Source organism: Pseudomonas sp. 3MAES_34.3B (assembly GCF_058145875.1).
On record NZ_CM176960.1, the window covers coordinates 5,226,224 to 5,281,026 of the forward strand.

General features: G+C 62.5%; 55 protein-coding genes and 1 other RNA gene (2 of these 56 running past the window's edge). 26 read left to right on the forward strand and 30 right to left on the reverse strand.

Translation table 11 applies throughout. From position 1 onward, the window contains the following. Positions 1-383, reverse strand: the 5' portion of a protein-coding gene (gene ompR / locus AC3Z8Y_RS23525; protein ID WP_490087780.1) for an osmolarity response regulator transcription factor OmpR. It extends 358 nt beyond the left edge of the window; the window shows 383 of its 741 coding nt (coding positions 1-383); the start codon lies at positions 381-383; the stop codon falls past the left edge of the window. A 229-nt stretch (positions 384-612) separates the two neighbouring features. On the opposite strand from ompR, the gene AC3Z8Y_RS23530 reads away from it, so the two are divergent. The 3 genes from AC3Z8Y_RS23530 (at position 613) to gshA (ending at position 5,067) form a co-directional block, all read left to right on the forward strand. Next, positions 613-2,934, forward strand: a complete 2,322-nt coding sequence (locus AC3Z8Y_RS23530) for a Tex family protein (RefSeq protein WP_490087781.1) — start codon at positions 613-615, stop codon at positions 2,932-2,934. Further along, positions 2,934-3,317 carry a PaaI family thioesterase gene (locus AC3Z8Y_RS23535; protein WP_490087782.1) on the forward strand — a complete coding sequence of 128 codons (384 nt, stop codon included), beginning with the start codon at positions 2,934-2,936 and terminating at the stop codon, positions 3,315-3,317. Before AC3Z8Y_RS23530 ends, AC3Z8Y_RS23535 begins: the two co-directional genes overlap by 1 nt. 166 nt (positions 3,318-3,483) lie before the next feature. Next, on the forward strand, positions 3,484-5,067 hold the full coding sequence (gene gshA, locus AC3Z8Y_RS23540) for a glutamate--cysteine ligase (protein WP_490087783.1): 1,584 nt from the start codon (positions 3,484-3,486) through the stop codon (positions 5,065-5,067). Positions 5,068-5,119: 52 nt separating this feature from the next. On the opposite strand, the gene argA is transcribed toward gshA, so the two are convergent. Both argA and argE read right to left on the reverse strand, forming a co-directional pair. After that, positions 5,120-6,418, reverse strand: coding sequence for an amino-acid N-acetyltransferase (gene argA / locus AC3Z8Y_RS23545; RefSeq protein ID WP_490087784.1), 1,299 nt, complete (start codon positions 6,416-6,418; stop codon positions 5,120-5,122). Positions 6,419-6,548: 130 nt separating this feature from the next. After that, positions 6,549-7,703 (reverse strand): acetylornithine deacetylase, encoded by a 1,155-nt coding sequence (argE, locus tag AC3Z8Y_RS23550; RefSeq protein ID WP_490087785.1) that lies wholly within the window; start codon positions 7,701-7,703, stop codon positions 6,549-6,551. 132 nt (positions 7,704-7,835) lie between these two features. Here argE and AC3Z8Y_RS23555 point away from each other — a divergent pair, with 132 nt between their 5' ends. The 3 genes from AC3Z8Y_RS23555 (at position 7,836) to AC3Z8Y_RS23565 (ending at position 11,485) form a co-directional block, all read left to right on the forward strand. Then, positions 7,836-9,200, forward strand: a complete 1,365-nt coding sequence (locus AC3Z8Y_RS23555) for a CYTH domain-containing protein (protein WP_490087786.1) — start codon at positions 7,836-7,838, stop codon at positions 9,198-9,200. A gap of 108 nt (positions 9,201-9,308) precedes the next feature. Beyond that, complete coding sequence (locus tag AC3Z8Y_RS23560) at positions 9,309-11,075, forward strand: GspE/PulE family protein (protein WP_490087787.1); 1,767 nt, start codon at positions 9,309-9,311, stop codon at positions 11,073-11,075. 92 nt (positions 11,076-11,167) lie between these two features. Continuing rightward, positions 11,168-11,485: a DUF2388 domain-containing protein gene (locus AC3Z8Y_RS23565; protein ID WP_181111011.1), complete on the forward strand. Its 318-nt coding sequence runs from the start codon at positions 11,168-11,170 to the stop codon at positions 11,483-11,485. 39 nt (positions 11,486-11,524) lie between these two features. Here AC3Z8Y_RS23565 and gcvH read toward each other — a convergent pair whose 3' ends face one another. The 6 genes from gcvH to AC3Z8Y_RS23595 form a co-directional block, all read right to left on the reverse strand. Further along, the gene (gcvH, locus tag AC3Z8Y_RS23570) at positions 11,525-11,908 is read right to left on the reverse strand and encodes a glycine cleavage system protein GcvH (protein WP_490087788.1); all 384 of its coding nucleotides are present in this window, start codon (positions 11,906-11,908) and stop codon (positions 11,525-11,527) included. Positions 11,909-11,950: 42 nt separating this feature from the next. Beyond that, complete coding sequence (gcvT, locus tag AC3Z8Y_RS23575) at positions 11,951-13,030, reverse strand: glycine cleavage system aminomethyltransferase GcvT (RefSeq protein ID WP_490087789.1); 1,080 nt, start codon at positions 13,028-13,030, stop codon at positions 11,951-11,953. 123 nt (positions 13,031-13,153) lie between these two features. After that, positions 13,154-14,392, reverse strand: coding sequence for a 2-octaprenyl-3-methyl-6-methoxy-1,4-benzoquinol hydroxylase (locus AC3Z8Y_RS23580; protein ID WP_490087790.1), 1,239 nt, complete (start codon positions 14,390-14,392; stop codon positions 13,154-13,156). A 32-nt stretch (positions 14,393-14,424) separates the two neighbouring features. Continuing rightward, a complete protein-coding gene (ubiH, locus tag AC3Z8Y_RS23585; protein WP_490087791.1) occupies positions 14,425-15,618 on the reverse strand; it encodes a 2-octaprenyl-6-methoxyphenyl hydroxylase in 1,194 nt (397 codons plus the stop codon). After that, positions 15,615-16,949, reverse strand: a complete 1,335-nt coding sequence (gene pepP, locus AC3Z8Y_RS23590) for a Xaa-Pro aminopeptidase (protein WP_490087792.1) — start codon at positions 16,947-16,949, stop codon at positions 15,615-15,617. Before pepP ends, ubiH begins: the two co-directional genes overlap by 4 nt. A 20-nt stretch (positions 16,950-16,969) precedes the next feature. Further along, positions 16,970-17,524 carry a YecA/YgfB family protein gene (locus AC3Z8Y_RS23595; protein WP_490087793.1) on the reverse strand — a complete coding sequence of 185 codons (555 nt, stop codon included), beginning with the start codon at positions 17,522-17,524 and terminating at the stop codon, positions 16,970-16,972. Between the two features lie 155 nt (positions 17,525-17,679). On the opposite strand from AC3Z8Y_RS23595, the gene AC3Z8Y_RS23600 reads away from it, so the two are divergent. The 4 genes from AC3Z8Y_RS23600 to AC3Z8Y_RS23615 all read left to right on the forward strand — a co-directional run bounded on the left by AC3Z8Y_RS23600 (position 17,680) and on the right by AC3Z8Y_RS23615 (position 19,093). Then, complete coding sequence (locus tag AC3Z8Y_RS23600) at positions 17,680-17,889, forward strand: TIGR02449 family protein (protein ID WP_181111018.1); 210 nt, start codon at positions 17,680-17,682, stop codon at positions 17,887-17,889. Next, positions 17,886-18,203, forward strand: coding sequence for a cell division protein ZapA (locus AC3Z8Y_RS23605; RefSeq protein WP_490087794.1), 318 nt, complete (start codon positions 17,886-17,888; stop codon positions 18,201-18,203). Before AC3Z8Y_RS23600 ends, AC3Z8Y_RS23605 begins: the two co-directional genes overlap by 4 nt. A 32-nt stretch (positions 18,204-18,235) precedes the next feature. Continuing rightward, a non-coding RNA gene (gene ssrS, locus AC3Z8Y_RS23610) (6S RNA) lies at positions 18,236-18,414 on the forward strand. Positions 18,415-18,475: 61 nt separating this feature from the next. Beyond that, a complete protein-coding gene (locus tag AC3Z8Y_RS23615; RefSeq protein WP_490087795.1) occupies positions 18,476-19,093 on the forward strand; it encodes a 5-formyltetrahydrofolate cyclo-ligase in 618 nt (205 codons plus the stop codon). 13 nt (positions 19,094-19,106) lie between these two features. Here the strand turns inward: AC3Z8Y_RS23615 and AC3Z8Y_RS23620 are convergent, their stop codons facing one another. Further along, positions 19,107-19,247: a hypothetical protein gene (locus AC3Z8Y_RS23620; protein ID WP_181111021.1), complete on the reverse strand. Its 141-nt coding sequence runs from the start codon at positions 19,245-19,247 to the stop codon at positions 19,107-19,109. A 195-nt stretch (positions 19,248-19,442) separates the two neighbouring features. Here AC3Z8Y_RS23620 and AC3Z8Y_RS23625 point away from each other — a divergent pair, with 195 nt between their 5' ends. Then, positions 19,443-19,892, forward strand: a complete 450-nt coding sequence (locus AC3Z8Y_RS23625; protein WP_490087796.1) for an EVE domain-containing protein — start codon at positions 19,443-19,445, stop codon at positions 19,890-19,892. Positions 19,893-19,925: 33 nt separating this feature from the next. On the opposite strand, the gene AC3Z8Y_RS23630 is transcribed toward AC3Z8Y_RS23625, so the two are convergent. Next, positions 19,926-21,161, reverse strand: coding sequence for a M20/M25/M40 family metallo-hydrolase (locus tag AC3Z8Y_RS23630; protein ID WP_490087797.1), 1,236 nt, complete (start codon positions 21,159-21,161; stop codon positions 19,926-19,928). A gap of 191 nt (positions 21,162-21,352) precedes the next feature. Between AC3Z8Y_RS23630 and AC3Z8Y_RS23635 the strand changes: the two genes are divergently transcribed. Continuing rightward, the gene (locus AC3Z8Y_RS23635; protein ID WP_490087798.1) at positions 21,353-22,960 is read left to right on the forward strand and encodes a putative bifunctional diguanylate cyclase/phosphodiesterase; all 1,608 of its coding nucleotides are present in this window, start codon (positions 21,353-21,355) and stop codon (positions 22,958-22,960) included. A gap of 15 nt (positions 22,961-22,975) precedes the next feature. On the opposite strand, the gene AC3Z8Y_RS23640 is transcribed toward AC3Z8Y_RS23635, so the two are convergent. After that, a complete protein-coding gene (locus AC3Z8Y_RS23640; RefSeq protein ID WP_181111029.1) occupies positions 22,976-23,389 on the reverse strand; it encodes a flagellar basal body-associated protein FliL in 414 nt (137 codons plus the stop codon). A 130-nt stretch (positions 23,390-23,519) separates the two neighbouring features. On the opposite strand from AC3Z8Y_RS23640, the gene AC3Z8Y_RS23645 reads away from it, so the two are divergent. Further along, complete coding sequence (locus tag AC3Z8Y_RS23645) at positions 23,520-24,497, forward strand: NADPH:quinone oxidoreductase family protein (protein WP_490087799.1); 978 nt, start codon at positions 23,520-23,522, stop codon at positions 24,495-24,497. On the opposite strand, the gene AC3Z8Y_RS23650 is transcribed toward AC3Z8Y_RS23645, so the two are convergent. The 5 genes from AC3Z8Y_RS23650 to trxA all read right to left on the reverse strand — a co-directional run bounded on the left by AC3Z8Y_RS23650 (position 24,494) and on the right by trxA (position 29,630). Continuing rightward, positions 24,494-25,183 carry a gamma-glutamylcyclotransferase gene (locus AC3Z8Y_RS23650; RefSeq protein WP_490087800.1) on the reverse strand — a complete coding sequence of 230 codons (690 nt, stop codon included), beginning with the start codon at positions 25,181-25,183 and terminating at the stop codon, positions 24,494-24,496. The genes AC3Z8Y_RS23645 and AC3Z8Y_RS23650 overlap by 4 nt on opposite strands. Before the next feature lie 86 nt (positions 25,184-25,269). Further along, positions 25,270-26,238 (reverse strand): CDP-6-deoxy-delta-3,4-glucoseen reductase, encoded by a 969-nt coding sequence (locus tag AC3Z8Y_RS23655; protein ID WP_490087801.1) that lies wholly within the window; start codon positions 26,236-26,238, stop codon positions 25,270-25,272. After that, positions 26,238-27,704, reverse strand: coding sequence for a 4-hydroxy-3-polyprenylbenzoate decarboxylase (ubiD, locus tag AC3Z8Y_RS23660; protein ID WP_490087802.1), 1,467 nt, complete (start codon positions 27,702-27,704; stop codon positions 26,238-26,240). Before ubiD ends, AC3Z8Y_RS23655 begins: the two co-directional genes overlap by 1 nt. A 100-nt stretch (positions 27,705-27,804) precedes the next feature. Then, positions 27,805-29,064, reverse strand: a complete 1,260-nt coding sequence (rho, locus tag AC3Z8Y_RS23665; protein WP_181111034.1) for a transcription termination factor Rho — start codon at positions 29,062-29,064, stop codon at positions 27,805-27,807. 236 nt (positions 29,065-29,300) lie between these two features. Then, complete coding sequence (gene trxA / locus AC3Z8Y_RS23670; protein WP_181111035.1) at positions 29,301-29,630, reverse strand: thioredoxin TrxA; 330 nt, start codon at positions 29,628-29,630, stop codon at positions 29,301-29,303. Positions 29,631-29,945: 315 nt separating this feature from the next. On the opposite strand from trxA, the gene AC3Z8Y_RS23675 reads away from it, so the two are divergent. The 5 genes from AC3Z8Y_RS23675 to ppx all read left to right on the forward strand — a co-directional run bounded on the left by AC3Z8Y_RS23675 (position 29,946) and on the right by ppx (position 34,399). Then, entirely contained in the window at positions 29,946-30,728 is a 783-nt protein-coding gene (locus AC3Z8Y_RS23675) for a transporter substrate-binding domain-containing protein (RefSeq protein WP_490087803.1), read from the forward strand. A 53-nt stretch (positions 30,729-30,781) separates the two neighbouring features. Beyond that, a complete protein-coding gene (locus AC3Z8Y_RS23680) occupies positions 30,782-31,447 on the forward strand; it encodes an amino acid ABC transporter permease (protein ID WP_490087804.1) in 666 nt (221 codons plus the stop codon). Next, a complete protein-coding gene (locus AC3Z8Y_RS23685) occupies positions 31,444-32,094 on the forward strand; it encodes an amino acid ABC transporter permease (RefSeq protein WP_490087805.1) in 651 nt (216 codons plus the stop codon). The genes AC3Z8Y_RS23680 and AC3Z8Y_RS23685 overlap by 4 nt, the downstream gene beginning before the upstream one ends. After that, positions 32,081-32,812 carry an amino acid ABC transporter ATP-binding protein gene (locus AC3Z8Y_RS23690; protein ID WP_490087806.1) on the forward strand — a complete coding sequence of 244 codons (732 nt, stop codon included), beginning with the start codon at positions 32,081-32,083 and terminating at the stop codon, positions 32,810-32,812. The genes AC3Z8Y_RS23685 and AC3Z8Y_RS23690 overlap by 14 nt, the downstream gene beginning before the upstream one ends. Positions 32,813-32,896: 84 nt before the next feature. Next, a complete protein-coding gene (ppx, locus tag AC3Z8Y_RS23695) occupies positions 32,897-34,399 on the forward strand; it encodes an exopolyphosphatase (RefSeq protein WP_490087807.1) in 1,503 nt (500 codons plus the stop codon). On the opposite strand, the gene ppk1 is transcribed toward ppx, so the two are convergent. Next, positions 34,386-36,587, reverse strand: coding sequence for a polyphosphate kinase 1 (ppk1, locus tag AC3Z8Y_RS23700; protein WP_490087808.1), 2,202 nt, complete (start codon positions 36,585-36,587; stop codon positions 34,386-34,388). The genes ppx and ppk1 overlap by 14 nt on opposite strands. Before the next feature lie 315 nt (positions 36,588-36,902). Between ppk1 and AC3Z8Y_RS23705 the strand changes: the two genes are divergently transcribed. Further along, a complete protein-coding gene (locus tag AC3Z8Y_RS23705; protein ID WP_490087809.1) occupies positions 36,903-37,505 on the forward strand; it encodes a DedA family protein in 603 nt (200 codons plus the stop codon). 54 nt (positions 37,506-37,559) lie between these two features. After that, the gene (gene elbB / locus AC3Z8Y_RS23710) at positions 37,560-38,222 is read left to right on the forward strand and encodes an isoprenoid biosynthesis glyoxalase ElbB (RefSeq protein WP_490087810.1); all 663 of its coding nucleotides are present in this window, start codon (positions 37,560-37,562) and stop codon (positions 38,220-38,222) included. Here the strand turns inward: elbB and AC3Z8Y_RS23715 are convergent, their stop codons facing one another. Further along, positions 38,223-38,855 (reverse strand): LysE family transporter, encoded by a 633-nt coding sequence (locus AC3Z8Y_RS23715; protein WP_490087811.1) that lies wholly within the window; start codon positions 38,853-38,855, stop codon positions 38,223-38,225. A gap of 61 nt (positions 38,856-38,916) precedes the next feature. Next, on the reverse strand, positions 38,917-40,827 hold the full coding sequence (abc-f, locus tag AC3Z8Y_RS23720; protein WP_490087812.1) for a ribosomal protection-like ABC-F family protein: 1,911 nt from the start codon (positions 40,825-40,827) through the stop codon (positions 38,917-38,919). A gap of 49 nt (positions 40,828-40,876) precedes the next feature. Here abc-f and AC3Z8Y_RS23725 point away from each other — a divergent pair, with 49 nt between their 5' ends. After that, positions 40,877-41,323: a TIGR02444 family protein gene (locus AC3Z8Y_RS23725; RefSeq protein ID WP_490087813.1), complete on the forward strand. Its 447-nt coding sequence runs from the start codon at positions 40,877-40,879 to the stop codon at positions 41,321-41,323. Here the strand turns inward: AC3Z8Y_RS23725 and AC3Z8Y_RS23730 are convergent. Then, on the reverse strand, positions 41,320-42,045 hold the full coding sequence (locus AC3Z8Y_RS23730; protein ID WP_490087814.1) for an AlgP family protein: 726 nt from the start codon (positions 42,043-42,045) through the stop codon (positions 41,320-41,322). The genes AC3Z8Y_RS23725 and AC3Z8Y_RS23730 overlap by 4 nt on opposite strands. 156 nt (positions 42,046-42,201) lie before the next feature. Here AC3Z8Y_RS23730 and AC3Z8Y_RS23735 point away from each other — a divergent pair, with 156 nt between their 5' ends. Continuing rightward, positions 42,202-42,867, forward strand: coding sequence for an FKBP-type peptidyl-prolyl cis-trans isomerase (locus tag AC3Z8Y_RS23735; RefSeq protein ID WP_490087815.1), 666 nt, complete (start codon positions 42,202-42,204; stop codon positions 42,865-42,867). 1 nt (position 42,868) lies between these two features. Here AC3Z8Y_RS23735 and rsd read toward each other — a convergent pair whose 3' ends face one another. The 7 genes from rsd to AC3Z8Y_RS23770 all read right to left on the reverse strand — a co-directional run bounded on the left by rsd (position 42,869) and on the right by AC3Z8Y_RS23770 (position 49,184). Further along, a complete protein-coding gene (gene rsd / locus AC3Z8Y_RS23740) occupies positions 42,869-43,339 on the reverse strand; it encodes a sigma D regulator (RefSeq protein WP_181111048.1) in 471 nt (156 codons plus the stop codon). Between the two features lie 198 nt (positions 43,340-43,537). Next, positions 43,538-44,026, reverse strand: coding sequence for a disulfide bond formation protein B (locus tag AC3Z8Y_RS23745; protein WP_490087816.1), 489 nt, complete (start codon positions 44,024-44,026; stop codon positions 43,538-43,540). A 144-nt stretch (positions 44,027-44,170) separates the two neighbouring features. Further along, positions 44,171-45,406 (reverse strand): heme biosynthesis HemY N-terminal domain-containing protein, encoded by a 1,236-nt coding sequence (locus tag AC3Z8Y_RS23750; RefSeq protein ID WP_490087817.1) that lies wholly within the window; start codon positions 45,404-45,406, stop codon positions 44,171-44,173. After that, positions 45,403-46,605 carry a uroporphyrinogen-III C-methyltransferase gene (locus AC3Z8Y_RS23755; protein ID WP_490087818.1) on the reverse strand — a complete coding sequence of 401 codons (1,203 nt, stop codon included), beginning with the start codon at positions 46,603-46,605 and terminating at the stop codon, positions 45,403-45,405. The genes AC3Z8Y_RS23750 and AC3Z8Y_RS23755 overlap by 4 nt, the downstream gene beginning before the upstream one ends. Positions 46,606-46,632: 27 nt before the next feature. Next, positions 46,633-47,382, reverse strand: a complete 750-nt coding sequence (locus AC3Z8Y_RS23760) for a uroporphyrinogen-III synthase (protein ID WP_490087819.1) — start codon at positions 47,380-47,382, stop codon at positions 46,633-46,635. Continuing rightward, positions 47,379-48,320, reverse strand: coding sequence for a hydroxymethylbilane synthase (gene hemC, locus AC3Z8Y_RS23765; protein WP_490087820.1), 942 nt, complete (start codon positions 48,318-48,320; stop codon positions 47,379-47,381). The genes AC3Z8Y_RS23760 and hemC overlap by 4 nt, the downstream gene beginning before the upstream one ends. A 105-nt stretch (positions 48,321-48,425) precedes the next feature. After that, on the reverse strand, positions 48,426-49,184 hold the full coding sequence (locus tag AC3Z8Y_RS23770) for a LytR/AlgR family response regulator transcription factor (RefSeq protein ID WP_490087821.1): 759 nt from the start codon (positions 49,182-49,184) through the stop codon (positions 48,426-48,428). Between the two features lie 470 nt (positions 49,185-49,654). Between AC3Z8Y_RS23770 and argH the strand changes: the two genes are divergently transcribed. From argH to AC3Z8Y_RS23790, 4 genes are all read left to right on the forward strand, one after another. Then, entirely contained in the window at positions 49,655-51,049 is a 1,395-nt protein-coding gene (gene argH / locus AC3Z8Y_RS23775) for an argininosuccinate lyase (protein WP_490087822.1), read from the forward strand. Positions 51,050-51,057: 8 nt separating this feature from the next. Further along, positions 51,058-51,330, forward strand: a complete 273-nt coding sequence (locus AC3Z8Y_RS23780) for a hypothetical protein (protein WP_225775816.1) — start codon at positions 51,058-51,060, stop codon at positions 51,328-51,330. Positions 51,331-51,408: 78 nt separating this feature from the next. Then, a complete protein-coding gene (locus AC3Z8Y_RS23785; protein WP_490087823.1) occupies positions 51,409-51,654 on the forward strand; it encodes a TIGR02647 family protein in 246 nt (81 codons plus the stop codon). A 73-nt stretch (positions 51,655-51,727) separates the two neighbouring features. Beyond that, positions 51,728-54,565 carry a class I adenylate cyclase gene (locus tag AC3Z8Y_RS23790; protein WP_490087824.1) on the forward strand — a complete coding sequence of 946 codons (2,838 nt, stop codon included), beginning with the start codon at positions 51,728-51,730 and terminating at the stop codon, positions 54,563-54,565. 11 nt (positions 54,566-54,576) lie between these two features. Here AC3Z8Y_RS23790 and AC3Z8Y_RS23795 read toward each other — a convergent pair whose 3' ends face one another. Together AC3Z8Y_RS23795 and cyaY are read right to left on the reverse strand one after the other, a co-directional pair. Continuing rightward, positions 54,577-54,792, reverse strand: a complete 216-nt coding sequence (locus tag AC3Z8Y_RS23795) for a DUF1289 domain-containing protein (RefSeq protein WP_490087825.1) — start codon at positions 54,790-54,792, stop codon at positions 54,577-54,579. Next, positions 54,792-54,803: the 3' portion of an iron donor protein CyaY gene (gene cyaY, locus AC3Z8Y_RS23800; protein ID WP_490087826.1), read on the reverse strand. Its footprint extends 321 nt past the window's final position; 12 of the gene's 333 nt are visible here — the last part of the coding sequence; its start codon lies off the right edge, out of view; it ends in the stop codon at positions 54,792-54,794. The genes AC3Z8Y_RS23795 and cyaY overlap by 1 nt, the downstream gene beginning before the upstream one ends.

The window sequence follows — 54,803 nt, forward strand, 5'->3', positions numbered from 1 at the left end:
CGGCGCAACACTGCCCTGACCCGCGCGGCGAGCTCATCCGGGTTGAAGGGCTTGGCCAGGTAGTCGTCGGCGCCGAGCTCAAGGCCCTTGATACGGCTGAGCTCGTCACCCTTGGCGGTGAGCATGATGATGGGGATCTGGTTGTCTGCCGCGCGCAGCCGCCGGCAGGCCGACAGGCCATCCTCGCCCGGCAGCATGAGATCGAGCACGATGAGGTTGAACACCTCGCGGCTCAGCAGGCGATCCATTTGTTCGACGTTGGGCACTGCGCGGGCCCGGTAGCCTTTGCTGACGAAGAAGCGCTCCAGCAGGCTGCTCAATCCGGGGTCGTCATCCACGATGAGGATTTTTTCGCCTTCACTGGTTTGGGCGGTGCTGCTCATGAATAACTCCTTTGCTGTCGGCGCGCATTATGGCGCAGCCGCCGGGGGACGTGCTTCGCGCATTGTTAGCAGATTTTTCGCAAAGGGATCGTAAAGGGCAAATTGCCCGGCCGCGGCCCTTTGCCACGTTCGGCTGGTTATAATGCGACGCTTTTTCCGCCGGCGAGTGCCGGCCCGGTTTGCCGCTGCCCCATCGCAGGTGCACGCATTACAGAATTCAGGTGGTTTTATGGAAAGCATCAACAGCCGCATCGCCGAAGAACTGGGCGTGCGCCCGCAACAGGTGGAAGCCGCGGTGGCGCTGCTCGACGAAGGCTCGACCGTGCCCTTCATCGCCCGCTACCGCAAGGAAGTGACCGGCAGCCTGGACGACACTCAGCTGCGCCACCTCGAAGAGCGCCTACGCTACCTGCGTGAGCTGGACGATCGACGCGCAAGCATCCTCGCCAGCATCGAGGAACAAGGCAAGCTTACCGCCGAGCTTGCGCGGGAAATCCGCCTGGCCGATACCAAGACCCGCCTCGAAGACCTCTACCTGCCGTACAAGCAAAAGCGCCGCACCAAGGGGCAGATCGCGCTTGAGGCCGGGCTTGGCGAGCTTGCCGATGGGCTGCTGGCCGACCCCATGCTGGCCCCCGAGAACGAAGCCGTGCGGTTCGTGGATGCCGAGAAAGGCTATGCCGATGTGCGCGCCGTGCTTGAAGGCGCCAAGTACATCCTCATGGAGCGCTTCGCCGAAGATGCCGCCCTGCTGGGCAGGCTCCGCGGGTTCCTGAGCGAACACGCTACCCTGGCCGCACGGATCGTTCCAGGCAAGGAAGAGGAAGGGGCCAAGTTCCGGGATTATTTCGAGCATGACGAACCGCTGAAAGGCGCACCTTCTCACCGTGCCCTGGCGATTTTCCGAGGCCGCAACGAAGGCATTCTGAGCGTGTCGCTCAAAGTCGGCGAAGAAGCTGCAGGCACCCTTCACCCATGCGAGGTGATGGTGGCCGAGCACTTCAGCCTGAAAAACCAGAACCGGCCCGCCGACAAATGGCTGGGTGAAGTCGTGCGCTGGACCTGGAAAGTGAAGCTGTACACATCATTGGAGAACGATCTGCTGGGTGAGTTGCGAGAAGCTGCCGAAGCGGAGGCCATCAACGTGTTCGCTCACAACCTGCACGACCTGTTACTGGCCGCGCCCGCAGGCCCCCGCGCCACCCTGGGCCTGGACCCGGGGCTGCGAACAGGCTGCAAGGTGGCCGTAGTCGATGCCACTGGCAAGTTGCTCGACACCGCCACGGTTTACCCCCACGTTCCGAAAAATCAGTGGGACCAGACCCTCGCGGTGCTGGGCGCGCTGTGCACCAAACACAACGTGGACCTGATCGCGATCGGCAATGGCACAGCCAGCCGGGAAACCGACAAGCTGGCCGGCGAACTGATCAAGAAGTATCCAGCACTGCAGCTGACCAAGGTCATGGTGTCCGAAGCCGGTGCGTCGGTGTATTCGGCATCGGAGTTGGCAGCACGGGAATTCCCCGAGCTCGACGTCTCGATTCGTGGCGCGGTATCCATTGCCCGCCGCCTGCAGGACCCCCTCGCCGAGCTGGTAAAGATCGACCCCAAATCCATTGGCGTGGGCCAGTACCAGCACGACGTCTCCCAGCTCAAGCTGGCGCGAGGTCTGGATGCGGTAGTGGAAGACTGCGTGAACGCCGTGGGCGTGGATGTGAACACGGCTTCGGTTGCGCTGCTGGCGCGGATTTCCGGCCTCAATACCACCCTGGCTCAGAATATCGTTGCCCATCGCGACGCCAATGGCGCATTCCGTACCCGCGCGGAGCTGAAAAAAGTCAGCCGCCTGGGTGAGAAAACCTTCGAGCAAGCAGCAGGCTTCCTGCGCGTGATGAACGGGGACAACCCGCTGGACGCCTCGGCGGTCCACCCCGAAGCCTACCCGCTGGTGCAGCGTATCGCCGCGCAGACCGATCGTGACATCCGCTCGCTGATCGGCGACAGCGCCTTCCTGCGCCGGCTCGACCCCGCACGCTACACCGACGAAACCTTCGGTTTGCCCACCGTTACCGACATCATCAAGGAACTGGACAAACCCGGCCGCGATCCCCGCCCCGAATTCAAGACCGCCGCCTTCCAGGACGGTGTTGAGGACTTGAAAGACCTGCAATTGGGAATGGTGCTGGAAGGCGTGGTTACCAACGTGACCAATTTCGGCGCCTTCGTGGACATAGGGGTTCACCAGGATGGCCTTGTTCACATCTCGGCGCTGTCGGAAAAGTTCGTGAAAGACCCACGCGAAGCTGTTAAAGCCGGCGACGTGGTGAAGGTCAAGGTGATGGAGGTCGACATCCCACGCAAACGTATCGCGCTCTCCATGCGCATGAGCGATACCCCTGGCGAGAAGATCGAGGGCAACCGTGGCGGCAGCCGCCCTGCCAGCAATCGTTCTTCCAACGCGCCACGCCCGCGTGAAACCGCCACCGCCGCCCCGGCCAATGGCGCCATGGCAAACCTGTTCGCCAATGCCAAGCAACTGAAGAAGCGTTGATGGACATTCCCGCCGAGGTTACGCAAAGCGCCTTCAGCCAGCTGCTCGGCTGCAAGGTGGTGAGCCTGGAGGAAGGACGAGCCGAGGTTTCCCTGGTACTGACGCCGCCGCTGCGTAACCGCGGCGGCGTGCTTCACGGGGGCGCGCTGTTCAGCCTTGTGGATATCGCGATGGGGCTGGCGTGCTCTACCTCACACGGGTTCGACCGTCAGAGCGTTACGCTGGAGTGCAAAATCAATTATCTGCGGCCGGTCGCCGATGGCGAAGTAACCTGTGTGGGCCGGGTGATCCATGCCGGCCGTCGGACATTGGTGGTGGAGGCAGAAGTGTCACAGGCCGGCAAAATGGTGGCCAAGGCGCAAGGCACCTTCGCCGCTCTATAGCCCGGCCGCCTGAAGTCGGGTAAGTTCGGCAGGTAAGAGGCAATGCCGAATGGCAACTCGACGCGGCCCGCTTGATCGGGCCTTTAACGATCGGGCGCCCGCTTCGACCTTGCAGAACGTCATGGCCATCCCCATATCGGGGCGATCGACGCGTAAGGACATCAACTTGAGCGAACTTCTGAACCGCCGCCTGCATTTGCTCGGCGAGCCTGCCAACCTGCCTCTGCTCAAGCAGTGCCTGCACGGTATAGAGCGCGAATGCCTGCGCGTGACCCAGGACGGCCGGCTGGCACAAACACCTCATCCGGAGGCGCTGGGGTCGGCGCTGACCCACGAGCAGATCACCACGGACTACTCCGAAGCGCTGCTCGAATTCATCACCCCTGCCCTGCCTGATCCCGCAGAAACGCTCAAAAGCCTGGACGACATCCACCGCTTCGCCTACACGGCATTGGGCGATGAGCTGTTATGGGCGCCTTCCATGCCGTGCGCGCTGCCGGCGGAGGAGGACATCCCCCTGGCTTGGTATGGCACGTCCAACATCGGCCAGCTCAAGCACGTTTACCGTAAAGGGCTGGCCGTGCGTTACGGCCGTACCATGCAGTGCATCGCGGGCATCCATTACAACTTCTCGATGCCAGAGGCGCTGTGGCCCCTGCTGCGCGACGTAGAAGCCGACACTATGGATGAGCGGGACTACCAGTCCGCAGCCTACATCGGATTGATCCGTAATTTCCGCCGCTACAGCTGGCTGCTGATGTACCTCTTCGGCGCATCGCCCGCACTGGATGCCGGGTTCCTGAGGGGCCGCCCGCATCGCCTGGAACAGTTCGACGCAACCACGCTTTACCTGCCCTACGCTACGAGCTTGCGGATGAGCGACCTGGGTTACCAGAACAACGCCCAGGCCAGCCTCACCCCTTGCTACAACGACCTGCACAGCTACACAGAGAGCCTGCGCCAGGCTGTTGCCACGCCTTATGCGCCGTATGTGGAAATAGGCACACACAAGAATGGCGAATGGGTGCAGCTCAATACCAACGTATTGCAGATCGAAAACGAGTATTACTCGAGTATCCGCCCCAAGCGGGTCACGTACACGGGCGAGCGGCCAATCCAGGCGCTGATGGCCCGCGGCGTGCAATATGTGGAAGTACGCTGCCTGGACATCAACCCCTTCCAGCCCACCGGGGTCGACCTGCCGTTGTCCCGCTTCCTCGACGCTTTCCTGCTGTACTGCGCGATGGAAGACAGCCCGTTGCTGCAAGGCCCCGAATGCGGTGCCTGTACCGACAACTTCATGAAGGTAGTAAAAGAAGGCCGGCGCCCCGGCCTTGAACTGCAACGTGACGGGCAGGCCATCACCCTGCGCGAGTGGGCCAGCCAGTTACTGGACAGCATCGCGCCATTGGCCGAGCTGCTCGACCAAAGCCACGGGATGGATGAGCATCGCCAGGCACTTGCCGCCCAGCGTGACAAGGTCGCAGACCCTGCGCTCACGCCTTCTGCCCAGGTGCTCGCGAGCATGACGGCGCACAAGGAAAGCTTCAGCCAGTTTTCCATGCGCCAGACCCAGGCCCATGCTGACTATTTCCGCAGCACCGCACTGGCACCCGAGAAGCGAGACAGTTTCGAAAAACAAGCGGTTACGTCGCTGGTGGCACAGAGCGACCTGGAGCGCAACGAAGTGGGCGAGTTCGACCTCTTCGTCGCGGCGTATCAAGCCAGCATTCTGGGGATCAGCCAGTAATAGTGCTCGCTGACTGCGCGCCTGCAAGAGGCGCTTCCCTGTGGGAGGCCTCCTACAGGGTTTTCTCGAATATTTTCGAGTTGCGCTGGTAGTTGTAGAGCGATGCCCTGGCCGAGGGCAGGCGCTCTACTTCGCTGGGGCTGAAACCGCGCTCGCGGAACCAGTGAGCGGTACGGGTGGTGAGTACGAACAGGGTTTTGAGCCCCTGTTGACGGGCCCTGGCCTCGATCCGCTCCAGCAGTTCATCGCCCCGGCCACCGTGACGGTATTCCGGGTTTACCGCCAGGCACGCCAGCTCGCCGGTATCGGAATCGGCGATAGGGTACAGGGCGGCGCAGGCGATGATCATGCCCTCGCGCTCGACCACGCTGAACTGCTCGATTTCCCGCTCCAGCACCTCCCGAGAGCGGCGCACAAGAATGCCTTGCTCTTCGAGAGGCCGGATCAGCTCGATCAAGCCGCCCACGTCACTGATCGTGGCTTCGCGCACCTGCTCGAACTGCTCCTGAGCAACCAGCGTACCGCCGCCATTGCGGGTGAACAGCTCAGTCAACAGCGCGCCGTTCTCGGCATAGCTTACGATATGGCTACGGGCAACCCCACCGCGGCAGGCCTGGGCGGCAGCATCCAGCAGCTCGGCCTGATAATCACTGCCCAACCGTTCCAGATGCGCTGGTACCTGCTGCGGGCGAAGCTCACGAACCAGCTGGCCACGTGCGTCCATCAAGCCGGGCTCCGCGCCGAACAACAGCAGCTTGTCGGCCTCGAGGTCGATCGCCGCGCGGGTGGCCACGTCCTCGCAGGCGATGTTGAAAATTTCGCCGGTGGGTGAATAACCCAGCGGGGATAACAACACGATGGTTCGCTCATCCAGCAGCCGATTGATGCCCTTGCGGTCAATGCGCCGTACTTCCCCGGTGTGGTGATAGTCCACCCCTTCCACCACACCAATGGGGCGGGCGGTGACCAAGTTACCGCTGGCAATGCGCAAGCGCGCGCCCTGCATGGGGGAAGAGGCCATGTCCATGGAAAGCCTTGCCTCGATGGCAACCCGAAGATGGCCCACCGCGTCGATCACACATTCCAGCGTTGGCCCGTCGGTAATCCGCAAGCCACGGTGATAGTGCGGAGTGAGGCCACGGGCGGCGAGGCGGCTTTCGATCTGGGGGCGCGAGCCATGCACCAGCACCAGGCGTACCCCCAGGCTATGCAGCAACACAAGGTCATGAACGATATTGCCGAAGTTGGGGTGCTCCAGGCCATCGCCTGGCAGCATCACAACAAAGGTGCAATCCCGGTGGGCATTGATATAGGGCGAGGCGTGGCGAAGCCAATTGACGTATTCGGGCATGGAACGGCCTGTACTGTACTGAGGTAAGACGAAGTGGGGGCGCGAAACGGGGACGGTTATCGTCGCAACAGGCCTGGCAACACGCGCACGTCTCCTTCTACAGTAAGTTTGGCCCGGCGGGCGGAGCGCCTCAGCTCAGGGCGGGCCGCAGGCAATAATGTTCAACGAGGTCCTGTAACAGACGCAGCGTAGGGTCCAATCGTGACATTTCGAGGAATTCGCCCGGCTGATGCGCGCAGGCGATGTCGCCGGGGCCAAGCACGATGGTCTGGCAACCCAGCTGCTGAAGATACGGCGCCTCCGTTCCGAATGCCACCGCTTCTGCCCTGTGGCCAGTGAGTTTTTCCGCCACTTTCACCAGTTCGCTGTCGGCAGGCTCCTCAAAGGGCGGAACCTCCGAGAACAGAGGGCGATAGTCGATTTCCACCTGATGCCGCTCCGCGACGGGGCGCAGCTTGAGGCTGATCGCTTCGCGCAGGGCAGCCGGGTCCATGCCTGGCAGCGGGCGCAGATCGAACTCCAGCGAGCATTGCCCGCAGATACGGTTAGGGTTGTCTCCACCATGGATGCAGCCGAAATTCAACGTGGGTTGCGGGACGCCGAACTGAGGGTTCTGGTAGCGCTCCTGCCATTCGCGGCGCAGGCCCATCAGCTCGCTGATTGACGCGTTCATGGCCTCCAGCGCGCTGTGCCCCAGCGAGGGGTCGGAGGAGTGGCCGCTACGGCCCAGGATGTCGATGCGCTCCATCATCACCCCCTTGTGCAAACGGATCGGGCGCAGGCCGGTGGGCTCACCGATTACAGCGGCTCGCCCCAGTGGCGCGCCTTCACGGGCCAGTGCCTTGGCGCCCGCCATCGAACTCTCCTCGTCGCACGTCGCCAGAATCATCAACGGCTGCCGAAAAGGCTGGGCCAGCAGGGGCCGCACGGCCTCGATCACCAGTGCGAAAAACCCTTTCATGTCACAACTGCCCAGCCCCACCCAGCGCCCATCGACCTCGGTAAGCTTGAGCGGGTCGGTTTTCCACAGGCGCTCGTCGAACGGAACGGTATCGCTGTGCCCGGCCAGCACCAGCCCGCCCGGCCCGGAACCGTACGACGCCAGCAGGTTGAACTTGCCCGGCGACACCTCCCGGACATCGCAGGCAAAACCCAGCTCCGACAGCCAACCGGCCAATAGCTGAATAACCGGGCCGTTGCTCTGGTCCAGGCTGGCTTGAGTACAGCTGACCGAGGGCGTTGCCACCAGTGCGGCAAAGCGTTCCTTGAGTGTGGGTAACGGCATCGAGAACTCCCTCAGGCTTGATCGGCAGACAGGCGCGCGGTCAGAGCCGGGGGCGCCGCCGGCATGACTGCTGTACACTGCGCGGCTCTTCGCGTCTACGCTACGCCTTGTCTGCGTTCGGATATACCCGCCATGCACAAAGAAACCGAAATCAAACTGCGCATCAGCCGGGAGACCCTGGCTGCCCTGCGTGAACACCCGCTGCTGAAAAAACGTAACAAAAGCGGCTGGTCCCGTCACGAACTCTTCAACCAGTACTTCGACACGCCAGAGCGCGACCTTGCCCAGGCCCGCGTGGCGCTGCGCCTGCGCAAGGATGGCGACGCGATCATCCAGACGCTCAAGACGCGCGGCCATAGCGTTGCCGGCCTGTCCGAGCGTAACGAATTCGACTGGCCGCTGGAAAGAGCCAAACTGGATTTGAAAAAGCTGGATGACAGCTGCTGGCCAGCGGCCCTCGCCGAGCTGGACAAGAAGACCATCAAGCCGCTGTTCACCACCGACTTCGTGCGCGAAAAAGCGGAAATCGCATGGGGCCGCGGCAAGGCCAAGGTAGTGCTGGAAGCTGCGCTGGACCTGGGCAAAGTGGCGTCGGGCAAGCAATCCGAAGAAATCTGCGAGCTGGAACTGGAGCTTCGCGAAGGCGACCCGGCCGGCCTGCTGGAGCTCGCCTGCGAGCTGGCTGCCACCCTGCCCCTGATGCCCTGCGACATCAGCAAGGCCGAACGCGGCTACCGCCTGCTCGACCCTGCCAGCTATAGCGTTTCGGTACCGGCGCCCGTAGTAGAGGCCGAGCAAGCACTGGACGACGCCTTCAGCGCCATCGCCTGGCATCTGCTCGGCGGCAGCCAGCGGCTGGCCGAGCAGTATCGTCACACCGGTCAGTGGCGCCTGCTGCAAGACTGGGTTCAGCAATTGGTGGAGCTGCGCGCCTTGCTCGGTAGCCTGGGGCAAGCCGCGCCCCGGCCGACCACGCACGACTTGCGAGCGGGCCTGGACGCCTTGCTCGAAGACTGGAGGCCGTTGGTCGAAGCTGGCCAGGAAGACGAGGACGTACGCGCCGCAGCACAGGAGCAGTTCATCGAGGAGCTGACCGACCCGCGCTGGGGGCATTTCTCCCTGACCCTGTCGCGCTGGCTGCTGGAGCGTACCTGGACGGTGGACCGCGCCAACCGGGGCAATCGACAGGGGCAAGCACCGCTGGCCAACTGGCTGGCGCATTTCCTCAAGGAGGAAATGGTCGCGCTGAAGTTGGAGCGCTACGAGCGCCAGCCCGAGGACCTGGCCGAGCAGTTGCCGCGCCTGGAGCGTGTGCAGGTGTGGCTGCACCATGCCCGCGACGTACTGGAAGTGGAGGAAACCGACCGCTTGTACGGCGAGCTGAACAAGCTGCACGTTCTCGCCAGCCTGCCTGTGACCGACGAAGTGCTGCAACCGCGCGCGGATCAGGCGGCCATCGTTGGCCGTACGCGCGCGTGGAAGGCCCTGTCGCGCTAGGTATTCACCGCCGCGCACATATGCACTGACAGTTGCGCTCTGCTCGCGCACGCGAGCCAAGGTAGGATTTTCTGGCCGGGCAAGGATGCCCACTCAGGAAGCCTTCGCATGGACACTGTCAGGCCAAACCAAGATGCACCGCTCGATCTGGGCGAACTGCTTCACTCGCTGATGCGCCAGCAACGGCTCACCTGCGCAGCGGCGGAACTGGCCCTCAATGGCCGCAGGGAACACCCGGACTCGCACCCCCTTGAATACCTTGCCAGCTTGCAACTGAACGACATGGCAGCACCCGGGCAACCGCTGACCCTGGATGCGCTTTGCATGTGGCTGGCGAGCCAGGTCGGCCAGCCCTTCCTGCGGCTGGATCCTCTCAAGCTGGACCGACAGCTGGTGACCACCACAATGTCGGCTGCTTTTGCCCGGCACCACCAGATTCTCGCGGTCGCCTCAAGCGAAGACACGCTGACCATTGCCAGCGCCCAGCCCGGAATTCGCGGCTGGGAAGCAGACCTGACGCAAACCTGCCGCAAGGCCATCCTGCGCGTGGTTGCCAATCCGGCCGAGCTGCGGCGGTTGATAGCGGACTCTTTCCGGCTGGCGCAATCGGTGCGCGGCGCCGGCGGTGCCACGCCTAAAAGCTATACGCAATCCTTCGAGCAACTGGTGTCCCTTCAGGGCGTAGAAGAAACCGCCGCAAGTTATGAGGCGCCTGTGATCGACATTGTCGATTGGCTGTTCAAGTACGCCTTCGAACAAGGCGCCAGCGATATCCATATCGAACCCAGGCGCGAACACACAGACATCCGCTTGCGTATCGACGGAATGCTGCGCGATGCCTACCAGTTACCTCTCCCCGTCGGGCTGGCCGTCATCAGCCGGCTCAAATCCCTTGGCCGCATGAACGTGGCCGAGAAACGCCGCCCCCAGGATGGCCGGGTGAAAACCCAGGCCCCCAGCGGCGCAACGATCGAGCTCCGCCTGGCGACACTCCCCACGGCTTTCGGCGAAAAGATGGTGATGCGGATCTTCGACCCGGCTGTGCTCAACAAAGGCCTGGGGGCGCTGGGCCTACGTCAGGAAGACCAGCAGCGCTGGGAAACGCTATTGTCCAAACCTCACGGGATCCTCCTGGTCACCGGCCCGACCGGCTCTGGCAAGACCACCACGCTGTATGCCAGCCTCCACCGCCTGGCTTCACGGGACGTAAACCTTTGTACCATCGAGGACCCGATCGAAATGGTCCACCCTGCGTTCAATCAGATGCAGGTCCGCCCCTGCATCGAGCTAGGGTTTGCCGAAGGGGTTCGCGCACTTTTGCGCCAGGACCCGGACATCATCATGGTCGGCGAAATCCGCGACAGCGAAACCGCCCACATGGCCGTACAGGCGGCGCTCACCGGGCACCTCGTGCTGTCCACCTTGCATACCAACGACGCGCCTGGCGCGCTTACCCGCTTGATGGAACTGGGCGTACCCGCGTATCTGGTAAGGGCCACGCTGGCAGGGGTGATGGCGCAGCGGCTTGTGCGCATTCTGTGCCCTCATTGCAAAGCCCGGGTGGCTATCACCCCGCACGATTGGCTTAGCCTGGCGGGTGAGTCCTCCGGGCGACCGCCGAGCCAGATCCACGAAGCACGAGGCTGCGATTTGTGTGGGGGTTCAGGCTACAAGGGCCGCGCGGGCGTGTACGAATTATTGGCCTTCAACGAAGCCATCGCTGAAAGCATCGTCGCGGAGCCAGACCTGACTGCGATTCGCCGCGTGGCCTGCGCCGCTGGCATGCAGCCCTTGCGCGCCGCCGCCGCGCGCCTGGTCGCAGCAGGCCAGACCAGCCTGGCGGAAGCGCTGCGCATAGCGCCTGCGATGGCCTGAGGCCGCCCCATGCCCAGGCCCGCAGGGCGGAACTCTACCCCCCGCGCCGCGCTCAAAGAGGGTGGATAACAACACACTTGGAGTACGCTGTCATGCGCGTCAAACTCGCTGTAGCAACCCTGGCGCTGGCTTCACTGCCCCTTTCTTCTGCCATGGCAGATTCGTTCTGGCGCAACGTGCTGTCTTCAGGCGCGACCACAGGTTCCACCTACCTGACCTTCAAGGATCACAAGATGGTCGTTGCCGCGCAGGATGACGCCGGCAGCTTCGTGGCCAGCAACGGCGAAATCCGTGGGCCTTACCTGGAAGCCGCCATCACTCGGCTGAGAGCGGACAACCCAGGCATGCAGGCTTCGGACATGGAGCTTGCGAACGCCATTCTGGCGAAGAACGCCCTGGCTGAGCAATAAGCCAGGCTCGCCCCGCGGCCATGCGCGCGGGGCTACCTATCAGTCCCCGATAGCGCTTTGGTAGCCTGCGGCATCGAGCAGCTTGTCCAGCTCGGCGGTATCGGTTGGCTTGATCTTGAAAAACCATGCGCTGTACGGCTCGCCGTTGACACTTTCAGGGGCGTCAGCCAGTGCCGCATTGACCTCGATCACCTCACCGCTGACCGGCGCATAGATATCGGATGCTGCCTTCACCGACTCCACCACGGCTACCTGGTCACCGCTGGAAACGGTTTTTCCAACTTCCGGCAGTTCGATGAATACCACATCCCCCAGCGCTTCCTGGGCATGGTCGGAAATACCGACGGTAACGCTGCCATCGGCTTCAAGGCGTGCCCACTCGTGGCTTTCGGCATAACGGAGTTCAGCTGGGATATTGCTCATGGGTAGTCCTCAAAAGGTCGACGGGGATTGCCACGGTTGGCGTCAGATCAGTATTTTGCCGTGCCGCACGAAGGTGGGTTTTACCACCCGCACAGGGTACCACTTGCCACGGATTTCCACTTCGGCGCGCTCAGGCGTTTGCCGCGGCACGCGGGCCAGCGCAATGGACTTGCCAAGCGTAGGCGAAAAACTGCCGCTGGTGATTTCGCCTTCGGCCTTGTCGAGGCGCACCACTTGATGGGCGCGCAGCACGCCGCGCTCCTCCAGTACCAGCCCTACCAGCCGTGAACCTGGCCCGGCAGCGAGTTCTGCCTCCAGCGCGGCGCGGCCGTTGAATGCCCGGTTCGACGGCTCCAGGGCGACTGTCCAACCGAGGTTGGATACCCAGGGGGAATGTGTTTCGTCGAGCTCTTGCCCGTACAGGTTCAGGCCTGCTTCAAGCCGCAAGGTGTCCCGGGCGCCAAGGCCGATCGGGGTGATCCCGGCGCCTACCAGATCGTTGAACAACCCGCACACCTCGTCTGCGGGAAGGAGAATCTCTACCCCGTCCTCGCCGGTGTAACCCGTGCGGGCGATGAACCAGCCGTGATCTTCGCCAGCCTGGAACGGCTGGAGTTTGCGGATGAGGGCCGCACGCGTGCCGCCCAACAGCTCCGCGACCCGCTCACGCGAGGTAGGGCCTTGTACGGCGAGGATCGCGGTGGTCACCCGCTCGATCACTTCCACGTCCTGCCCTTCGGCCTGGGCACGCAGCCAGGCCAGGTCCTTGCTGCGGGTCGCCGCATTGACAACCAGGCGATAGCCTTCTTCGCGCCGGTACACGATCAGGTCATCGATGATTCCGCCGCGGGAATTGAGCATGGCGCTGTAAAGGGCATGCCCAGGCCCGGGCAACCGGTCGACATCGTTGGCCAGAAGTTGGCGCAGCCACCCGTAGGCGCCGCTGCCTATGACGTCGACCACTGCCATGTGGGAGACGTCGAATACACCACAGGCCCGGCGCACTTCATGGTGCTCCTCGACCTGTGAGCCATAGTGCAGAGGCATTTCCCAACCGCCAAAATCGACCATCCTGGCACCCAGTGCCAGATGCTGGTCGTACAGCGGTGTGCGCAATCCCATGGGGTTCTCCTTCCCGGCGCTGCGAATGGGCGGCATTGTAGCCTTCATATCTGCCCCTGGCACCCTGGCGCAACGCTAACCGGCATTCCGCCCGCTTACCTGGCCGCTTTGCCCCCGGTGACGTCAGAGTGCCTCTTGCGCTACTTTCGCCAGTGCCGGCAGGTCGCCGCCCAGGCCCAGCGCATGCCGCACGAAGGCTGCCTTGGCGTCGGGCAAGCCCTGCACCAGCGACAACCCGGTATTGCGCAACCAGCGCACGGGTAGCGGGTTGGCCTGGAAAAGCCGTTCGAAGCCTTCCATTGCCGCCATCAGGGCCAGGTTCTGCGGCATTCGCCGGCGCTCGTAACGGCTGAGCACACGCTCGTCGGCCAGGCGCTCGCCTCGCTGCCGCGCCCGTAGCAGCTCTTCGGCGAGCACGGCGGCATCCAGCAACCCGAGGTTCACACCCTGCCCTGCCAATGGATGGATGGTGTGTGCGGCATCCCCGATCAGGGCCAGCCCGGGCTCTACATAACGCCGGGCGTGCCGCTGACGCAACGGGATGCACAACCGCGGATCGGCATGCAGCACTCGACCCAAGCGGTGTTCAAACCGGCCACCCAGCGCCGCGCAGAACGCTTGAGTATCAAGTGCCATCAAGCGCCGGGCTTCTTCGGGCGTGGTTGACCACACGATGGAAGACCAATGCTCGCCTGTGTTGCCCTGCAATGGCAGGAAGGCCAGCGGGCCGTCGTCACCGAAGCGCTGCCAGGCGGTTGCGCGATGGCCAAGCTCGGTTCTCACGCTGGTCACGATGGCGTGATGAAGATAGTCCCACTCACGGGTGGCACTACCGGCCAGCCGGCGGATGGCGGAGTTGGCGCCATCGGCGGCGATCACCAGCGGGGTGCGCACCTGGGAGCCGTCGGCCAGGCTGAGCAGGCGGTCATTGCCAGAGTGCCGCATCTGCTCGACCCTGGCACCGCCAAGCAAATGGACGTCGCACTGCTGCAAGGCCTCTAGCAGCGCATCCTGTACAACGTTGTTCTCCACGATATGGCCCAGCACTTGTGCGTGCACGTTCGCGGCGCTGAAATGCACCGCGCCCGTGCCGCTGCCGTCCCACACGTCCATATCGGTGTAGGGGCTTACCCGCCGGGCACGCATGGCGCTCCATACGCCCAGGCGCTCGAATATCCGCTGACTGGCCGCCGACAGCGCACTCACCCGTGGCTCGAACGGCGAGCCCGGGCCGAAGGGCTGCGGCATAAGATTGCCGCCATCGATGATCATCACCTTGAGGCCGCTGCCTGCCAGCGCGAGCGCCAGCGTGCTGCCAACCATCCCGGCGCCGACGATAGCTACATCTGCTGTAGTTTCCATAGGGTTGCTGCCTTTGCCGGAACCTGTCGCATTCATCGGGAGCTTCCTACGCCCGTACCCATGCCCATTGCCTGCCGGGCGAACCACTGGCGCGCAGGCGGCAGCAGATCCAGCCCGAGCAGGCCCAGGTTGCGGCCATGAGCGACCCAGCGGCCTGGCTGGGAAAACAGGCGGGTAACCTGGTCGGAGAAGCCTATGGTCCATTGCTGGTCACGCTGCTGAGCGGCAACGTAACCCTGCAAGGCCGCCAGCTCGCCGGGCGGGGTATCGCTGGCCGCCAGAGCCTGCGCCAACGCTTGCACATCCCGTAATGAGAGGTTGAAGCCCTGGCCGGCGATCGGGTGCAGGCTATGGGCTGCGTTCCCCAGCACGACCAGGTTACGGCGCACTTGCTCACGGGCCTCGGCCAGCGCCAAGGGGTAGAGGCTGCGTGCGCCAACCTGGGTCAGCGTACCCAGGCGATAGCCGAAGCTTTGTTGCAGTTGAGCCAGAAAGGCCGCGTCCGGAAGTGCCTGCAAACGCTTGGCGTCGGCGGGCTTGCGGGTCCATACCAACGCGCAGCGGTTATCCGGCAGCGGCAGCAAGGCCAGCGGCCCATCATCTGTAAAGCGTTCGAACGCCTGGCCGTTATGCGGTTGGTTGAAGCTGACGTTGGCAATTAGCGCGGTCTGGTCGTACTCACGCACTTTCACCTCCACGCCCAACTGATCACGCAGGCCTGAACGGCCGCCGTCGGCAAGCACGGCGAGGGAGCAGGTGAGCTGGGTTTCATCGGCAAGCGTAAGGCGATAGCCGTTGGGCTCGGCACGCAGGGCGGTCACCTCGGCAGGGCAACGCCAGCTGACGCGCTCCGAGTCCAGGGCGGCCCACAGGCACTGGCCAAGCCAGGCGTTTTCTACCACGTAGCCCAAGGCCGGGACGCCCGCTTCGCCGGCCTCAAGCGTAGTGGCACCGAAGCGCCCGCGGTCGGACACGTGGATGTTGCGAATAGGCTCTGCGTGCCGGGCTATCGCCGCCCATACACCCAGGTGCTCGTAAATAAGCCGGGTGCCGTACGACAGGGCCGAGCTTCGCGCGTCATAGCTGGGTTGATAGCCGTTGCCTGGCGCGAAGGGCTCCACAAATGTGATCTTCCAGCTCCGTTCCCGCGCAAGCGGCTGCAGGGCCAACGCAAGGCTCGCCCCCACCAGCCCGCCACCAATGATCGCTATATCAGCGTGGGTCATGAACACGCCGCCCGCGCGGCCGCCATCAGTGCTTCAACTTCGTCGATGGCCTTGGGCACACCGCTCGTAAGAATTTCACAGCCTGTACGCGTTACCACCACGTCGTCCTCAATGCGCACTCCAATGCCCCGCCATTTTTTCGGGACCTGGTCATTGTGCGGCGATATGTAGATGCCAGGCTCGACCGTGAGTGCCATGCCCGGCTCGAGCACGCGCCACTCCCCGCCCACCTTGTACTCACCCACATCATGTACATCCAGCCCCAGCCAATGGCCGGCGCGGTGCATATAGAACCCTCGATGCGCTTCGGCGGCGATCAATTCGTCGACATCGCCCACCAGCAAGCCCAGGCGTACCAGGCCTTCGGTGATCACCCGCACCGTGGCTTCGTGCGCGCGGTTCCAGTGCTTGCCCGGTGCGATCTCGGCAAACGCCGCCTGCTGGGCCTGCAGCACGATCTCGTAGATCGCCCGTTGCTCGGGCGAGAAGGTGCCGCTGACCGGGAACGTGCGCGTAATGTCGCTGGCGTAGCAGTCGATCTCACAGCCGGCGTCGATAAGTACCAGGTCGCCATCGCGAAGCGGGGCGTTGTTGTCCTGATAATGCAATATGCAGGTGTTGCGCCCGGCCGCGACGATAGAGCCATAGGCCGGCATCCGTGCGCCGCCCCGGCGAAACTCGTAGTCCAGCTCAGCCTCGAGGCTGTACTCATGAAGGCCGGGGCGCGCTGCCTGCATCGCACGCACATGGGCGCGGGCAGAGATGGCGGCAGCTTCACGCATCACCTTTATCTCGGCCGCCGATTTGTACAGGCGCATGTCATGCAACAGGTGGTCCAGCGCCACGAACTCCTTGGGCGGTTGCGAGCCGAGGTTGGCCTTGGAGCGGATCTGATTTACCCATTCCATGAGGTGGCGATCGAATTCCGGATGGCTGCCCATCGCGGTGTACACACGGTCGCGGCCTTCGATCAAGCCAGGAAGGATGTCGTCGATGTCGTTGATCGGGAAGGCGTCGTCCGCGCCGTAATCGCGAATTGCCCCTTCCTGGCCCGCCCTCAAACCGTCCCACAGCTCCCGCAGTGGGTCGCGCTCCCGGCAAAAGAGCACGTACTCACCGTGCTCTCTTCCGGGTATGAGCGCGATGACCGCTTCGGGCTCGCCGAAACCACTGAGGTACTGGAAGTCACTGTCCTGACGGTAGATATGCTCCACGTCACGGTTGCGGATGGTCACCGCGGCTGCCGGCAGGATAGCGATGCTGTTCGGAACCATCTCGGCCATCAGGGCCTTGCGCCGGCGGGCGTATTCAGCCTTGGGAATCTGGACCATGCGGCAAGGCTCCTCGGCGATCAGTGCAGGGATGGCTTGGGCGTTGGCGCGGCCGGTTTCGCGAACTCCGTATAAAGGAGCAAGGGCGCGACGCGCAGGTATTCCATCACTTCCATATAGTCGGTTTCACCGTCTTCGGATTCTTCGAGCGCGTCCTGCACCTGGGCGATCGCGGCGAGGTCCTGCAACACCTCTTGCGCGTCATCGCTTAGCTTCTTGCTACCTCCAGCCAGGCCGAAGCCGGTGAGAAAACCTTGGCACCACTGGCCTAGCGCGGCGGCACGCTCGGCCAGGGGCAGTTCGTCCCCAGGCACCAGCAACACCACGGTGACATCATCGCCGGTGAGCTCGGTCTTGACCATTTCCTGCAGGCCGATCAGCGCCTGCCGAACGGTCCCGTCAGCGGGCGCGCCGAGCACTTCGATGGCGTCGTCCAGCCAGGCGTCGACATCGAAGCCTACGCCGGCGCAGCTACGCCCCAGCAGCAGGCCTTGCAATTCGGCGGGAGAGACAGGGTACCCGTTGTCGGCGAGCAATTTGGCGAAGGCAGCGTACGGGGAACTAGTGTTGGGCATGGGCAGCTAGGCGCCGGGCGGCGCAATGTCTAGAATGAAGGCTTCGTATCCTACACCGGCAGGTACGCCAAGACCATCGACGCAACCGCCGGCCCGCGCTGTGGTCTGCTTTCGTTCACACCGCCCCATTACCAGGACATCGTAACCGCCCACCCATGGAACAGAACGACCTGCAAGCGCTGATGGGCAAGATCGAACTTCTGATCGAACGCGTCGAGCACCTCAATCGGCAAAATGCCCTCCTTCACGCCCATGAACGTACCTGGCGCGAGGAGCGAGCCCACTTGATCGAGAAAAACGAAGTCGCCCGCCGCAAGGTCGAGTCGATGATTTCGCGCCTCAAGGCCCTGGAGCAAGACTCATGAATTCGAGCAACAGCGTTACCGTGCATATCCTGGACAAGGAGTACTCGATCATTTGCCCGCCCGAAGAGCGCGGCAACCTGATCAGCGCGGCGCGCTACCTGGATGGCAAGATGCGCGAAATCCGCACCGGCGGCAAAGTGATCGGCGCTGACCGGATTGCGGTAATGGCCGCGTTGAACATCACCCACGACCTGCTGCATCGCAAGGAAACCAGCGAAGCGCAGCCCAGCGGTGCTACCCGCGAACAGGTACGCGACCTGCTGGAACGGGTGGATCTGGCACTTGCCACTAGTCAGGTCGCGCCCAGGGGCTGATCCAGGCATATGGTTTGGGGTATACTCGAGCCCGCTCCCTGGAGTGCGCGCCAGTCGGTCATGTCCCTGAGCCGATACGCACAACCACGGAAGTTGCACGTTGGGGCTGGTGTGCATGTCCGCTCGACGGAAAGCCTGAAAGCCTCCTGCAATCTCCACCTTGAACTTTCGGGTTCAAGGGCTACACCGACAGCGGTTCGTCGGGGAGCGCCTCTTTTCGCCCTGCCTTCAGGGCACCCCAGGCTCCCTTGCCATCCGCGGAGCCTGCCAGCATGATCGAAGCCTCCTCCCTTACACGCAACCAGCTGCGCAAACGCCTGCGTGACGCACGCAACGCACTGGCGCCTGCCCAGCGCCGCGCCGCCGCGCGCGGGCTGTATCGCCAGCTCAGCCACCACCCGGTGTTCCGGCGGGCACGCAGCGTTGCTTTGTACCTGCCCAACGATGGCGAGATCGACCCGCGCCTTTTGTTGCGTAGCGCTCAACGGCGAGGCAAACACACTTACCTTCCGGTGCTTAGCCCATGGCCGCGCACGCATATGGTTTTCCAGCGCGTGCGGCCTGGAGAACGCTTGCGCGCCAACCGTTTCGGTATTGCCGAGCCCATGCGCTGCCTTCGGCGGCAACGGCGGATCTGGGCACTGGATCTGGTGCTGCTGCCCCTGGTGGGCTTCGATGAACAAGGCGGGCGGCTGGGTATGGGGGGCGGCTTCTACGACCGCAGCCTGGCGTACCGGGCAAGGAGGGTCACTTGGCGCAAGCCGACCTTGCTGGGGTTGGCACATGAATGCCAGAAAGTGGATCGGCTGCAGCAAGCCAGCTGGGACGTGCCCTTGCAGGGAACCGTGACGGATCGCGCCTGGTATGTTGCCGGGAAGGCTCAGGAATGACGGGAGGGGAAACTCAACGCAGAGGTACGGCGTAGGCTGCTTCGACAGGTTCGCTGGCCTTGCGCTCCCAGAAGCTCTGGGCATAACCGGTGGTGACTACACCAATGCCAAACAGAAAAACGAGAACCCACAGCAAGTCCGGTTTACGCCGCATCGTTGGCCCTCCTGAAGGCTTTGTTGCGTGAGAGATAGTGGCCCAAGGCCCCGCTTGGCGGGACCCTGGGTTAAAATTTGCGCGCATTCTCCGACAGCTTCCGGTGACATGCAAACGCTGATTTCAACCGGCTGTCGGGATAATCCAGCGTGTAACATTTCCCTGCTATCGCACCCTGAAAAAGGACCGCTTCCCATGGCCTACTGGCTGATGAAATCCGAGCCTGACGAGCTCTCCATCCAAGGCCTCGATCGCCTGGGCCCGACACGCTGGGACGGCGTGCGTAATTATCAGGCCCGCAATTTCATCCGCGACATGCAGCCCGGGGATCAGTTCTTCTTCTACCACTCTAGCTGCCCTGAGCCCGGTATCGCGGGCATCGCTCGCATCGACACCGCGCCCTACCCCGACCCCACCGCCCTAAACAGCGAAAGCCACTACCACGACCCTAAGGCGACCGAAGACAAAAACCCCTGGCTATCGGTCGACGTCAGTTGCGAGCGAGTGTTCCCCAACGTGCTCAGCCTGGGGCTACTCAAGCAGCAAGCCGCGCTCGAGGAACTGGCCCTGGTGAAAAAGGGGAGCCGGCTTTCGGTGATGCCCGTGACCGAGGCGCAATGGGCGGCAGTGCTGGGGTTGGTGTAACAGGCCACGGGCGTACCGCCTTCACCCGCAAAGCTACCGCGACAGATCCATCAACATCCGGGTCAGCAGATAAACCCGCGGCACCAGGCTTTCTACTTCCGCGTATTCCTCGGGCGTGTGGATATTGCCCCCTACAATGCCGAAGCCATCGAGGGTGGGTACGCCCACGGCGGCGGCGAGGCTGGCATCCGCTGCGCCACCGGTGCCTTCTACCGTGAGTGTGCGCCCCAGCTCACCGTAGATACCTTGAGCCATGGCCACCAGCTTATCGCTGGCGGGCGTCTGCGGCATGGGTGGCAATCCGCGCTCCAGGCGCGTGATGACCTGCGTATCGGCGATAAGCCGGGTGCTGGCGACCCGGGCGAGGTCTTTTTCCACGCGGTCGAACTCTTCTGGCACCGCGGCGCGCACGTCGGCCTTGGCCACGGCGTGGTCTGGGATTACGTTGATTCGGTCACCCGCGTTGATGACAGTGAAGTTGACCGTGGTTTTCTTTTCCGGGTCGCCCAGTTGGCCCAGCTGCAGAATCTGATGCGCGGCTTCCATGACGGCGTTGCGCCCCAGTTCAGGCGCTACGCCAGCGTGAGAGGCCTTGCCGGTCACTTCGACCACCGCGGTTGCACTGCCCTTGCGCCACACCACCAGGCCATCCGCCGGCCGGCCGGGCTCAAGGTTAAGGGTGACATCGTGCTGCTTGGCGACTTTCTGGATCAGCGCGCTCGCCGCCTCCGACCCGGTCTCCTCGCTGGCGTCGAGCAGCAAGGTGACTTGGCCATAATCCTTGAAATTCATGTCCTTCAGGATTTTCAGTGCCTGAAGCGCGACCACGATGCCGCCTTTGTCGTCCATTACGCCCGGGCCATAGGCGCGGCCGTCCTTGATATGAAAAGGCCGCGCCGCGGCAGAGCCTTCCTTGAACACGGTGTCCATGTGCGCCAACAGCAGGATTTTCGCCTTGCCGCTGCCCTTGAACGTAGCCACCACATGCTGGCTTTTGTCCGGCGCGGTGTTGGGTACCGTTTCGATACTCGCGCCCAAGGCCTTCAATTCGGCGGACACGAGCGTACGTACCTGGGTCAGGCCTGGCTCATAGCCCGAGCCGGAGTCGATGTTCACCAGCCTTTCGAGCAACTTCAGGGCAGGGTCCTTCAACTGTTCGGCCTTGCCCTGCACGGTCGTATCAACCGCGGCCTGCACAGGTAGCATCGCCATGGACACGGCCAAGGCCAGCCCGGTTGCCAGCAAGCGAGAGGGTTGCAGCCAAACCATGGGTAACTCCTTGAATTGAAATGTATATCAACTGTAGTTGGTCTGACGTAAAGCGCACGTACGGCTGTTCCGGCCGGAGCGCTGATCAATAATCGACCAAATGCATCAATTCAATGGGCATAGATCCAAGCAAAAGCCGTATGATGGCCACCTGATATTACGTCACCCCGCTTGGCCTACGAGGGCCGGTCATGTCCGACTTCCACCGTACTCACCCTTTCCGCATTTACCGCCTTCTGTTGCTGGTCATATTCACCGTGATCGGTTTGTCCATCTTGTGGGAGTTCAAGCTGGAGCGTTGGGTACTGCCTCTGCTTGGCTTGCCCTACGACGGCGGGTTTGAAAATGGTGAGCGGTGGCGCTTCGTGCTCACTTCGACAGGGTTTTCGCTGCTTTCCCTGATCCTCCCTACCCTTGTTCTCAGGCGGTTGATCCGAAATACGCGGATCAGCTATTGGCGCTTGCAGAAGATGCAATCCCAGGCCGAGACACTCGCGAAACATGATGCGCTCAGCGGTTTGTTCAATCGCCGGGTGTTCATGGCGCTTCTCGGGGAACGGCTTGCACACGTGCAGCCAGCCGTGGTGATGCTGATCGACCTGGATCATTTCAAAGCCATCAATGACCAGCACGGCCATACCGCTGGGGACCAAGTACTGATCAAGGTAGCCGGTCACCTGGATGAAGTTGCCCGCGCGCACGGTGGTGTTGCCGCGCGCCTGGGCGGGGACGAGTTCTGCGTGTTGCTGACTGACAAGAAGGAGGAGCAGGCGCTTCGCACGGTCGCTGAGGCCATCATCCAGGGCATCGCACGTTGTGGGCCGGACTCTCTGGCGTTTTCTCGCTTCGGGGCCACCCTCGGCATCGCACGTTCATGGCTGGATGCTCACGACGCATCGACATTGCTGCACTACGCAGATGTTGCCATGTACAAAGGCAAGGACAGCGGGCGCTCGACGTATCACTTCTACAGCACGGATTTCGAGCGCCAGCGCCTGGCGCAGTTCGACAGCGACCTCACCCTCAAGCGAGCGGTCGAGCAGGAAGAAATCGTCCCGTACTTTCAACCTATCGTTGCGTTTCCCTGCCAGGAAGTAGTGGGCTTCGAAATACTGGCGCGCTGGATCAAGCCCGATGCAAGCATCGTGATGCCCACGGACTTCATTCCGGCGCTTGAGCGGTTGGGGCTTGTGCCGGCGATGACACGGTCGTTGGTCAGGCAGGCCTGCAAGGCTGCGAGGGGGTGGGACAACAACCTGCGCCTTTCCTTGAACGTGACCCCCGCCATGATCACCGATGAGCTGTTCCCTGACCGGCTACTGGAACAGCTACGCCAGGAAAACTTCCCCTGCGAGCGTTTCGAGGTGGAGATCACCGAGGAAGCCCTCGTAGGAAACCTTCAGGCAGCCCAGAAAAACCTGAACCGCCTCCATGAGCATGGCATCACCGTGGCCCTGGATGACTTCGGAACAGGTTATTCCGGGCTTTATCACCTGACCCGCTTGTCCATCGACAAGATCAAGATAGACCGCTCTTTCTTCGAGTCCGGCGACGAGGATCATCTCCCTGTGGTGGAAGCCATCCTGGGGATGGCCCGTAGCTTGAAGATGAAAGTGACGGCGGAAGGGATTGAAGATTTTCACTCCCCCAATCTGCCGTCATGGCTGGCCAGCAACGGCTGCGATTTCGCACAGGGTTACCTTTACGGCCACCCGCGCTCCAGCCGTGATATCGACTCAGCGGTTCAGAGCGACGTAGTGCGCAGCGGCCAAAAAGCCCACGATCAGGTCGTGATTTGAACTTGATGGCGCGGCTTACTGCACGATCAGGTTGTTGAACAGCAAGTCTTCTACCACCGGCTTGCCCTCTTCGGCATTGATTACCTGCTGGGTTTGCTTGAGCGCTTCCTGACGCAGGGCCTCTTTGGCTTCGCCCGAGCTCATGGCATCCTGGCTCTGCTGATTGAACAGCTGCACCAGTTGGTTGCGAATCAAAGGCTCATGGTGTTTCACCGCGGCCACGGCCTCTTCGCCGGTGACCTTCAGGGCGATATCGGCCTTGTACACGTGCAGGCGGGGGCCTCCGTCCATGGCGTAGTTGCCCACCAAGGGCGGGCTCAGCGAGTAGTAGACCACCTTTGGCGGCCCTTCTTTAGATTCACCGCCTTCGTTCGCCTGGACGGCGAAGGGAATGCAAGCGGCCAGCAATACAGCGATCCAGGGTTTCACAGCATCAATTCCTCGTTCAATACGCGGCGGGGCGCAGCGGTTATAGGCGGCTATCAGGCGTCACCATCATCGTTGCCCGGCCGGGGGGCTTGCCTACACTTATCGGCCATTACCCGGAAAGGAATAGCCCATGAAAGCGTTATTGTGCAAAGCCTTTGGCCCGGCGCAAAGCCTGGTCATCGAAGAGGTGGCCCCGCTGCAGCCCAAGCGTAACGAGGTGGTGGTCCAGGTGCACAGCGCCAGCGTGAACTTCCCGGACACCCTGATCATCGAGGGTAAATACCAGTTCAAGCCGCCTTTTCCGTTCTCTCCGGGGGGCGAGGCTGCCGGAGTGGTGGGTGCGGTAGGCGAAGGGGTAACGGCGCTACGGGAAGGCGACCGGGTAATGGCACTTACGGGCTGGGGCAGCTTCGCTGAACAAGTCACCGCGCCTGCCTATAACGTGTTGCCGATGCCCGAGAGCATGCCATTCGACGAGGCCGCCGCGTTCCCCATGACCTATGGCACCTCGATGCACGCGCTCAAGCAGCGCGGTGATCTCAAACCTGGCGAAACGCTGCTGGTGCTGGGCGCGGCGGGTGGTGTGGGGCTGGCTGCGGTGGAAATCGGCAAGGCCATGGGCGCTCGGGTAATTGCCGCCGCCAGTAGCCCCGCCAAGCTGGAAGCTGCCAAGGCTGCCGGTGCTGACGAGGTAATCGATTACAGCGGCGGCGACCTGAAAGAACAGGTGATGAAGCTCACCGCCAACCAGGGCGCGGATGTGATCTACGATCCGGTGGGCGGCGATGCGTTCGACGCGGCCATCCGCTGCGTGGCCTGGAACGGCCGCCTGTTGGTGATCGGCTTTGCCAGTGGCCGTATTCCCCAGTTACCCGCCAACCTCGCCCTGCTTAAAGGGGCGGCAGTGGTAGGCGTATTCTGGGGTGCTTTCGCGCAACGCCAGCCCCACGACAACGCCGCAAACTTCCGTCAGCTGTTCAGTTGGTATGAAGAGGGGAAGTTGCGCCCGCACATTTCCAATCGCTACAGCCTTGAGCAAGCACCCCAAGCCATTCAGGCCCTGGCGGATCGCCAAGCCATCGGCAAACTCGTGGTCCAGGTCCGCTAAGGCGCCTGCACCAGTTCGGGCGAAATGGCGCTGGCCGGGGTAAGCGTCATTTCCAACCAGCGCTTGAAACGGGCTTCCAGGTTTCGGTCTGGCATGGCGTGGGACCGCAGCGCTGCGATGGTCTGCTCTACATAGTCCCGGCAACTGCCCGAGCGGCCGCACGCGCTAGCCAACACTTGCACGAGCAGGTCGTCCGGCAGGTTGCCGGCATACGTAGGCAAATGCCGCTCCAGAACAAAGCCCAGCGCCTGCACCTTGGTCCCGTCGTCCAGGCGGCAGGTAAGCCAATGCGGCCGATAGGACGGGTAAGGCATCTCTCGCTTCCACAGGGCCATGAGCGATGCTTCAAGATGGTCTTCATGCAAGCGGTAGGCGAACCCGGTACACGAGCCGCCGCGGTCCAGCCCGAAGACAAGGCCTGGATTCTGCGGCGTGCCACGATGCTCCTGGGACCACAGGTATAGCCCACGATGGTACCCATGCACCCGCGCGCGGCGGCGCTCCACGCTGTTGCACTCGGGGCGCCAGATCAGCGAACCGTAGGCGAATAACCACACGGGCCCGCCCGCATGCTGGCTCATGGTCGAAGCCAGTGAGCAGGCAAGCTCTTCATCACTCAACTGCGGTGTGTTGAGAACAGGCGGGTACGCAACCCGACAGGAGGGGGCAGGTTCGATTGCCGACATGTAGGAACCCCGGATGTTACAAAAATGCTTCCGTGGCCACTCTAACCGAAGCCAGAACGGCCGGGGCTACCGGTTATCGCAAGGGCTCAAGGCCGGGGCGCATACGCAAACACGTCTGCACGCATCTGGTGAGGGTCCATGCCGGCTTCCACCAAGGCGTCGAGGGTGGCATACACCATGGCCGGCGAGCCGCTGGCGTACACATGCACTGAAGAAAGGTCACCGATGTCCTCGCGTACGGCTTCGTGCAACAGGCCGCAGCGCCCTTCCCAGCCACAGAGGTCACTCACCACCTTGTGAAGATAAAGATTGGGCAGGCGCTGCCATTCATCCCAGTGCTCGATCTCATAAAAGTCGCTCGGCTGGCGTACGCCCCAGTAGAGGTGCACAGGATGTGCGAAACCCTGGGCTCGGCAGTGCTCGATCAGGCTGTGCATCTGCGCCATACCGGTTCCGGCGGCGATCAATACCAGAGGGCCATTGGGCAGCTCGGCCAGGTGAGCATCGCCATAGGGCAGTTCTACCCGGGCCAAGCCGTCTCGCCGAAGCTGGGCCAGCAGGTTGAGCGCGCTGTCTTCGCGCCCCAGGATGTGCATTTCCAGATCGCGGCCACTGTGGGGAGCCGAAGCCAGGGAAAATGCAGCCTTGTCGGTGCCGTCTCGCTCGATCAGCAGGTACTGGCCCGCATGGTAGCGGGGCGGCTTGCCAGCGGGCGCACGCAAGCGCACCCGCCACACATCGCCGCCTACGTCAGCGCACTCGGTCACCTGGCAGGCAAAGCTGCGCACAGGGAGCTCACCGCGCGAAAGCACGCCATCCCACAGCAGCACACAATCTTCCAGCGGCTGCGCAATGCAGGTATAGAGCTCGCCATGGTCCCGTTCCTGCCCCTCCTGGCGCACACGCCCTTCGACCAGCAAGGCGGCGCACACGTGGCAATTGCCGTTACGGCAACTGTGCGGGCAGTCATAACCCAGGCGCCGGGCGGCATCGAGGATGTTCTCGCCCGGCTGCACTTCAAGTACTGCGCCAGAAGGTTGCAAGGTTACGCGCATCAGTCTATTCCCAGCTGGTTCCAGAGTTCGTCCACGCGGCGAGTAATGGCAGGGTCCCGCTCGATCACCCGGCCCCACTCGCGAGTCGTTTCGCCGGGCCACTTGTTGGTGGCATCCAGCCCCATCTTCGAGCCAAGCCCGGACACCGGCGAGGCGAAGTCCAGATAGTCGATGGGCGTGTTGTCGATCATTACCGTGTCCCGCTTGGGGTCCATGCGGGTAGTTACTGCCCAGATCACATCGTTCCAGTCCCTGGCATTGATGTCGTCATCGGTGACGATCACGAACTTCGTGTACATGAACTGTCGCAGGAAGGACCACACGCCCAGCATCACCCGCTTGGCATGCCCGGGGTACTGCTTCTTGATGGTGACCACGGCCATGCGGTACGAACAACCTTCCGGCGGCAGATAGAAATCAACGATTTCAGGAAACTGCTTCTGCAGGATCGGCACGAACACTTCGTTTAAGGCAACGCCAAGGATCGCGGGTTCATCCGGTGGCCGGCCGGTGTAGGTGCTGTGGTAGATAGGCCGGGTGCGATGGGTGATGCGCTCTACCGTAAATACCGGGAAGCGGTCCACTTCGTTGTAATAGCCGGTGTGATCGCCATAGGGGCCTTCATCGGCCAGTTCGCCGGGATGGATCACCCCCTCCAGCACGATTTCGGCACTGGCCGGCACTTGCAAGGTATTGCCCCGGCACTTCACAAGTTCGGTGCGGTGGCCGCGCAACAGCCCGGCGAAGGCGTATTCGGACAGGCTGTCCGGCACCGGGGTGACCGCGCCGAGTATCGTTGCAGGGTCTGCGCCCAGGGCGACCGCCACCGGGAAAGGCTCGCCAGGGTGTTTGTCGCACCACTCGCGGTAATCCAGCGCGCCGCCGCGATGGCTGAGCCAACGCATGATGACCTTGTTGCGGCCAATCACCTGCTGGCGGTAGATGCCCAGGTTCTGCCGTTCCTTGTTCGGCCCGCGGGTAACGGTAAGGCCCCAGGTGATCAAGGGGGCCACATCGCCTGGCCAGCAGTGCTGGATCGGCAACCGTGCAAGGTCGACGTCATCGCCCTCCAGCACCACCTCCTGGCACGGAGCATCCTTGAGCACCTTGGGCGCCATGGAGATGATTTTCTTGAAGATCGGCAGCTTGGACCAGGCATCCTTGAGGCCCTTGGGCGGCTCCGGCTCTTTCAGGAACGCCAGCAGCTTGCCGATTTCCCGCAGCTCGCTCACATCTTCCGCACCCATGCCCAGGGCCACGCGGCCCGGTGTGCCGAACAGGTTGCCCAGCACTGGCATGTCAAACCCTACCGGGTTCTCGAACAGCAGCGCGGGGCCCTGCTTGCGCAGGGTGCGGTCGCAGATTTCGGTCATTTCCAGTACCGGAGAAACCGGTACGGCGATGCGTTTCAATTCTCCGCGCCGCTCTAGTTGCTGCACGAAGTCTCGGAGATCCTTGAATTCCATCGGCCAGTCACACTTCCAAAGAGACGCCTAGCTTACCCGCCCCACGGCGGGCGCGGATAAAAAAACGGCGCCCGAAGGCGCCGTGATTTGCGAAGCGCGATTACTTGCGCTTCATCGACAAGAAGAACTCATCGTTGGTCTTGGTCTGCTTGAGCTTATCGATCAGGAACTCGATGGCGGCGATCTCATCCATCGGGTGCAGCAGCTTGCGCAGAATCCACATGCGCTGCAGCTCGTCGTCGGCGGTCAGCAACTCTTCGCGGCGGGTGCCGGAACGGTTGATGTTGATGGCCGGGAAGACGCGCTTTTCCGCGATACGGCGGTCCAGCGGCAGCTCCATGTTGCCGGTACCCTTGAATTCCTCGTAGATGACTTCGTCCATCTTCGAGCCGGTTTCGACCAGGGCGGTGGCGATGATGGTCAGCGAGCCGCCTTCTTCGATGTTACGGGCCGCGCCGAAGAAACGCTTTGGCTTCTCGAGGGCGTGGGCATCCACACCACCGGTCAATACCTTGCCGGAGCTCGGGATCACGGTGTTGTAGGCGCGTGCCAGGCGGGTGATGGAGTCCAGCAGGATCACCACGTCCTTCTTGTGCTCAACCAGGCGCTTGGCCTTCTCGATCACCATCTCGGCCACTTGCACGTGGCGGGTTGGCGGCTCGTCGAAGGTAGAGGCGACCACTTCGCCGCGCACAGTGCGCTGCATCTCGGTCACTTCTTCCGGGCGCTCGTCGATCAGCAGAACGATCAGGTGGCACTCAGGGTTGTTACGGGTGATGTTTGCGGCGATGTTCTGCAGCATGATGGTCTTGCCCGCTTTCGGCGGAGCGACGATCAGGCCACGCTGGCCCTTGCCGATGGGCGCGCACAGGTCGATGACACGACCGGTGAGGTCTTCGGTGGAGCCGTTGCCGGCTTCCATCTTCAGGCGCTTGTTGGGGAACAGCGGCGTGAGGTTCTCGAAAAGAATCTTGTTCTTCGCGTTTTCCGGCCGGTCGAAGTTGATGGTGTCGACCTTCAGCAGGGCGAAGTACCGCTCGCCTTCCTTCGGAGGGCGGATCTTGCCGACGATGGTGTCACCGGTCCGCAGATTGAAGCGGCGGATCTGGCTTGGCGACACGTAGATATCGTCGGGGCCGGCCAGGTAGGAAGCATCGGCGGAGCGGAGGAAGCCGAAACCGTCCTGGAGGATCTCCAGCACGCCATCACCGGAAATCTCCTCACCGCTTTTCGCGTGCTTCTTAAGCAGGGAGAAAATCACATCCTGCTTGCGCGAGCGGGCCATGTTTTCGATGCCCATCTGTTCGGCCATTTCGAGCAGGTCGGTGATCGGCTTTTGCTTGAGTTCAGTCAGATTCATAGAGGGAATGACGTGTTCTGTATGGAGGGAATAAGCATTGGGCTTAGAGAGGCCGCGCCGGGAGAGAGGCGATAGGATCGCGCACAAATTCGAGTTGGAATGCGTCGGCGACGACTTGCAGGGGGCACCGGAGAGACCAGTGCGAGGCCGAATTTAACACCTGGGCACAGGGCCGTCTAGTCGGTAAAAAGAAAAAACCCCGCTAAATGCGGGGCTTTGTACAGCTGACAGCAAACTTAGATGTTTGCGTCAAGGAATGCCTGAAGCTGCGACTTGGACAATGCACCAACCTTGGTCGCCTCCACATTGCCGTTCTTGAACAGCATCAGGGTAGGAATACCGCGCACGCCGTGCTTGGCGGGGGTTTCCTGGTTCTCGTCAATGTTCAGCTTGGCGATGGTGACCTTGCCCTCGTAAGTAGCGGCAATTTCGTCCAGTACTGGCGCGATCATCTTGCACGGGCCGCACCATTCAGCCCAGTAATCCACCAGCACCGGGCCCTGGGCCTTCAGTACATCGGCTTCAAAGGATGCATCGCTTACGTGTTTGATCTTGTCGCTGCTCATGAATGTCTCCTGGTCACGACTTTGAAATTGCGCCCATCATAGCCTTCCCTGTTTGTAACCGAAAGCTTGAGGCGATTGAGTCTAGCTATAGTGTTACACCATTTCTCATATGACCCGAAGCATCTGGAAAAATGCACCGCCATTGCTCACTCCGCAGCCGCAGGTGCAAGGCTGGCACCATTGCGGAGCCGCTTGATTGAAGAAGGCGGCAATAGCCCGCTACGTATTTGCCTGTTTGCGGGGCTGAAGAAGCCAGCGGCTGGCTGGCATGCGCTGTGCAACCGTTGCTCTGTCCTCGCCTGACTGGAGCAACCCATGCTTAAACGCTGTGTAACGCTGCTCACCGCAAGCCTGATGGCTGCCCTGCTGGCGCAAGGCGCCCATGCGGACGGGCTCGCTGACATCACCGCACGAGGCACCCTGCGCGTAGCCGTGCCGCAGGATTTCCCGCCTTTCGGCTCTGTCGGCCCCGACATGAAGCCCCGCGGCCTGGATATCGATACCGCGCAGCTGCTCGCCCAGCGCATGAACGTCAAGCTTGAGCTCACACCAGTGAACAGCACCAACCGTATTCCTTTCCTCACCACCGGCAAAGTCGATCTGGTGATTTCCAGCCTCGGCAAAAACCCGGAGCGCGAGCAGGTGATCGACTTCTCCAGCGCCTACGCGCCGTTCTACCTGGCGGTGTTCGGCCCCCCTGACGCGGCAATCGGTGGCCCTGACGACCTCAAAGGCAAGACCATCAGTGTTACCCGTGGCGCTATCGAAGATATCGAGCTAAGCAAGGTGGCCCCCGAGGGAGTGACTATCAAGCGTTTCGAAGACAACAATTCCACGATCGCCGCGTACCTGGCCGGGCAAACCGACCTGATTGCCAGCGGCAACGTCGTGATGACCGCCATTACCGAGCGCAACCCCAAGCGGGTACCGGCCTTGAAGTTCAAGCTCAAGGACTCTCCTGTGTATGTGGGATTGAACAAGAATGAACCTGCCCTGCTCGCCAAAGTGAACGAGATCATCGCAGCCGCCAAGGCCGACGGCAGCCTCAACACCAACGCCATGACATGGCTCAAGCAGCCACTGCCCGCCGACCTCTGAGGCGTTTCGTGCAGCATCCGTTCGGGTGTCTGCGCGCTGATCAAGGACCGTTCATGGCTTATCACTTTGATTTCGCGCCCGTGCTGGAAGCTTCACCGCTGCTGTTGCGCGGTGCGGGTGTGACGCTTGCGCTCACCGCAGTGGGCGCGTTGCTGGGTGTTGCCATCGGTATCCTGGGGGGGATTTCCCGAGCCTGGGCGATCCGGCCCTTGGCGGGCATCTATACGGTGTATGTGGAGCTGATTCGGAACACGCCTTTTCTGGTTCAGCTGTTCTTTATTTTCTTTGGCTTGCCGTCCCTGGGCGTGCAACTGAGCGAATGGCAGGCAGCGGTATTGGCGATGGTGATCAACCTTGGCGCCTACAGCACCGAGATCATTCGCGCCGGGATACAAGCCGTGCCCCATGGCCAGCTGGAAGCAGCCGCCGCGCTGGCGCTGAGCCGCGCAGAGGCGTTCCGCCACGTTGTGCTGCGGCCCGCGCTGGGCAAGGTGTGGCCGGCACTGAGCAGCCAGATCATCATCGTGATGCTGGGTTCGGCTGTGTGCTCCCAGATCGCCACTCAGGAACTCAGCTTCGCCGCCAACTTCATCCAGTCACGCAATTTCCGCGCGTTCGAGACCTATCTGGTCACTACCCTGCTGTACCTGCTGATGGCCATCCTGGTGCGCTGGGGCCTGGCCTGGCTGGGCCGGCGGCTGTTCATGAGGTCGCGATGACTGATTTCACGTTCTGGGACATCCTGCGCAACCTGCTAGTGGGGCTCAAATGGAGCCTGCTGCTGTCTCTGCTCGCTTTTGTGGGCGGTGGCGTGTTGGGCTGGCTGGTATTGCTCGCGCGGGTATCGCCTCGCCCTTTGCCCCAGTCGGCCGCCAAGGTGTTCATCGAGCTGTTCCAGGGCACGCCCCTGTTGATGCAGTTGTTTCTCATATTTTTCGGCATGGCGTTGCTCGGCGCGGATGTATCGCCCTGGGCCGCCGCGGCCGTTGCGCTCACCCTCTTCACCGCAGCGTATCTGGCCGAAATCTGGCGGGGCTGCGTGGAGGCCATACCTGGCGGGCAATGGGAAGCTTCGGCCAGCCTGGCACTTACCCGCTATGAGCAATTGCGCTACGTCATTTTGCCCCAGGCGCTGCGCATTGCAGTGGCCCCCACGGTCGGGTTCTCGGTCCAAGTGGTCAAGGGCACGGCGGTTACCTCGATCATCGGCTTCACCGAACTCACGAAAACGGGCGGCATGCTCGCTAACGCTACCTTCGAGCCCTTCATGGTGTATGGCCTGGTTGCGCTAGGCTATTTCTGCCTTTGTTTCCCGTTATCGCTGTTTGCCCGTTACCTGGAAAGGAGGCTGCATGCCGCTGCTTAGAGTGACCGCGCTGCACAAGTATTACGGTGACCACCATGTGCTCAAGGGGATCGACCTCAGCGTGGAAGAGGGCCAGGTGGTGGCAATCATCGGCCGCAGCGGGTCAGGAAAAAGCACCCTGTTACGCACGCTCAACGGGCTGGAAAGCATCAATGACGGGGTGATCGAGGTTGATGGCCAATACCTTGATGCCGCGCGCGCCGACCTTCGGGCATTGCGCCAGACCGTGGGCATGATCTTCCAGCAGTTCAACCTGTTTCCACATTTGAGCGTGGGCGAGAACGTGATGCTTGCGCCCCAGGTGGTAAAAAAGGTGTCTCGAGACGAGGCCAGAGCATTGGCCCGTCGCATGCTCGAGCGCGTCGGCCTGGCGGACCGATTCGACACCTTCCCGGAACGGCTGTCCGGTGGCCAGCAGCAGCGCGTAGCGATTGCCCGCGCCTTGGCGATGTCACCCAAGGTACTGCTGTGCGACGAAATTACCTCCGCGCTGGACCCCGAACTGGTCAGCGAGGTGCTGAGCGTGGTGCGGCAACTTGCCAAAGAGGGCATGACGCTTGTCATGGTCACCCACGAAATGCGTTTCGCCCGCGACGTGGGAGATAAACTGGTGTTCATGCACCAGGGGCGCGTTCATGAGAGCGGCGACCCTCGGCAATTGTTTGCCTCGCCGGGCACGCCGGAGCTGGCCAGCTTCCTTGGCCAGGGTGAGGCCTGAACGGGCCGTCGGGCTGGCGCGCAACGTTGGCGAAGCACGCGTATCGTGGCAGGATGTTCAGGTTATCGACCGAGAACCTCGAAAATGCCGCCACTCAAGCCAACGAACCTGTCACTCATCGCTGCGATTGACCTGGGCTCCAACAGCTTCCACATGGTCGTGGCCAAGACCAATCAGGGTGAAATACGCATCCTCGAACGTCTCGGCGAGAAAGTACAACTGGCCGCCGGCATCGACGAACAGCGCCAGCTCAGTGAAGAATCCATGCAGCGCGGGCTGGACTGCCTCAAGCGCTTTGCCCAGTTGATCAACGGCTTGCCCTTGGGCGCGGTACGAATCGTGGGCACCAATGCCCTGCGCGAAGCGCGTAACCGCGCCGAGTTCATCCGCCGCGCCGAAGCCTTGCTGGGCCACCCGGTGGAAGTGATCTCCGGCCGCGAGGAAGCCCGCCTGATTTACCTGGGGGTTTCCCACACCCTGGCCGACACCCCCGGCAAGCGGCTGGTCACCGACATCGGGGGCGGCAGCACCGAATTCATCATTGGCCAGCGGTTTGAACCGTTGATCCGCGAAAGCCTGCAGATGGGGTGCGTAAGCTTCACCCAACGCTACTTCCGTGACGGGAAGATTACCCCGGCACGTTATGCCCAGGCCTATACGGCCGCCCGACTCGAGATCATGAGCATCGAGAATGCCCTGCATCGGCTTGGCTGGGATGAAGCCATCGGCTCGTCCGGGACCATCCGCGCCATTGGCGCCGCGCTCAAGGCAGGGGGCCAAGGCGCGGGCGAGGTAAACGCCGAAGGCCTTGCCTGGCTCAAACGCAAGCTGTTCAAGCTGGGCGATACGGACAAGATCGACTTTGACGGTATCAAGCCTGACCGCCGCGCTATCTTCCCCGCAGGCCTTGCGATTCTCGAAGCGATCTTCGACAGCCTGGAGCTGCAGCGCATGGACCACTGCGAAGGTGCCCTGCGTGAAGGCGTGCTCTATGACCTGATGGGCCGCCACGGCCACGAAGACGTGCGCGAACGCACGCTCCGGTCCCTGATGGATCGCTACCATGTAGACCTGGACCAGGCCGCGCGCGTGGAAGAAAAGGCACTAGAGGCGTTCGACCAGGTGGCCGATGCCTGGGGGCTGGACGACGGCGTATGGCGGGACCTGCTCGGCTGGGCCGCCAAGGTGCATGAAGTAGGGCTGGATATTGCCCACTACCATTACCACAAGCATGGGTCTTACCTGATCGAGCACTCGGACCTTGCGGGCTTCTCGCGCGAGGATCAACAAATGCTGGCCCTGCTGGTACGTGGTCATCGTCGCAACATTCCACGCGAGCGCTTCGCCGACTTCGGCGAGAATGGGCAAAAGTTGATTCGCCTGTGCGTGTTGCTGCGCTTCGCCATCCTGTTCCACCACATCCGTGGCACACAGGAAATGCCGCAGGTTCAACTGCATGCGGGCGTTGATACGCTCGACGTGGTCTTCCCTGCGGGCTGGCTGGAGAACAACCCCCTGACCCAGGCCGACTTCGCGCTCGAAGCGGAGTGGCTGACCCGGGTGGGGTTCACCCTTACCGTACGGTAAGGGGCTGGTTGCTGAGCCGATCGAGCAGCGTGACCTGCGCATTGCGCGCGTTCTGGTTGCCGGTCGGGCTCAAGCGCACATAGGTACCGTCTGGCTGCAGTATCCAGGCATGGGTATTGTCGGTGAGGTACGCCTCCACTTCTTTCTTCACCCGGGTAATGAGCTTTTTGCCTTCCACGGGGAAACAGGTTTCCACGCGGCGGTCCAGGTTGCGCTCCATCCAGTCCGCGCTGGACAGGAACAGCTGTTCCTCGCCCCCGTTGAGGAAGTAGAAGATCCGGGTGTGTTCCAGGAAGCGCCCGATGATCGAACGCACGTGGATGTTGTGGGATACACCCGGCACGCCCGGGCGCAAGCAGCACATCCCTCGCACGATAAGGTCGATCCGCACGCCAGCCTGGCTGGCCTTGTATAACGCGCGGATGATCTTCGGGTCTGTCAGCGCGTTGAACTTGGCCACGATGTGCGTGGGTTTGCCTTCGACCGCGAACTGGGTTTCCCGCGCGATCATATCCAGCATGCCCTTCTTCAGTGTGAAGGGCGCGTGCAGGAGCTTTTTCATGCGCAGGGTTTTACCCATGCCGATCAGCTGCGTGAACAGCTTGCCCACGTCTTCGCACAAGGCGTCATCGGACGTCAACAAGCTGTAGTCGGTGTACAGCCGCGCATTGCTGGCGTGGTAGTTACCCGTGCCCAGGTGAGCGTAACGGGTGATCTCGCCACCTTCACGGCGCAGTATGAGCATCATCTTGGCGTGGGTCTTGAACCCTACCACGCCATAAATCACCACCGCGCCCGCAGCCTGGAGGCGGCTGGCCATCTGGAGGTTGGATTCCTCGTCGAAGCGGGCGCGCAGTTCGATGACTGCCGTAACTTCCTTGCCGTTGCGCGCGGCATCCACCAGCGCGTCGACGATCTCGGAGTTGCTGCCGCTGCGATACAACGTTTGGCGAATGGCCAGAACGTGAGGATCCTTCGCCGCCTGGCGCAGGAAGTCGATAACGGGCGTGAACGACTCGAAGGGGTGTAGCAGCAGGATATCCTGCTTGCTGATCACGCTGAAAAAGTTATCCGCGTTCTGCAGCAGCTTGGGAATGGCCGGGGTAAATGGCATGTGCTGCAGCTCGGGATGGCTGTCCAGGCCAGTGATGCTGAACAACCGGGTCAGGTTCACCGGGCCGTTGACCTGGTACAGCTCCGACTCCGCCAGGTTGAACTGCTTGAGCAGGTAATCGGAGAGGTGCTTGGGGCAGGTATCTGCTACTTCGAGGCGCACCGCATCACCATAACGCCGGGAGAACAGCTCGCCACGCAAGGCACGGGCAAGGTCTTCGACGTCTTCGGAGTCCAGCGAGAGGTCTGCGTTACGGGTAAGGCGGAACTGATAGCAGCCCTTTACCTTCATCCCTTGGAACAGGTCATCGGCATGGGCATGGATCATCGATGACAGGAACACGAAGTTATCGCCCGTGCCGCTTACATCTTCCGGCACCTTGATCACGCGTGGAAGCAAGCGCGGCGCGGGAATGATCGCCAGGCCAGAGTCGCGCCCGAAGGCGTCCACGCCTTCAAGCTCCACGATGAAGTTCAGGCTCTTGTTCACCAGCAGCGGGAACGGGTGAGTAGGGTCCAGCCCGATCGGCGTGACGATGGGAGCGATTTCATCGCGGAAGTAGCGCCGTACCCAGGCCTTGAGCTTGGGCGTCCAATGGCGACGGCGGATAAACCGTACCTGGTGCTTCTCGAGCTCGGGCAGCAGGATGTCGTTGAGGATCGCGTACTGGCGGTCCACTTGAACATGGACGAGCTCGCTGATCCGCGCCAGCGCCTGATGAGGCTGCAGGCCATCGGCACCGGCCTGCTCGCGAGCGAAGGTGATCTGCTTCTTGAGCCCGGCCACGCGGATCTCGAAGAACTCATCCAGGTTGCTGGAGAAGATGAGAAGAAACTTGAGGCGTTCCAGCAGCGGATAGCTTTCATCCAAAGCCTGCTCGAGCACGCGAATATTGAATTGCAGCTGTGACAGCTCACGATGGCTGTACAAAACAGCGTCGTCCAGGCCCGGGGCAGCCGGGGGTGGGGGCGCTGGTGTCACGTCCTGTGGTGCTTCGGCTACCACTTCAACGAGGGGTTCCGTCACGGGTTGAGCCTCTTCTACGACAAGATCGGGGAGCGCTTCATTATTCATGTGAACATCCTGAAGGGCCAGGGGCCCTGGGTGCAATGGGCGGCACGCACGGCAAGGTCGATCAGCCACAGTGACGATGGCTCGCGAAGCGAGGTCACGGCCCCGATGTCGAACCGCAAGGGCCGAGGGGGGCACAGCGCCGCTGGAGACGGCCCGGGCTGTTATAAAGTCAATATGTGACAGGCACATGACAGCCGTGGTTGATGGAAACAGAACGCAGACGGCCAGTAATGTTCACGTCGAGACACATATCGACACTTTCATGAATTTCTCTTAAGGGTTAGGCTGCGCGTTCATTTCGCCAGCATCTTGAAAATGCTCCATCAATTTCTCAACGATTTCGGTTACCTGGCCCTGTTCCTGGGGACCTTCTTCGAAGGCGAAACCATCCTGGTGCTCGCGGGTTTTCTTGCGTTCCGCGGGTACATGGACATCAACCTGGTGATGCTGGTGGCATTCTTCGGGAGCTACGCCGGCGACCAGCTGTGGTACTTCCTCGGCCGGCGCCATGGCAGGCGGTTGCTGGCGCGCAAGCCGCGCTGGCAGACCATGGGCGACCGTGCGCTCGAGCACATCCGCAAGCACCCCGACCTGTGGGTACTCTCTTTCCGCTTCGTTTATGGGCTGCGCACGGTCATGCCGGTCGCGATCGGCCTGTCGGGCTATCCGCCTCGTCGTTACCTGTTGCTCAACGGCATTGGCGCGATGGTATGGGCCATCGCCCTCGGCCAGGCGGCCTATCATTTCGGCTCGGTACTCGAGGGGCTGCTCGGCAACGTGAAGAAGTACGAGCTATGGGTACTGGGTGGTCTGTTGCTGCTGGGCGTGGTGCTGTGGATCAGCCGCCGCATCAAGGCGGCACGTATCGCTCGCAAGGCGGAAGAAGCCTCCAAGCTGCCCGGCCCACCCTCGCAGTGAACACTGGCGCCGCCCTGCACTCACACTGATACAGGTCGACAAGGGGGCCCTGCAATGGCCACGCGGGTTGCGGTAATACTTTCTGGTTGCGGCTTTCAGGACGGTGCGGAAATCCAGGAAAGCGTGCTGGCGCTGTTGAGGCTGGACCAGCTTGGTTGCGAGGTTCAATGCTTTGCGCCGGATACCGAATTCGACGTAGTCGATCACGTCTCGGGCCAGCCGACCGGTGAGCGTCGGCGAGTGCTGGTAGAAGCGGCGCGGATCGCCCGTGGCAACATAAGGTCCCTTTCCGAAGCGCAGGTAGAGGCGTTCGATGCCTTGGTGATCCCTGGCGGATTCGGCTCGGCCCTTAACCTCTCCAACTTTGCGACCCAAGGGGCGCAATGCACCCTTGACCCGCACCTGCTGGCCTTCGCCGAGGCTTTCGCCGAAGAGCGCAAACCCGTAGGGCTCATCTGCATTAGTCCCGCACTGGCGGCGAAAATCTATGGCCCTACGGTTGTGTGCAGCATTGGTACCGACGCCGAGACGGCCGCGACCATCGAGAAAATGGGGGCTACCCACGTGCCCTGCGCAGTGGACGCGATTGTGGAAGACGAGCATCGCCGCCTGGTGTGCACCCCTGCCTACATGAGTGCCAGGTCTATCGCCGAAGCGGCCTCAGGCATCAATGCACTGGTAGACCGAGTGGTTGAACTGGCTGCCACGCCGCTGTAGTTACAGCGGTGCTCGTCGCAACGTGGCCAGAAAGGTCGCCGCGCCTACGAACAGCCCGGCAAAGGTGCGGTTGAGCCGTTGCTGCTGGCGAGGGCTGCGCAGCAGGCGCAATACCTTCGAGGCAAGGCCCGTATAGCCTGCCATCACGATCAGGTCCACGGTGACCATCGTGGCGCCGATAATCAGGTATTGCATGAGCAAGGGCGCGTGAGGGTCGATGAATTGCGGTAGTACCGCAAGCATGAACACCAGAGCCTTGGGGTTGCTCACGTTCACCAGAAACCCGCGCGTAACGAGCCCGAGGCGGCTGCCACCGACCGCAGGGGTGGCAGCGTCCTGCATCTCCATTGGCGAAGCCCGCCACTGCCGAACTGCCAAGTAGAGCAGATAGAACACCCCGAACCACTTGATCACTGTGAACGCGGTGGCCGAAGCCGCAAGTATGGCGCCTACGCCTGCGGCTACCACGGCGATCTGCAGCGCCAGGCCAAATTGCAGACCCAGCGCGTTCCAGTAACCTCTGCCAAAGCCGTAACGCAGCCCGGACGACATGGAAGCGATCGCACCTGCCCCCGGGGACAGGCTGATGATCCAACTCGCCGCCAGGAAGGCCAGCCATGTATTCCATGCCATATAGTGCTCCTTGTTGTGTGGCCCGCCGCATCCCATAACCGCGTTCGCTTGCAGTGTATGGCTAGCCCAGGCGTTCCAGTTCGGCTTGCATGTTTTCCAGCAGCTCCAGCGCCGTCATCCAGCGCTCTTCCAGCGAGCTTTCTTCGACCTTGAGCGCTGCCTGGCGAGCAAGCAGGTCTTTGAGCTCATCCTTTTTCGCAGCCTCGTACAGGCCGCTGTCACCCAGGCGGGTTTCGATCCGGGCAAGCTCTTCATGCACCTTGCCCAGCTGGGTTTCCAGCTTATCGGCTTCGCGCTTGTGAGGTGCCAACTGCTGACGCAACGCAGCGGCGGCCTGACGCTGGGCCTTTTTGTCGGTGCGCTCGCCATTGGACGCCGGCGTGGTGGCCGGGGCATTACGCTGACGGTAATCCACCAGCCAGCGAGCGTAATCGTCCAGGTCGCCGTCGAAGGGCTCCACGCGGCCTTCGGCAACCAGCAGGAAGTTATCCGTGGTGCTCTTGAGCAGGTGCCTGTCGTGGGACACTACCAGCACAGCCCCACTGAACTCCTGCAGGGCCATGGTCAGTGCCAGGCGCATTTCCAGGTCCAGGTGGTTGGTGGGCTCATCGAGCAGCAGCAGGTTCGGCCGCCCCCAGGCGATCAACGCCAGGGCGAGGCGAGCCTTTTCGCCCCCGGAAAAATTGAGCACGGGCTCGTCGATGCGAGCGCCACGGAAGTCGAAGCCGCCCAGAAAGTCTTTCAGGGTTTGCTCGCGCTCGCTCGGGGCAAGCCGTTGCAGGTGCAGCAAAGGGCTGGCCTTGCCGTCCAGCGAATCGAGCTGGTGCTGGGCAAAGTAGCCAACCTCGAGGTTTTCTCCCCGGCGCAGATCCCCGGCCAATGGCTCAAGTTCGCCGGCGAGGTTCTTGATAAGGGTGGACTTGCCCGCCCCGTTCGGCCCCAGCAGGCCGATCCGGGCGCCAGGGGTAAGCTGTAGCTTCACCTTCTCCAACACAAGCTTGCTGCCATAGCCCAGCTTGGCTTCGGACATGTCCAGCAAAGGGCTGGACAGCTTGTGCGCTTCGCGGAACACGAACTCGAAGGGCGAATCCACATGGGCCGCGGAGATCTCCTCCATGCGCTCCAGCGCCTTGATCCGGCTTTGCGCCTGGCGGGCCTTGGTAGCCTGGGCCTTGAAGCGAGCGATGTACTTTTCCATGTGGGCGCGGCGCGCCTGCTGCTTCTCGTATACCTGCTGCTGCTGGGCCAGCCGCTCGGCGCGGGCCCGCTCGAACGCGGTATAGCCGCCGCGGTAAAGCACCAGCTTGCGCTGGTCCACGTGGGCGATGTGGTCGACCACAGCATCGAGAAAATCCCGGTCGTGGGAAATGAGCAGTAGCGTACCGGGGTAGCCCTTGAGCCAGTCCTCAAGCCACAGGATGGCATCCAGATCCAGGTGGTTGGTGGGCTCATCCAGCAGCAGCAGATCGGACGGGCACATCAGTGCCTGAGCCAGGTTGAGGCGCATGCGCCAGCCGCCGGAGAAATCGCCGACAGGCAGGTCCATCTGAGCGTTGGTGAAGCCAAGGCCGGCCAGCAGCTTGCGCGCGCGGGCGTCCGCCGTGTAGCCATCGGCGGCATCCAGTTCGGAATGCAGGCGAGCGAGCGCGGCCCCATCGTGAGCTGCCTCGGCGGTGGCAAGCTCGGCCTGAATGGCTCGCAGGCGCTGGTCCCCGTCCAGTACATAGTCTACCGCCACACGCTCGAGCGTATCGACTTCCTGGCGCATGTGGGCAATGCGCCAGTCCGGCGGCAGGTCGCACGCGCCAGCGTCCGGCGTGAGTTCGCCGCGCAGCAAGGCGAACAAGCTGGATTTGCCGGCGCCGTTGGCACCGATGAGGCCGGCTTTCTGACCGGCGTGCAGGGTGAGCTCGGCGTCTTCTAGCAGACGCTGTGGGCCACGCTGTAAAGTGAGGTTCTGGATTCGGATCATAATGGCGGCGGAGTTTACCAGCTTCGCCGCCCACTGGCGTGGGGGCTCGATGCAAGATGATCTGTGGCGGTATGCCTGCGAGCTTTACGCCCTGCCCGGGATGGAAGCCGCCTGCCTGCAAGCACAGGCCGAGGGTGCAGATGTCTGCGTGGCGCTGTGTGCGTTGTGGCTCGAAGCGCGCGGCGTGGAGTGGTCCGCCGCCCGGGGGGGCTGCCTGCAAGCAACCGCCCAGGACTGGTCAGCGACTGTCATCGCACCACTGCGCACGCTGCGCCAGCAATGGCGGAACGCTGCGCTTGCCAACCCGACACTGGCCCACCTACGCGAAAGCGTAAAGCGCCTGGAGCTCGAAGCTGAACAGGCGCTGCTTCAGCGCTTGGAAAGAACGGCAGAAGGGTGGCCGCCTCAGCGCGCTACAGAGGCGCGCTGGGTTGACTGGGCCGTGGCGGATACAAACGCGCGGCTAGCTCTGCGCACGGCTGCCACACAGGGTTAGGATGCGCTGGAGGGCGCAGTTGCGCCGTTCACTGGCTTTTCGGCAGGTGCGCTACCTTTGGCGGGCACAGCCTTGGTGGTACGCGGCTTACGAGGGGCGCGCTGGGGGGCTGGCGCGGCCAGGGCATCCACACTGCTCGCAACGGCCTTGGCCAGTGGCGCCTTGCGGCTTGAAGGTTTGCGCGTAGCCGGTTTGGTAGCAGCCGCTTCCGGCTCCAGGGCCAGCAACACAGGCGTGGCGGGTTTCCGCGCAGCGCTCGCGCGGGAGGCGCCTGCCCTCGCGGCCGCGGGCTTGCGTACTGGCTTGGCTGCAGCGGCCCCGCTGCGCTGATCCAACGCATTGCCGGCGGCTTCACGCACCTTGCCCACTCCCTGCACCAACGCCAGGCCGGCTTGAATATCATTCTTGAGCTGGCCGATGTACTGGCGGGTTTCGGCCTGCCGCTGCTGAAGGGCGTCCAGCGATTGCTCAAGTTCCTTGGCATTGGCCCGGGCCTTGGCCTGAGTCTTCGATTTACCCTCGGCCGCTGCGGCTTCGATACGGGCTCGCTGTTTGTGCAGTTTTTCCTGCACTTTCACCCGTTGTTTTTCCAACTTGGCGAGGACCTTTTCAGCATCGGTCAGCGCTTGAGTGCAGGCTTGCTCGAAGTGTTCGATCAGGCTTGCGGTCAATTGCTGGAGCAGGTGCAACGGGGTGCTTACAGGCTTCTTCTTGGCCGACATGATTTTCCTCCTCGCTGAGTGGCCTTCCATGGTATGCCTAGCGCCGCCGGCTCGCTACCGCACCTGCACGAATTTATGCAGGTGTCGCGTGGCTATCGGGCGTTTGAAAGGTCGCAGCCTGGCGGCGATAATCCATGCTCAATACGGGAGCTTTCAATGTTGCGTTATTCGCTACTTACACTGAGCCTGGTCGCGCCGCTAAGCCTGGCCGAGGCGCCGGTCGTTTCCCCCCATGACCTGGGCTATAGCCTGGGCGCCAGCATCGGCGAGCGCTTGCGCGACGATCAACCCGACGTGGACATCGAGGCGCTGATCGAAGGGCTGCGTCAATCCTGGCGTGGTGAACCGCTGGCGCTGCAGCCCGAGCGTATTCGCCAGATCCTGGCCGACCATGAAGCCGCCCTCGGCACACCCACGCCCGGCCAGGGCTCGAATGTTGAGGCCGCGTTGGCCGCCGAGCGTCGCTTCATGGCCGCGGAGCGCGCAAAAGCCAACGTGCATGAGCTTTCGAATGGGGTGCTGTATAGCGAAATCAACCCGGGTGAGGGTGAGAAGCCAGGGGCCAACTCCCGGGTGGAGGTGGTGTATACCGGCCAGCTACCGGATGGGACCGTGTTCGACAAGAACGACCAGCCCCAGTGGTTCCGCCTGGACAGCGTGATCGACGGCTGGAAGATCGCCTTGCAGCAGATGCCCAAAGGCGCGCATTGGCGTGTGGTGGTTCCGTCCGACCAGGCTTACGGGGCTGAAGGCGCGGGCGAGTTGATTCCACCGTACACGCCGCTGGTGTTCGAAATCGAACTCCGCAACCTGGCCAACTGATTCAGGCCTGCGCCGCTTCCTCACGGTGTGCGTTATGGAGGACTTCGATGAGGCAGTCTTCCAGCTCGAACCGCTCATGTAGCGTGCCACCAAGCTCTTTGAGGCGCGCGGACAGGTCTGCGAAATCGGTGCAGTCGCCCTTGTCACAGTGGTCGTTGAACTTCAGGCAGCCTTCGGTGAGTACATCCAGCCGAGGGCAGATCTGCTCTGCGAGTTCGAGGCCGCGATCGTCCCCAAACGCCTTGGCTTCCTGGGTGAGCTGCTCGTATACGCCAAAGTGCCCGGCAGATACGTAGTCAACCAGAATTCCGCAAAAATCCTGCAGGCCGGAGCGTCGCAGACGCCCTTCCTCGGAGGCTTCCTCGATAGCGCCGAAGGCCTTGATCAGATGTTGGCGATCCTGCAGCCAGCGATCGATGATCAGGTGGACTCCACCCCAACGTTCCTGAGCATTCTGACAACTTTCCAGCATGGTCTGTTCTTCCCTTGAGGTTCACGTTGAAGACGGAACGCAAACCAGCCAATGGCCAGCGAAACAGCACTGTACGATTCATCCGGTGTAGCAAAGGGCCACGTTCCGGTGCGTTTAACGAGATTATGCCCCCGCGCCTGACGCTTCAAGGCATGGCGACATGATCTGCATACCAGTGTCGGTTCCCGGTAAGGCTGGTCAGCGCTGGAACAATTGCGCAGCGATGATGACCGCGAGCCCCGCAAAGGTCAGGAGGCTCCATTCGGGCAGGCTCATATCCAGCAGCGTCCAGTTGATGATGGCGCAGTCAGGAGTGCCCCACACCAACATCTTCACTGTTTCGAGCAGAGCCTCAGACTTGCCGAGCAGCAAAAGGTTCGGCGATGGACACGCGGGTAGTGGCAGCGGGTTCGATTGCAGCCACAGCTGCCGGATGGCGGAGGCCGCACCCGACACAGTGAGCAGCAATAAACTGATGCAATAGAGCCGACTTGCCCGCAGCCCCGGCCGATGCCACCAGGCCACTGCGTTGACGATTGCAATCACGAACAGCAGACCATGCTGTACAAACCGGAGTGGACAGGGTCGCAAGGCAACGACTTTTTCAATGTGAACCGCCGCGCTCAGTGCAAGCATGGCCAGCATGAAGGCCAACACGAACAGATGACGCGAGCGGGCCAGAGGCATGGGTAATCCAGGTACGCGATTAACAGGCAACCACGTTAGTGGAAAGGCCTGCGCGCTTTCAAGAAGAGGTCGCCAAGAAGTAATCTGAAAAGACGCAGGACGCCCAGCCTTGCGGAGCCCGGCCGAAGCCGGGCCCGCTACCGCTCATGCGCCCACCGGGCCCGGCAGGGGTAACGCCAGCAAGCGTTCGTCAAGCAGCCCAAGGCCTTCCTGAAATAGCGCATTGCTACGCTGGGTGTCGCCTAGTTGGGCCAGCAGCCGCGCCAGTTCGGCACACGCCTCGGCATTGCGCTGCAGGCGCAGGCTGGCTTCCAGATAATCACGGGCCTTACCCCATAGCCGCTCCTGCAAGCAAAGCCGCCCCAGCGTGAGCAGCAGGCTGGGGTCCTGCGGGTGATCCTTGAGCAGGCTTTCGGCGAAGGCCAGTGATTTGGCCGGCGCTTCGCCCGCTACAAGGCCGTACAGCCGCACCAGATGGCTGTCATAGCCGCGTTTGAGCGCTGCGCGCAGGACGGTTTCCGCCTTGCCCGACGCGCCCAGCCGGCGCAAGCGCTCCGCATAGTTGAGTACCAGCGCGGGCTCCTGCCGTTGCTGCTGGCCCAATTGCTGCCACGCGCGGTCGAGTGCTGCCTCATCGCTACCCTGCCCTTCCAGATCTCCCAGCAGCAATCGCTCACCCACGGCGCGCTGTTCGAGCGCCTCGATTTCTTCGCTGGCCATAACTTTGTTTTTGCGTAGCGCGGGCAGCAGCCGCACCACAGCCGGCCACTCATTGCGCTGCACGCACAGCGCTGCCAGTTGGCGAAGTACCTGGGTATTGGCCGGATAGCGCTCGTGCATGACCTCGAGCGTCGCAAGGGCACCGGCGGAGTCGCCACGGTCCGCTTGCAGCTGGGCGTGGGTAAGCGCAATCGCAAGTTCCGCCTTGGGCTGGCGCTGCAATGCTTGTTCGAGCAATGCATCGCTCTCCTCATGCAGGCCTTGTTCGTTCGCCGCACGGGCTGCACCCAGGTAATAGAACAGCGGATTGCGTTCGTTTTCAGCGGCCAGCTTCAAATGCTTCTGGGCACTGGCCCAACGGCCTTCAGCCAGATCCACCTGGCCGCGGGCGATGGCGGCTTGCAACCTGCGCCTGCGATTACGACGCGACCATGGGTTTACTACCCCACCGGAGGTGGCGAGCAAGCGGACCAGGCTGGTAAGCAGTATCCCGAGGAGGATCAGCCCAAGCACGGCTGCAAGCGTGGTCCACAAGCCGGATTCATAGCGGAACACATGGGGGTAGTCGATCAGCACGTACCCCGGGTGCAGCGAAATCCCCAAGCCGATCACAAGGGCTAGGGCAATCGTCACGAAGAGCACCACATACAAGCGCTTCATGGCGTGCGCCCCTGCCCGCCCTCGGCTCCGCTTACCGGCTGATGCCGCCGTGCCATATAGGCTTGAAGCGCGGCCAGGCTATTGGCCAGGTCTGGGGTGGCGACGGTGATGCGGCTGCCCGTCAACGCCTCGATCCGCTCCAGCAGCATACGGCTTTGCGTATTGTCCTGATTGAAATTGGTGGCCAGCACCTCTTTTGCCTGGCCCAGAGCCTGTGTATACACCGCTTGCTCACCATTGAGCGCGGCCCATTGCGCCTGTTCCAGCGCAAGGCTCAACGCCAGCCGTACCTGGCTCAGGCTTTGGCCTGCCAGCAGCGGGCGCACATTGGCGTCCGGGTTCAGGTCGATCCGGAAGAAGCTGGATATCCGCGCCCACCACAGGCGCCAGTGCAGCGTGCTGTCATCTCCTGAAGCGCTGACGGCTTCACGGTCGGCCTCGAACTGAGGCGCCAGCGCGGACAGCTGCGCTGCCTGTTCGCGTAGCGCGCCCAATTGCAGGAACAACCCGGTCCGGTCTGGCTGCTCGGTGGCTTGCAACGCCGCCAGGCTTCGCGCCAATTGCTCACGCGCGGCAAAGGCATTGGGATCGTCCTGCTCGCGCAGGATGTCGTCGGCGCCCTGCACCAGCGCGCGCGCACTGTTCACGTCCTGCAAGGCAGACAACCGCAAGCTGGCCAGCCGTACCAGGTGCTCGGCTTCAGCCAGGCGCCAGTCTTGTCGGCTGGCGCCCAGTACGGTTTCCAGACGCTGCCCCAGGCGCTGCTGATCGCTTTGTACCTGAGCAAGCAACCGCCGCCGCTCTTCCAGCTCATCCGCCGCGGGCAGCCGCGACAGGCGCTCGTCCAGGCTACGGGCCTGCTCGGTCAGGGTGCGGCTGTTGGCGGCCAGGCTGTCCACTTGAGCAGACTGTTGACGCTGGCCGGCATCCAGGTGGCGCAACTGCCAGACAGCCCAGCCTCCTACCCCTACGCCGGCAGCAGCGATCAACAATGCCAACACGGCCAAGCCACGGCCCGCCCGATCACCGCGCTGTCGGCTGGCCGGCAGCGGGCCGGCACCAGCAGGTTTGCTTGCAGGCTGCCGAACCGGATCAGCCGTGGGCTTGGTTGCCGGGCCTGCTGCCGAGCTGGGCACCGGGCCCGCTGCTGGCTTGGGCATAGGATCCAGGGGGTCTTGGGGCGGGGCTGTTTCGCTCACGTATCCTTCCTTTGTGGGGGGCGCGGTTCACGGGCTTCGTGTGGCCAGCGCGGCGATCAAGGCCGCATTGCTCGCGCCATGGCAATTCACAGGGCAGCAGCTGCCAAGCGCTTGAGCGAGGCTAGCCACTCGGGCGCTTGGCACGAACAGCGGCAGTGCCGCCAATACTGGCCACGCCGCACCGGCAAGCCGATGCAAATGCTCCAGCCCCTGACCACTGCTGACCACCACGCCATTCAAGCGTTCCGCTTGCAACCGTTCGGCTACAGCGTTGGCAGGATAATCAGGAACGCCGCGACGGTACAGTTCAAGATATTCGACCTCCACGCCTTGCTCGATCAAACGCTCGGTCAACCATTCGCGGCCACCCTCGCCCCGTATGATCAACGCCCTGTTACCACCTGCCTCGAGCGCCAAAATCAACTCAGGCAACTGCCACAGCGCTTCGCTATCATCGCCCTGGGTAGGAAAACTCGCATTTATGCCGCCCTGCCGGAGCACCTCCGCAGTTGCGGCGCCAACGGCGAACCAGCGCGGTACGGCGGCGGCCGGGTCTGGCGACAGCCAGCTGAGAGAAAGGTGTGCGGCAGGCTTGCTGACGACGATGACCGCAGCGAATCGCTGCAGCCAACCAGGCGCCGGCCTTTCGCCGAGCGACAACGGCTCAATCACCAGCATAGGCAGCGCACTACCGTAATGGCCGCCCGCTGCGAGCATCTGGGCGAGTATGCGAGACTCGTCGGCCGGGCGTGTCAACAGTAGCCGCCAGCGGCTCAATCGGGCCTGCCGTCAGCGTAGACTTCATCCAGGATGGCTTCGGCGCCCTGTGCCAGCAGGTCTTCGGCAACCCGCTTGCCGAGCGCTTCGGCCTCGGCGTGATAGGCGCGGGCCTCGGCGTGCAGCAACTGGCTCCCGTCGGGGCGCCCCACCAGCCCTCGCAGCCACAGCTGCTCGCCCTCCAGCACCGCATACGCGGCAATCGGAACCTGACACCCACCGTTCAAATGGCGGTTCATGGCTCGCTCTGCAGTTACCCTCACAGCAGACGGCCCGTGATGCAAAGGCGCCAACAAGGCGTGCAGTTCGCTATCAGCCGTACGGCACTCGATCCCGACAGCGCCCTGCCCGCCCGCCGGCAGGCTGTCCTGCGTGGTGAGGTTATCGCGGATACGGCCCTCGAAACCCAGGCGGATCAACCCGGCGGCCGCGAGAATGATCGCGTCATACTCCCCGGCATCGAGCTTGGCCAGGCGCGTGTTGACGTTGCCGCGAAGAAAGCGGATTTGCAGGTCTGGCCGGCGCGCCAGCAACTGCGCCTGACGGCGCAGGCTGGAGGTACCTACCACACTGCCCTCAGGCAAGGCGGCAAGGTTGGCGAACGTATTGGAAACGAAGGCGTCGCGCGGATCCTCACGCTCGCAGATGCAGTAAAGGCCGAGCCCCTCGGGGAAATCCATCGGCACATCCTTCATGGAATGCACCGCGATGTCGGCCTCGCCTTCAAGCAGGGCCGTTTCCAATTCTTTGACGAACAGGCCCTTGCCGCCGATCTTGGCCAGCGGCGAATCCAGCAATTTATCGCCCCGGCTGACCATGGGTACCAGGCTGACCTGCAACCCTGGATGGGCCCGTTCCAGACAGGCCTTGACTGTGTTGGCCTGCCATAAGGCCAGGGCACTTTTACGGGTGGCAATACGAACCGTGCGAGCGTACATGGGAAATACCGAAGCCTGAATGCGCCGATAATAACAGCTCGCCAACCCCTGGCGGGCCACGGCGCGGCTATCAGCCCGATAGCCCTGCCAGGAGCCTTGCGTCGATCAGAGCTGCTGCATCATCTTGCGTACGCCCGCAACATGGCGCCGGCTGACCACCAGCGCATCTCCGTTCAAACCCTTCAGATACAGCTGGAAATGCCCCAACGGTGTGCGCTGGAGACGTTCGATACGCTCGCGTGCCACCAATGCGTTACGGTGGATGCGTACGAACCGGTCCCCGAACTCGTCTTCGAGGGCCTTCAGGGGTTCGTCCAGCAACACCTCGCCGTTGTCGTGGCGCAGGGTGACGTATTTATGGTCTGCGATGAAGTAAATAACCTGGTCCAGAGGAATCAGCTCGATCCCTTTACGCGTGCGGGCGCTGATATGTGTGCGGGGGCCGCTGCCGTTGCCGCTACCGCTGCTGGCGGCCGGGCGAGTAAGTGCGGCCAGGGTCGCGCGGTTCGGGCGCTCCGCGCGCTTGAGCGCATCGGACAATTTATCCGAACTCACCGGCTTCATCAGGTACCGCACTTCGTTGTTCTCGAAGGCGTTGACGGCGAACTCGCCTTGGCCGGTGCAAAAGACCACGGCGGGTGGCGTGTCGCGTTCGCACAGCTTTGCAGCCACCTGCAAGCCGTCCAGGCCGGGCATGCGGACGTCCAGCAATACAACATCAGGCTTGAGGCTATCAATCAGCGTAAGGGCCTCGTCGCCGCTGCCGGCACCGGGTTCCAGGACGCTGTACCCTTCGAGGTCGCTGACCATACGGCTCAGTTTCTCGCGGGCCATGGGTTCGTCATCAACGATCAGGACATTCATAGAGTGCCGGATTCCTGCGTAAGTCTCGCGGATAGAAAGCGTAGACAGGTGAACTGACGGCCGTGGCGGCGTTCCACGCTGAGACTGGCGACGGAGTGGAAAAGTGCCCGAAGCCGCTGCGATCTCTCGCTTCGGCTATTCCATGCCCGTTGGAAGCACGCTTTTGCAGGGGTTGCCGCACAGTGATTGAGGCGCAACTGAACTCTCCCTTGGTCGCCCGCCGCCGCCCCCCTCCGGGGCTCGCTTCTGTACTCATGGCATTCCCGGCCGATGCCGCCCTGGCCGATGCATGAGGTTGCGGCTTCCTTCTCAACTGTAGACGTTCGCGGACGGGATATTGCTCAATCGGCTTATATCGTTTTGCGCGTTGTGCGTAGCGGGCCGCGCGAAGGCTGAGCCAGGCCGCAGCCGCTCGGGGGCAACCCTGCTATGATGCGGCACTTCCCGTTCGAACCTCCAACGAGCCAGTCATGAGCACCGACAAGACCAACCAGTCCTGGGGCGGCCGCTTCAGCGAACCCGTCGACGCCTTCGTCGCCCGCTTCACCGCTTCGGTCACCTTCGACCGCCGCCTCTACCGCCACGACATCATGGGCTCGATCGCCCACGCAACGATGCTGGCCAAGGTGGGCGTGCTCACCGAGGGCGAGCGTGACGCCATCATCGAGGGCCTGAACAGCATCCAGGCCGAGATCGAGGCCGGCAGCTTCGACTGGCGCGTGGACCTCGAAGACGTACACATGAACATCGAGGCGCGGCTCACCGACCGTATCGGCGTTACCGGCAAGAAACTCCACACCGGGCGCAGCCGCAACGACCAAGTGGCTACGGATATTCGCCTGTGGCTGCGTGACGAAATCGACGCCATCCTGGGCGAGATCACCCGCCTGCAAAAAGGCTTGCTGGAGGTGGCCGAGCGCGAAGCCGGGACCATCATGCCGGGCTTCACCCACCTGCAAACGGCTCAGCCGGTCACCTTCGGGCACCACTTGCTGGCCTGGTTCGAGATGCTCAGCCGCGACTACGAGCGCCTGGTGGATTGCCGCAAGCGCACCAACCGCATGCCGCTGGGCAGCGCTGCGCTGGCTGGCACCACCTACCCGATCGACCGCGAAGTAACGTGCGAACTGCTGGGGTTCGAAGCCGTGGGCGGGAACTCCCTGGATGGCGTTTCGGACCGTGACTTCGCCATTGAATTCTGCGCCGCTGCCAGTTTGGCGATGATGCACCTGTCGCGGTTTTCCGAAGAGCTGGTGCTGTGGACCAGCGCGCAGTTCCAGTTCATCGATTTGCCGGACCGCTTCTGTACCGGCAGCTCGATCATGCCCCAGAAGAAAAACCCGGACGTTCCGGAGCTTGTGCGCGGCAAGAGCGGCCGCGTGTTCGGCGCCCTTATGGGCTTGCTGACCTTGATGAAAGGCCAACCGCTGGCCTACAACAAGGACAACCAAGAGGACAAGGAGCCACTGTTCGACGCCGCCGACACCCTGCGTGATTCCCTGCGTGCGTTTGCCGACATGATCCCGGCCATCAAGCCGCGCCATGAGGTAATGCGCGAGGCGGCCCTGCGCGGGTTTTCTACCGCCACCGACCTGGCCGACTACCTGGTGCGCCGCGGCCTGCCTTTCCGTGACTGCCATGAGATCGTGGGCCATGCCGTGAAGTATGGCGTGGACACCGGCAAGGACCTGGCCGAAATGAGCCTTGAGGAACTGCGCCAGTTCAGCACTCACATCGAAGGCGACGTATTCGAGGTGCTGACCTTGGAAGGTTCGGTCAACGCACGCGACCATATTGGTGGCACCGCCCCGGCCCAGGTCCGCGCTGCGGTGATCCGTGGGCAATCATTACTGGCACAACGCTGAGGACAGGCATGAACGACGATCTGGACGACGAGAGCTTCGCCGAGGTAACCCTTACCGAAGCGATCCGTAATCAGCTGGAAAGCGGAGAGCCGCCGGCAGCGCAGGCGACTTTTAACAAACTCAAGCTGGTGGGATACGAAGAAGCCGATATTCTGAACCTCATGGCCCACGTGCTGGCGATCGAGATCGACAACATGCTGAAGGCCGACCGCCCCTTCGACGGGGAATGGTACGAGGCTGCGCTGCGTGCGCTGCCCGAGCTGCCAGAAGAGGACGCCTGAAACATTACCGTCGAAGAGGTCTACGGGCGTGGCCGGGCCGGCCATGCCTACCGACAATAACAACAGCGAGGCCGCTTCATGACCTATACCCCGGAACTGATCGCCGAACTTGAGCTTCTGTCCCTGTACAACCTGGCCAATACCCAGGAAGGCCTGAAAGTGCACCAAACCGCCCTTCCCACTGCGATCGCCGCAGCCAGGCGGCTTCACGAAAAAGAACTGGTGACCCAGCCCGACGGCGGCTACCTGACCAGCCTCGGCCTGGAAGCCGCCCAGCATGCCCAGGCGCTGGCGACCATCCTGCGTACACCAGAAAACGCCTGACGGCCCTCAACCTGCGGGCCACTCGGCCGATAACGCCTATAACCCGTTATCGGCCTAGCGGCCCGAGCCTCAGATGACCCGCACACCCGAAATCCGTCCCGACCTGGGCGCCGGCATCGACCGCAAGGTACTTGCCCAACTGCGCCAGCGGTTTCTCACTGTCAACCAAGGGCGCCTTGAGCGGGCGATAGAAGGCTTCGCCAACCGGCAGCAGTTTGTACTGCGGTTGCTGCCGCTGCTTTTCCATGTGAACCACCCGCTGCTTCCCGGCTACGTCTCAGGCTTTACCCCTGCGGGCATGAGTGCTTACGAACCGGATGACGAGACCTTGGCCGAAGCCCAGCGGCTCACCCGCTCGTTCACCTACAAGCCACGCCGCGGAAACGCTCCTACTCCCATACATGGGCTTTTCCTGATGGGCAGCCTGGGCAGCCTCGCTCAGGACGAACGCAGCGATATGGACGTGTGGGTATGCCATGCCTCCGGCTTGGCCGAAGGCGAGCTGGATGAGCTGCGGCGCAAATGCCAGGCCATCGAGGCCTGGGCCGCAACCCAAGGTGCCGAGGCGCATTTTTTCCTGATCGACTGTGAGCGGTTCGTACGCGAGGACCGCGACAACACCCTCAGCTCAGACGACAGTGGCACCACCCAGCACTATCTGCTGCTGGATGAGTTCTACCGTACCGCCATCTGGCTCGCCGGCCGTACGCCACTATGGTGGCTGGTGCCGGTGTACGAGGAGGCCAACTACGCCAAGTACACCCAGACCCTGCTGAGCAAGCGGTTCATTCGTGAGCAGGAGGTGCTCGACCTGGGCAACCTTGCGCGCATCCCGGCCGGTGAATTCATCGGCGCGGGGCTTTGGCAGCTGTTCAAGGGGCTGGAATCGCCCTACAAGTCATTGCTCAAGTTGTTGCTCACCGAGGTGTATGCAGCTCAACACCCCGCCGTGCATTGCGTAAGCCTGCAACTCAAGCACGCAGTGTACGCCGGGCAGCTCGACCTGGATGAGCTCGACCCCTACATGATGGTCTACCGGCGGATAGAAGCCTACCTTCTGGACCGGAACGAGCCTGGCCGGCTGGAACTGGTGAGGCGTGCGCTGTACCTGAAGGTCAATCGCCGCGTGAGCCTGGCTCGGCCGGGCCGCTCCACCAGCTGGCAGCTACAGGCCATGCAGCGCCTGGCCGGTGAGTGGGGCTGGAGCGAACAACAGCTACGGTTGCTGGACAACCGTGGCTACTGGAAAGTGGGCCAGGTGACGGCTGAGCGACAGGCACTGGTGGGTGAACTCAACAGCAGCTACCGCTTCCTTACGCAATTTTCCCGCGCGCACCACACCGATAGCCCAGCCAACCGCAAAGACCTCAACGTCCTCGGCCGGCGCCTGTACGCGGCTTTCGATCGGCGAGCGGGCAAGGTAGAGATCCTCAACCCGGGCATTGCCCCTAACCTTGCCGAAGACACCGTAACCCTCCTGCAGGGCCCCAACAGGCGGGAACCGGGCAAGCGGGTGTGGTACCTCTATCGGGGAAATTACAGCGCGGTGGAGTGTGAGCAGTACACGCCGCTCAAGCGCAGCCATGAATTGATCGAACTCCTGGCGTGGTGCCATCGCAACGGTATCATCGCGGCCACCACACGCGTGGCCGTTCACCCGGGCGAGTCCGATCTCAGCGAGTTCGAGCTTTTCAACCTGTTGGGCGCCCTGCAACGAACGGTGGCGCTACCGATGGCCCCGATAAGCGAAGCGCAGCTGTTGCAGCCCGCAACGCCCAACGAAGTGTTGTTGTTGGTCAATGTAGGGATTGACCCCCTCAAGCATCACCGCGAAATGAATATCCTCATGACCACCGAGCGTACCGACTCGCTCAGTTACGCGGGAGTGCGTGACAACCTGGTGCTCACGCTGGATCAGGTGGTGGTGAACAGCTGGAACGAAGTGCTCTACCAGCGATATGAGGGGCGCCATGCATTACTCGACTGCCTGCGTGACTACCTCAATGCCCTGCCCTCGCAGCGCCCTGCACCCCGGTTGCATGTTCGGTGTTTCTGCCATAACCGGGCACAGGCGATCAGCAATCGCGTGCAGGAGCTGTTCGATACCGCCACGGAGCTGCTGGAACGGCAATTGGGCCACCGCTACCTGATACAAGTGGAGCAGCAATACCACGTGCTTGAACTTGCGCCGGGTAATGTTCGCCATGTTCCCTTGCCTGGCTTGCCCGTTCTTCTGGACTACCTTTCCCGGCCTCTCAAAGCCTACAGCCCGCTGCACCTGGATGCCTATGCACTGGCCGGGCACGAGCTGTCACTTATCCTTCCCCACGCCCACCCGGACTGCGTGCAGGTGTTCTATAGCCGGCAGGGGGATGAAGCGATGGTGTATGTGCTGGACGAGCATAATGCGCTGTGGCATCAACGGCTGGCCTTCCATGACGAATCCAGCCTGCTGCTGCCTCTTCACCGCTTTCTGCAATCGGTAGCCTATCGGCGTGAGGCTCGAATGGCACTGGACCGGCCATTCACGCTGGGCACGCTGTACTATCGGATTACCGGCAACCCGGCGCAGTCCCGCATGGTAGAAAGGCGGCCCCCACCCAAAGGGGACGGCACCGATGCCGTTTACGAGGTACAAGCCATCCTCAGGAAAAAGGCCGAGGGGCAACCTCGGGTCACGCTGTTCTGCAACCAGCGGGAGTTCAACGAACTGGAATACGGCGACAGACTGTACGGGGAAGTTGCACGGGAAATCCTCGATCAGCGTCGAAACAGCGGAGCGTACCGTTGCTATATCACCGACCTGGACCTGTCCGGCCTTGGCGGTGAGCAGAACCTTTCCAGCAACAGCTACCTGCGCTACAAAGCCACCTTGGAAGAGGCAATCAACGGGGCGCTGCAGTCAGGCTGAGCCAAGGGCTTTCAGAGGGTATCGCTGTCAGCCGGCAAAGCCTTGCGCTGATCGGCCAGGGCGCGGATTTCGCGGCGCCGATCATCGCTGGCCGCCCGCCATTCGCGGATATGCTCCACGTGACGGAAGCAACCCTGGCAGTAACGCTCTTCGTCGAGCTTGCACAGGCTGACGCACGGCGATTTCACCGCGTCGCTAATATTGCTGTATAGCGGTTTGGCAGCCATCAGATTTCGTC

Coding starts and splice junctions, on each gene's coding strand:
- rsd (WP_181111048.1), bottom strand. CDS start 43,339: ATGCTGGAAAGTTGTCAGAATGCTCAGGAACGTTGGGGTGGAGTCCAC.
- AC3Z8Y_RS23705 (WP_490087809.1), top strand. CDS start 36,903: ATGCTCCATCAATTTCTCAACGATTTCGGTTACCTGGCCCTGTTCCTG.
- AC3Z8Y_RS23750 (WP_490087817.1), bottom strand. CDS start 45,406: ATGAAGCGCTTGTATGTGGTGCTCTTCGTGACGATTGCCCTAGCCCTT.
- AC3Z8Y_RS23685 (WP_490087805.1), top strand. CDS start 31,444: ATGACTGATTTCACGTTCTGGGACATCCTGCGCAACCTGCTAGTGGGG.
- AC3Z8Y_RS23625 (WP_490087796.1), top strand. CDS start 19,443: ATGGCCTACTGGCTGATGAAATCCGAGCCTGACGAGCTCTCCATCCAA.
- AC3Z8Y_RS23635 (WP_490087798.1), top strand. CDS start 21,353: ATGTCCGACTTCCACCGTACTCACCCTTTCCGCATTTACCGCCTTCTG.
- AC3Z8Y_RS23630 (WP_490087797.1), bottom strand. CDS start 21,161: ATGGTTTGGCTGCAACCCTCTCGCTTGCTGGCAACCGGGCTGGCCTTG.
- AC3Z8Y_RS23735 (WP_490087815.1), top strand. CDS start 42,202: ATGTTGCGTTATTCGCTACTTACACTGAGCCTGGTCGCGCCGCTAAGC.
- argA (WP_490087784.1), bottom strand. CDS start 6,418: ATGCCCGAATACGTCAATTGGCTTCGCCACGCCTCGCCCTATATCAAT.
- AC3Z8Y_RS23730 (WP_490087814.1), bottom strand. CDS start 42,045: ATGTCGGCCAAGAAGAAGCCTGTAAGCACCCCGTTGCACCTGCTCCAG.
- AC3Z8Y_RS23785 (WP_490087823.1), top strand. CDS start 51,409: ATGACCTATACCCCGGAACTGATCGCCGAACTTGAGCTTCTGTCCCTG.
- AC3Z8Y_RS23560 (WP_490087787.1), top strand. CDS start 9,309: ATGGACACTGTCAGGCCAAACCAAGATGCACCGCTCGATCTGGGCGAA.
- AC3Z8Y_RS23650 (WP_490087800.1), bottom strand. CDS start 25,183: ATGTCGGCAATCGAACCTGCCCCCTCCTGTCGGGTTGCGTACCCGCCT.
- AC3Z8Y_RS23725 (WP_490087813.1), top strand. CDS start 40,877: ATGCAAGATGATCTGTGGCGGTATGCCTGCGAGCTTTACGCCCTGCCC.
- AC3Z8Y_RS23795 (WP_490087825.1), bottom strand. CDS start 54,792: ATGGCTGCCAAACCGCTATACAGCAATATTAGCGACGCGGTGAAATCG.
- gcvT (WP_490087789.1), bottom strand. CDS start 13,030: ATGGGATTGCGCACACCGCTGTACGACCAGCATCTGGCACTGGGTGCC.
- AC3Z8Y_RS23580 (WP_490087790.1), bottom strand. CDS start 14,392: ATGGAAACTACAGCAGATGTAGCTATCGTCGGCGCCGGGATGGTTGGC.
- AC3Z8Y_RS23615 (WP_490087795.1), top strand. CDS start 18,476: ATGATCGAAGCCTCCTCCCTTACACGCAACCAGCTGCGCAAACGCCTG.
- AC3Z8Y_RS23605 (WP_490087794.1), top strand. CDS start 17,886: ATGAATTCGAGCAACAGCGTTACCGTGCATATCCTGGACAAGGAGTAC.
- argH (WP_490087822.1), top strand. CDS start 49,655: ATGAGCACCGACAAGACCAACCAGTCCTGGGGCGGCCGCTTCAGCGAA.
- ppk1 (WP_490087808.1), bottom strand. CDS start 36,587: ATGAATAATGAAGCGCTCCCCGATCTTGTCGTAGAAGAGGCTCAACCC.
- AC3Z8Y_RS23780 (WP_225775816.1), top strand. CDS start 51,058: ATGAACGACGATCTGGACGACGAGAGCTTCGCCGAGGTAACCCTTACC.
- argE (WP_490087785.1), bottom strand. CDS start 7,703: ATGCCGTTACCCACACTCAAGGAACGCTTTGCCGCACTGGTGGCAACG.
- trxA (WP_181111035.1), bottom strand. CDS start 29,630: ATGAGCAGCGACAAGATCAAACACGTAAGCGATGCATCCTTTGAAGCC.
- ubiH (WP_490087791.1), bottom strand. CDS start 15,618: ATGACCCACGCTGATATAGCGATCATTGGTGGCGGGCTGGTGGGGGCG.
- ubiD (WP_490087802.1), bottom strand. CDS start 27,704: ATGGAATTCAAGGATCTCCGAGACTTCGTGCAGCAACTAGAGCGGCGC.
- AC3Z8Y_RS23675 (WP_490087803.1), top strand. CDS start 29,946: ATGCTTAAACGCTGTGTAACGCTGCTCACCGCAAGCCTGATGGCTGCC.
- rho (WP_181111034.1), bottom strand. CDS start 29,064: ATGAATCTGACTGAACTCAAGCAAAAGCCGATCACCGACCTGCTCGAA.
- elbB (WP_490087810.1), top strand. CDS start 37,560: ATGGCCACGCGGGTTGCGGTAATACTTTCTGGTTGCGGCTTTCAGGAC.
- gcvH (WP_490087788.1), bottom strand. CDS start 11,908: ATGAGCAATATCCCAGCTGAACTCCGTTATGCCGAAAGCCACGAGTGG.
- ppx (WP_490087807.1), top strand. CDS start 32,897: ATGCCGCCACTCAAGCCAACGAACCTGTCACTCATCGCTGCGATTGAC.
- AC3Z8Y_RS23790 (WP_490087824.1), top strand. CDS start 51,728: ATGACCCGCACACCCGAAATCCGTCCCGACCTGGGCGCCGGCATCGAC.
- pepP (WP_490087792.1), bottom strand. CDS start 16,949: ATGGTCCAGATTCCCAAGGCTGAATACGCCCGCCGGCGCAAGGCCCTG.
- AC3Z8Y_RS23565 (WP_181111011.1), top strand. CDS start 11,168: ATGCGCGTCAAACTCGCTGTAGCAACCCTGGCGCTGGCTTCACTGCCC.
- AC3Z8Y_RS23655 (WP_490087801.1), bottom strand. CDS start 26,238: ATGCGCGTAACCTTGCAACCTTCTGGCGCAGTACTTGAAGTGCAGCCG.
- AC3Z8Y_RS23745 (WP_490087816.1), bottom strand. CDS start 44,026: ATGCCTCTGGCCCGCTCGCGTCATCTGTTCGTGTTGGCCTTCATGCTG.
- AC3Z8Y_RS23645 (WP_490087799.1), top strand. CDS start 23,520: ATGAAAGCGTTATTGTGCAAAGCCTTTGGCCCGGCGCAAAGCCTGGTC.
- AC3Z8Y_RS23620 (WP_181111021.1), bottom strand. CDS start 19,247: ATGCGGCGTAAACCGGACTTGCTGTGGGTTCTCGTTTTTCTGTTTGGC.
- AC3Z8Y_RS23770 (WP_490087821.1), bottom strand. CDS start 49,184: ATGAATGTCCTGATCGTTGATGACGAACCCATGGCCCGCGAGAAACTG.
- AC3Z8Y_RS23595 (WP_490087793.1), bottom strand. CDS start 17,524: ATGCCCAACACTAGTTCCCCGTACGCTGCCTTCGCCAAATTGCTCGCC.
- AC3Z8Y_RS23680 (WP_490087804.1), top strand. CDS start 30,782: ATGGCTTATCACTTTGATTTCGCGCCCGTGCTGGAAGCTTCACCGCTG.
- abc-f (WP_490087812.1), bottom strand. CDS start 40,827: ATGATCCGAATCCAGAACCTCACTTTACAGCGTGGCCCACAGCGTCTG.
- AC3Z8Y_RS23555 (WP_490087786.1), top strand. CDS start 7,836: ATGCACAAAGAAACCGAAATCAAACTGCGCATCAGCCGGGAGACCCTG.
- AC3Z8Y_RS23715 (WP_490087811.1), bottom strand. CDS start 38,855: ATGGCATGGAATACATGGCTGGCCTTCCTGGCGGCGAGTTGGATCATC.
- hemC (WP_490087820.1), bottom strand. CDS start 48,320: ATGTACGCTCGCACGGTTCGTATTGCCACCCGTAAAAGTGCCCTGGCC.
- AC3Z8Y_RS23530 (WP_490087781.1), top strand. CDS start 613: ATGGAAAGCATCAACAGCCGCATCGCCGAAGAACTGGGCGTGCGCCCG.
- AC3Z8Y_RS23690 (WP_490087806.1), top strand. CDS start 32,081: ATGCCGCTGCTTAGAGTGACCGCGCTGCACAAGTATTACGGTGACCAC.
- AC3Z8Y_RS23535 (WP_490087782.1), top strand. CDS start 2,934: ATGGACATTCCCGCCGAGGTTACGCAAAGCGCCTTCAGCCAGCTGCTC.
- AC3Z8Y_RS23600 (WP_181111018.1), top strand. CDS start 17,680: ATGGAACAGAACGACCTGCAAGCGCTGATGGGCAAGATCGAACTTCTG.